Annotated in this window: 57 protein-coding genes and 1 pseudogene (2 of these 58 running past the window's edge); 41 read left to right on the top strand and 17 right to left on the bottom strand. The window is 50.5% G+C overall.

Going from position 1 to position 56,632, the window contains the following annotated elements; all coding sequences use genetic code 11:
• The 3 genes from CKV66_RS08120 to CKV66_RS08110 form a co-directional block, all read left to right on the top strand.
• Positions 1–1,303 carry the end of a M16 family metallopeptidase gene (locus tag CKV66_RS08120; protein WP_085362937.1) on the top strand. 1,445 nt of this gene lie to the left of the window's left edge, so the window shows 1,303 of its 2,748 coding nt (coding positions 1,446–2,748); the start codon falls outside the window, past its left edge; it ends in the stop codon at positions 1,301–1,303.
• A 235-nt stretch (positions 1,304–1,538) separates the two neighbouring features.
• A complete protein-coding gene (locus CKV66_RS08115) occupies positions 1,539–2,660 on the top strand; it encodes an ABC-2 transporter permease (RefSeq protein ID WP_085362936.1) in 1,122 nt (373 codons plus the stop codon).
• 64 nt (positions 2,661–2,724) lie between these two features.
• A complete protein-coding gene (locus tag CKV66_RS08110; RefSeq protein WP_085362935.1) occupies positions 2,725–3,765 on the top strand; it encodes an ACP S-malonyltransferase in 1,041 nt (346 codons plus the stop codon).
• A gap of 78 nt (positions 3,766–3,843) precedes the next feature.
• Here CKV66_RS08110 and CKV66_RS08105 read toward each other — a convergent pair whose 3' ends face one another.
• Together CKV66_RS08105 and CKV66_RS08100 are read right to left on the bottom strand one after the other, a co-directional pair.
• Positions 3,844–4,464, bottom strand: coding sequence for a LysE family translocator (locus CKV66_RS08105; protein ID WP_085362934.1), 621 nt, complete (start codon positions 4,462–4,464; stop codon positions 3,844–3,846).
• Positions 4,465–4,544: 80 nt separating this feature from the next.
• The gene (locus CKV66_RS08100) at positions 4,545–5,534 is read right to left on the bottom strand and encodes a nuclease-related domain-containing protein (RefSeq protein ID WP_085362933.1); all 990 of its coding nucleotides are present in this window, start codon (positions 5,532–5,534) and stop codon (positions 4,545–4,547) included.
• Positions 5,535–5,756: 222 nt separating this feature from the next.
• On the opposite strand from CKV66_RS08100, the gene CKV66_RS08095 reads away from it, so the two are divergent.
• The 4 genes from CKV66_RS08095 to CKV66_RS08080 all read left to right on the top strand — a co-directional run bounded on the left by CKV66_RS08095 (position 5,757) and on the right by CKV66_RS08080 (position 9,195).
• Positions 5,757–6,509 carry a methylated-DNA--[protein]-cysteine S-methyltransferase gene (locus CKV66_RS08095; RefSeq protein WP_085362932.1) on the top strand — a complete coding sequence of 251 codons (753 nt, stop codon included), beginning with the start codon at positions 5,757–5,759 and terminating at the stop codon, positions 6,507–6,509.
• A gap of 62 nt (positions 6,510–6,571) precedes the next feature.
• Positions 6,572–6,898 (top strand): hypothetical protein, encoded by a 327-nt coding sequence (locus CKV66_RS08090; RefSeq protein ID WP_085362931.1) that lies wholly within the window; start codon positions 6,572–6,574, stop codon positions 6,896–6,898.
• A 35-nt stretch (positions 6,899–6,933) separates the two neighbouring features.
• On the top strand, positions 6,934–7,587 hold the full coding sequence (locus CKV66_RS08085; RefSeq protein WP_085362930.1) for a DNA alkylation repair protein: 654 nt from the start codon (positions 6,934–6,936) through the stop codon (positions 7,585–7,587).
• Positions 7,588–7,737: 150 nt separating this feature from the next.
• Positions 7,738–9,195 carry an efflux transporter outer membrane subunit gene (locus tag CKV66_RS08080; RefSeq protein WP_085362929.1) on the top strand — a complete coding sequence of 486 codons (1,458 nt, stop codon included), beginning with the start codon at positions 7,738–7,740 and terminating at the stop codon, positions 9,193–9,195.
• A 295-nt stretch (positions 9,196–9,490) separates the two neighbouring features.
• On the opposite strand, the gene nadE is transcribed toward CKV66_RS08080, so the two are convergent.
• Positions 9,491–10,285, bottom strand: coding sequence for an NAD(+) synthase (gene nadE / locus CKV66_RS08075; RefSeq protein WP_085362928.1), 795 nt, complete (start codon positions 10,283–10,285; stop codon positions 9,491–9,493).
• A 407-nt stretch (positions 10,286–10,692) separates the two neighbouring features.
• Here nadE and CKV66_RS08070 point away from each other — a divergent pair, with 407 nt between their 5' ends.
• The 4 genes from CKV66_RS08070 (at position 10,693) to CKV66_RS08055 (ending at position 13,941) form a co-directional block, all read left to right on the top strand.
• Positions 10,693–12,234, top strand: coding sequence for an L-lactate MFS transporter (locus CKV66_RS08070; RefSeq protein ID WP_085362927.1), 1,542 nt, complete (start codon positions 10,693–10,695; stop codon positions 12,232–12,234).
• Between the two features lie 175 nt (positions 12,235–12,409).
• On the top strand, positions 12,410–12,958 hold the full coding sequence (locus tag CKV66_RS08065; RefSeq protein WP_085362926.1) for a YqgE/AlgH family protein: 549 nt from the start codon (positions 12,410–12,412) through the stop codon (positions 12,956–12,958).
• Entirely contained in the window at positions 12,951–13,421 is a 471-nt protein-coding gene (gene ruvX / locus CKV66_RS08060; RefSeq protein WP_085362925.1) for a Holliday junction resolvase RuvX, read from the top strand. The genes CKV66_RS08065 and ruvX overlap by 8 nt, the downstream gene beginning before the upstream one ends.
• Before the next feature lie 109 nt (positions 13,422–13,530).
• Positions 13,531–13,941, top strand: a complete 411-nt coding sequence (locus CKV66_RS08055) for a YidB family protein (RefSeq protein ID WP_085362924.1) — start codon at positions 13,531–13,533, stop codon at positions 13,939–13,941.
• 99 nt (positions 13,942–14,040) lie between these two features.
• Here CKV66_RS08055 and CKV66_RS08050 read toward each other — a convergent pair whose 3' ends face one another.
• Together CKV66_RS08050 and CKV66_RS08045 are read right to left on the bottom strand one after the other, a co-directional pair.
• Positions 14,041–15,303: an RsmB/NOP family class I SAM-dependent RNA methyltransferase gene (locus CKV66_RS08050; RefSeq protein ID WP_085363099.1), complete on the bottom strand. Its 1,263-nt coding sequence runs from the start codon at positions 15,301–15,303 to the stop codon at positions 14,041–14,043.
• A gap of 164 nt (positions 15,304–15,467) precedes the next feature.
• Positions 15,468–15,869, bottom strand: a complete 402-nt coding sequence (locus CKV66_RS08045) for an RNA-binding S4 domain-containing protein (RefSeq protein ID WP_085356775.1) — start codon at positions 15,867–15,869, stop codon at positions 15,468–15,470.
• Positions 15,870–16,106: 237 nt separating this feature from the next.
• Between CKV66_RS08045 and CKV66_RS08040 the strand changes: the two genes are divergently transcribed.
• The 7 genes from CKV66_RS08040 to CKV66_RS08010 all read left to right on the top strand — a co-directional run bounded on the left by CKV66_RS08040 (position 16,107) and on the right by CKV66_RS08010 (position 23,490).
• Entirely contained in the window at positions 16,107–17,066 is a 960-nt protein-coding gene (locus CKV66_RS08040; protein ID WP_054599233.1) for an acetyl-CoA carboxylase carboxyltransferase subunit alpha, read from the top strand.
• Between the two features lie 268 nt (positions 17,067–17,334).
• Entirely contained in the window at positions 17,335–19,128 is a 1,794-nt protein-coding gene (gene lepA, locus CKV66_RS08035) for a translation elongation factor 4 (RefSeq protein WP_054599232.1), read from the top strand.
• Complete coding sequence (gene lepB, locus CKV66_RS08030; protein WP_085362923.1) at positions 19,128–20,141, top strand: signal peptidase I; 1,014 nt, start codon at positions 19,128–19,130, stop codon at positions 20,139–20,141. The genes lepA and lepB overlap by 1 nt, the downstream gene beginning before the upstream one ends.
• Positions 20,142–21,029: 888 nt before the next feature.
• Complete coding sequence (locus tag CKV66_RS08025) at positions 21,030–21,401, top strand: hypothetical protein (RefSeq protein ID WP_085362458.1); 372 nt, start codon at positions 21,030–21,032, stop codon at positions 21,399–21,401.
• Positions 21,402–21,487: 86 nt separating this feature from the next.
• Positions 21,488–21,862 carry a hypothetical protein gene (locus CKV66_RS08020; RefSeq protein ID WP_085362459.1) on the top strand — a complete coding sequence of 125 codons (375 nt, stop codon included), beginning with the start codon at positions 21,488–21,490 and terminating at the stop codon, positions 21,860–21,862.
• Between the two features lie 52 nt (positions 21,863–21,914).
• Complete coding sequence (locus CKV66_RS08015; RefSeq protein ID WP_143773775.1) at positions 21,915–22,802, top strand: hypothetical protein; 888 nt, start codon at positions 21,915–21,917, stop codon at positions 22,800–22,802.
• A 151-nt stretch (positions 22,803–22,953) separates the two neighbouring features.
• Positions 22,954–23,490 carry a hypothetical protein gene (locus CKV66_RS08010; RefSeq protein WP_143773776.1) on the top strand — a complete coding sequence of 179 codons (537 nt, stop codon included), beginning with the start codon at positions 22,954–22,956 and terminating at the stop codon, positions 23,488–23,490.
• A gap of 57 nt (positions 23,491–23,547) precedes the next feature.
• Here the strand turns inward: CKV66_RS08010 and ruvB are convergent, their stop codons facing one another.
• Both ruvB and CKV66_RS08000 read right to left on the bottom strand, forming a co-directional pair.
• On the bottom strand, positions 23,548–24,579 hold the full coding sequence (gene ruvB, locus CKV66_RS08005; protein WP_085362462.1) for a Holliday junction branch migration DNA helicase RuvB: 1,032 nt from the start codon (positions 24,577–24,579) through the stop codon (positions 23,548–23,550).
• A 78-nt stretch (positions 24,580–24,657) separates the two neighbouring features.
• Positions 24,658–24,969: a hypothetical protein gene (locus tag CKV66_RS08000; protein WP_085362463.1), complete on the bottom strand. Its 312-nt coding sequence runs from the start codon at positions 24,967–24,969 to the stop codon at positions 24,658–24,660.
• A gap of 214 nt (positions 24,970–25,183) precedes the next feature.
• On the opposite strand from CKV66_RS08000, the gene adk reads away from it, so the two are divergent.
• From adk to CKV66_RS07980, 4 genes are all read left to right on the top strand, one after another.
• Entirely contained in the window at positions 25,184–25,831 is a 648-nt protein-coding gene (gene adk / locus CKV66_RS07995; protein WP_054599006.1) for an adenylate kinase, read from the top strand.
• Between the two features lie 210 nt (positions 25,832–26,041).
• Positions 26,042–26,773: a ribonuclease III gene (gene rnc, locus CKV66_RS07990; protein ID WP_085362464.1), complete on the top strand. Its 732-nt coding sequence runs from the start codon at positions 26,042–26,044 to the stop codon at positions 26,771–26,773.
• A 55-nt stretch (positions 26,774–26,828) separates the two neighbouring features.
• Positions 26,829–27,752 carry a GTPase Era gene (era, locus tag CKV66_RS07985; protein ID WP_085362465.1) on the top strand — a complete coding sequence of 308 codons (924 nt, stop codon included), beginning with the start codon at positions 26,829–26,831 and terminating at the stop codon, positions 27,750–27,752.
• A gap of 245 nt (positions 27,753–27,997) precedes the next feature.
• Positions 27,998–29,347, top strand: coding sequence for a sodium-dependent transporter (locus CKV66_RS07980; RefSeq protein ID WP_085362466.1), 1,350 nt, complete (start codon positions 27,998–28,000; stop codon positions 29,345–29,347).
• A gap of 206 nt (positions 29,348–29,553) precedes the next feature.
• Here the strand turns inward: CKV66_RS07980 and CKV66_RS07975 are convergent, their stop codons facing one another.
• Both CKV66_RS07975 and miaA read right to left on the bottom strand, forming a co-directional pair.
• Positions 29,554–31,566 carry a site-specific recombinase gene (locus tag CKV66_RS07975; RefSeq protein WP_085362467.1) on the bottom strand — a complete coding sequence of 671 codons (2,013 nt, stop codon included), beginning with the start codon at positions 31,564–31,566 and terminating at the stop codon, positions 29,554–29,556.
• A gap of 199 nt (positions 31,567–31,765) precedes the next feature.
• Positions 31,766–32,710 (bottom strand): tRNA (adenosine(37)-N6)-dimethylallyltransferase MiaA, encoded by a 945-nt coding sequence (miaA, locus tag CKV66_RS07970; RefSeq protein WP_085362468.1) that lies wholly within the window; start codon positions 32,708–32,710, stop codon positions 31,766–31,768.
• A 225-nt stretch (positions 32,711–32,935) separates the two neighbouring features.
• On the opposite strand from miaA, the gene CKV66_RS07965 reads away from it, so the two are divergent.
• On the top strand, positions 32,936–34,417 hold the full coding sequence (locus CKV66_RS07965) for an aldehyde dehydrogenase family protein (RefSeq protein ID WP_085362469.1): 1,482 nt from the start codon (positions 32,936–32,938) through the stop codon (positions 34,415–34,417).
• A 95-nt stretch (positions 34,418–34,512) separates the two neighbouring features.
• Here the strand turns inward: CKV66_RS07965 and CKV66_RS07960 are convergent, their stop codons facing one another.
• The 3 genes from CKV66_RS07960 to CKV66_RS07950 all read right to left on the bottom strand — a co-directional run bounded on the left by CKV66_RS07960 (position 34,513) and on the right by CKV66_RS07950 (position 35,806).
• Positions 34,513–35,124, bottom strand: a complete 612-nt coding sequence (locus CKV66_RS07960; RefSeq protein WP_085362470.1) for a hypothetical protein — start codon at positions 35,122–35,124, stop codon at positions 34,513–34,515.
• Between the two features lie 146 nt (positions 35,125–35,270).
• Positions 35,271–35,492 carry an NF038104 family lipoprotein gene (locus CKV66_RS07955; RefSeq protein ID WP_331716146.1) on the bottom strand — a complete coding sequence of 74 codons (222 nt, stop codon included), beginning with the start codon at positions 35,490–35,492 and terminating at the stop codon, positions 35,271–35,273.
• A complete protein-coding gene (locus CKV66_RS07950; RefSeq protein WP_085362472.1) occupies positions 35,480–35,806 on the bottom strand; it encodes a general secretion pathway protein GspG in 327 nt (108 codons plus the stop codon). Before CKV66_RS07950 ends, CKV66_RS07955 begins: the two co-directional genes overlap by 13 nt.
• Positions 35,807–35,906: 100 nt before the next feature.
• On the opposite strand from CKV66_RS07950, the gene uvrB reads away from it, so the two are divergent.
• The 6 genes from uvrB (at position 35,907) to CKV66_RS07920 (ending at position 42,192) form a co-directional block, all read left to right on the top strand.
• A complete protein-coding gene (uvrB, locus tag CKV66_RS07945; RefSeq protein ID WP_085362678.1) occupies positions 35,907–37,970 on the top strand; it encodes an excinuclease ABC subunit UvrB in 2,064 nt (687 codons plus the stop codon).
• Positions 37,971–38,121: 151 nt separating this feature from the next.
• Positions 38,122–38,595: a hypothetical protein gene (locus tag CKV66_RS07940; protein WP_085362473.1), complete on the top strand. Its 474-nt coding sequence runs from the start codon at positions 38,122–38,124 to the stop codon at positions 38,593–38,595.
• A 310-nt stretch (positions 38,596–38,905) separates the two neighbouring features.
• Positions 38,906–39,397 carry an REP-associated tyrosine transposase gene (locus CKV66_RS07935; protein ID WP_085362474.1) on the top strand — a complete coding sequence of 164 codons (492 nt, stop codon included), beginning with the start codon at positions 38,906–38,908 and terminating at the stop codon, positions 39,395–39,397.
• A 77-nt stretch (positions 39,398–39,474) separates the two neighbouring features.
• Positions 39,475–39,774, top strand: a complete 300-nt coding sequence (locus CKV66_RS07930) for a hypothetical protein (RefSeq protein ID WP_004283629.1) — start codon at positions 39,475–39,477, stop codon at positions 39,772–39,774.
• Positions 39,775–40,026: 252 nt separating this feature from the next.
• Positions 40,027–41,175 carry a YjgN family protein gene (locus tag CKV66_RS07925; protein ID WP_231990471.1) on the top strand — a complete coding sequence of 383 codons (1,149 nt, stop codon included), beginning with the start codon at positions 40,027–40,029 and terminating at the stop codon, positions 41,173–41,175.
• Positions 41,176–41,187: 12 nt separating this feature from the next.
• A complete protein-coding gene (locus CKV66_RS07920) occupies positions 41,188–42,192 on the top strand; it encodes a M48 family metallopeptidase (RefSeq protein ID WP_085362476.1) in 1,005 nt (334 codons plus the stop codon).
• A gap of 84 nt (positions 42,193–42,276) precedes the next feature.
• Here CKV66_RS07920 and CKV66_RS07915 read toward each other — a convergent pair whose 3' ends face one another.
• A complete protein-coding gene (locus CKV66_RS07915) occupies positions 42,277–43,704 on the bottom strand; it encodes an acyl-CoA dehydrogenase family protein (protein ID WP_408633857.1) in 1,428 nt (475 codons plus the stop codon).
• Between the two features lie 292 nt (positions 43,705–43,996).
• Positions 43,997–44,824 (bottom strand): helix-turn-helix transcriptional regulator, encoded by an 828-nt coding sequence (locus CKV66_RS07910; RefSeq protein WP_085362477.1) that lies wholly within the window; start codon positions 44,822–44,824, stop codon positions 43,997–43,999.
• A 121-nt stretch (positions 44,825–44,945) separates the two neighbouring features.
• On the opposite strand from CKV66_RS07910, the gene CKV66_RS07905 reads away from it, so the two are divergent.
• The 7 genes from CKV66_RS07905 to CKV66_RS07875 all read left to right on the top strand — a co-directional run bounded on the left by CKV66_RS07905 (position 44,946) and on the right by CKV66_RS07875 (position 49,063).
• Positions 44,946–45,749 (top strand): cysteine hydrolase, encoded by an 804-nt coding sequence (locus tag CKV66_RS07905; RefSeq protein ID WP_085362478.1) that lies wholly within the window; start codon positions 44,946–44,948, stop codon positions 45,747–45,749.
• A 212-nt stretch (positions 45,750–45,961) separates the two neighbouring features.
• Entirely contained in the window at positions 45,962–46,285 is a 324-nt protein-coding gene (locus CKV66_RS07900) for a phosphoribosyl-ATP diphosphatase (RefSeq protein WP_085362479.1), read from the top strand.
• Between the two features lie 225 nt (positions 46,286–46,510).
• Complete coding sequence (locus CKV66_RS07895; protein ID WP_085362480.1) at positions 46,511–46,834, top strand: histidine triad nucleotide-binding protein; 324 nt, start codon at positions 46,511–46,513, stop codon at positions 46,832–46,834.
• A gap of 63 nt (positions 46,835–46,897) precedes the next feature.
• Positions 46,898–47,098, top strand: a complete 201-nt coding sequence (tatA, locus tag CKV66_RS07890; protein ID WP_085362481.1) for a Sec-independent protein translocase subunit TatA — start codon at positions 46,898–46,900, stop codon at positions 47,096–47,098.
• A 3-nt stretch (positions 47,099–47,101) separates the two neighbouring features.
• Positions 47,102–47,647, top strand: coding sequence for a Sec-independent protein translocase protein TatB (gene tatB, locus CKV66_RS07885; RefSeq protein ID WP_085362482.1), 546 nt, complete (start codon positions 47,102–47,104; stop codon positions 47,645–47,647).
• Positions 47,648–47,659: 12 nt separating this feature from the next.
• Positions 47,660–48,406, top strand: coding sequence for a twin-arginine translocase subunit TatC (gene tatC, locus CKV66_RS07880; protein WP_085362483.1), 747 nt, complete (start codon positions 47,660–47,662; stop codon positions 48,404–48,406).
• Positions 48,407–48,421: 15 nt separating this feature from the next.
• Positions 48,422–49,063: an FMN-binding negative transcriptional regulator gene (locus CKV66_RS07875; protein WP_085362484.1), complete on the top strand. Its 642-nt coding sequence runs from the start codon at positions 48,422–48,424 to the stop codon at positions 49,061–49,063.
• 76 nt (positions 49,064–49,139) lie between these two features.
• On the opposite strand, the pseudogene CKV66_RS12600 reads toward CKV66_RS07875, so the two are convergent.
• Positions 49,140–49,298 (bottom strand): annotated as a pseudogene (locus CKV66_RS12600) (lipoprotein signal peptidase); the annotation flags it as partial.
• Between the two features lie 185 nt (positions 49,299–49,483).
• Between CKV66_RS12600 and CKV66_RS07865 the strand changes: the two are divergent.
• The 3 genes from CKV66_RS07865 (at position 49,484) to CKV66_RS07855 (ending at position 52,934) form a co-directional block, all read left to right on the top strand.
• The gene (locus CKV66_RS07865) at positions 49,484–49,852 is read left to right on the top strand and encodes a DUF2069 domain-containing protein (protein ID WP_085356286.1); all 369 of its coding nucleotides are present in this window, start codon (positions 49,484–49,486) and stop codon (positions 49,850–49,852) included.
• The gene (locus tag CKV66_RS07860) at positions 49,845–51,668 is read left to right on the top strand and encodes a PglL family O-oligosaccharyltransferase (RefSeq protein WP_085362486.1); all 1,824 of its coding nucleotides are present in this window, start codon (positions 49,845–49,847) and stop codon (positions 51,666–51,668) included. Before CKV66_RS07865 ends, CKV66_RS07860 begins: the two co-directional genes overlap by 8 nt.
• 225 nt (positions 51,669–51,893) lie before the next feature.
• A complete protein-coding gene (locus CKV66_RS07855; RefSeq protein ID WP_085362487.1) occupies positions 51,894–52,934 on the top strand; it encodes a zinc-dependent alcohol dehydrogenase family protein in 1,041 nt (346 codons plus the stop codon).
• Between the two features lie 216 nt (positions 52,935–53,150).
• Here CKV66_RS07855 and CKV66_RS07850 read toward each other — a convergent pair whose 3' ends face one another.
• Positions 53,151–53,984: an HlyC/CorC family transporter gene (locus tag CKV66_RS07850; protein WP_085362488.1), complete on the bottom strand. Its 834-nt coding sequence runs from the start codon at positions 53,982–53,984 to the stop codon at positions 53,151–53,153.
• A 6-nt stretch (positions 53,985–53,990) separates the two neighbouring features.
• Complete coding sequence (gene ybeY / locus CKV66_RS07845; protein WP_085362489.1) at positions 53,991–54,500, bottom strand: rRNA maturation RNase YbeY; 510 nt, start codon at positions 54,498–54,500, stop codon at positions 53,991–53,993.
• A 103-nt stretch (positions 54,501–54,603) separates the two neighbouring features.
• Between ybeY and hemC the strand changes: the two genes are divergently transcribed.
• Positions 54,604–55,539 (top strand): hydroxymethylbilane synthase, encoded by a 936-nt coding sequence (gene hemC, locus CKV66_RS07840; RefSeq protein WP_085362680.1) that lies wholly within the window; start codon positions 54,604–54,606, stop codon positions 55,537–55,539.
• Between the two features lie 275 nt (positions 55,540–55,814).
• Positions 55,815–56,632, top strand: partial view of a cation diffusion facilitator family transporter gene (locus CKV66_RS07830; protein ID WP_085362490.1) — the 5' portion only. It continues 136 nt past the right edge of the window; the window shows 818 of its 954 coding nt (coding positions 1–818); it begins with the start codon at positions 55,815–55,817; the stop codon falls past the right edge of the window.

Below are 56,632 nucleotides of genomic sequence, written 5' to 3'. Positions count from 1 at the left end.
CGAGCGAATTATTCCGAAGGCAGCAGCGAAAAATGTTTTCTCTACGCACAAAGGGCAGGGCAGCGTCGTCTCGAAAAGCTACGATAAAGACAACGCCGTTACCTATCTGAAATTCAGCAACGGCGACCACATCGCGATTCTGCATCATGCCGTTGCGGGCAAGAAACTGTATTTCAAAGCCGTGGCCGACACCGGCTATCTGCAACGCGGCGTGAATGCTTGGCAGGCGCAGTTGGCGGCCGATATTGTGAACCGCTCCACTCCCGAAGGTTTCGACAAAGCTGCCTTCAAACAATGGCAGCGTCAACACGGCATTCAATACCGTTATCAGCTCGACAGCGACCGCCAAAGCGTAGATGTGCAAGTGTCCGAAACCGGTTTGGAGATGCTGCTGCAACTCTACCGCAGCCGCCAAACCGCCCCCGCCACCGACGGCTGGCAAGCAGAGCTGGAAGCCGCAGCCGTGCGCTTGCCGGTGTATCTGCAATCCGTGCCGGGCAAGCAGGAGCAGGAATTGGAGATACTGCGTTACGGCCAAACCGAAATCCGCCCTCAAAGCAGCGGCGAAATCCACGCCGTGACACAGCACGACATCGTGCAACAATGGCGCAGGCTGGCGGCCAAGCCGGTGAATTACTATATTGTGAGCAGCATGCCGTCTGAAAAAATCATACCTCTGCTCACACAATATCTGGCCGACATTCCCCGCAGCCCTGCCGAAAACATTAACAGGCCGCTGCTGGAAGGGGCGACCTTGCGCCGCGCTCACATCAACGATATCGACGGCACCGATGTGAATGCGTGGTCTTGGCAGCCTTTCTATGATTGGACGCCCGATACCTCGGAACAGATTCCGCTGCTGGTCAACCTTGCCAATGCGCGTTTGAAAGACGAATTGCGCAGCCGCAACCAAAGCACATACAGCGTCAAGTTTGCCGCTTTGCCCGAGCCTGTTTACAACCGCGTGGAAAGCAACCTCTTCTTCAGCACGCCGCCCGAGCAGGCCGCCGAAGCATGGGAAACCGCCCAGCAGATTTTGCAGCGCCTTCCCGAAAACCTCACCAAAACCGAGGCCGACAACCTGCAACAGCTGTTTATCGAGCAGGAAGCCAAACGCCGCCAAAATCCCGAAGTGTGGCTGGAGCGTTTGGCCGCCAGCCACAGGCACTACGGCGACGCCCGCTATCTGAGCCGCTTGCCGCAGCTGCACCGAACCATCATACAAACCCGTTTACGCCAAACTGCCAAGCTCTTGTGGTCAACCCAAAACGCGCGGGTGTTGCTGGTGGATCCGAGCCGGTAAGGGTAGGGAGGTTTTATCAAAGTTTCGCCACCTTCAGTTATTAAGATAGAGAGGTAGTGAAACATTTGCCGAATAAGGCCGTCTGAAAAAACGGGTAAGCTGTTTTTCAGACGGCCTTTTTTGATACACGACAAGTTTCTTTGCTATATATGCTGAAAATCAGATTAATGGAGATAGTGTGCAAGAGTATGATAAGGATAAACATGAGGCCGTCTGAAAAAGCCGAAGGCGCTGTATGAGAATTTTCAAAAACATCTTCTACTTAGCACAAAAAGAACTCCGCAGCCTGTTTTCCGACGTGGTGCTGATGGTGCTGATTGTGTTTATGTTTACGGTTACGATTTTTTCCGCCGCCCAAATCGACCCGGGCGTGAAGAATGCTGCCGTGGCGGTGGTGGACGGCGACCGTTCGGCGCTTTCCTACCGCCTGCGCGATGCTGTGCGCGAGCCGTTCTTCCAGCCGCCGGAAGAAGTGGCGGCGGAAGCGGTGAATCAGGCCATGGATAAGGGGGAGTACATTTTTACCTTGGAAATTCCGCCGAACTTCGAGCGCGATGTGCTGATGGGGCGCAGCCCCGAATTGCTGCTGCAAGTGGACGCCACCGCCATGTCGCAGGCAGGTTTGGGTGCGGCTTATCTGACCCGTATTCTAGAGCGCGAAACGGCGGAGTTTGCGCGGCAGCAGTCGGCGGAAAAATGGCTGCCCGTGAAGCCGGTGATCCGTTCGCATTTCAACGCCAATGCCGAAGGCAGCTATTACGGGCCGCCGATGGAGTTGGGCAATATGGTGTTGGTGCTGGCGCTGATTCTGGTGGGCGCGGCAGTCATTCGCGAGCGCGAACACGGCACCATCGAGCATTTGCTGGTGATGCCGGTGAACGCCGCCGAAATCATGCTGGCGAAAGTGCTGGCCAACAGCGCGATGATTTTGCTGGTGTCGATATTGGCGATGTGGGTGGTGGTGAAAGGCATACTCGGCGTGCCGATTTACGGCTCCATCATGCTCTACGGCTTCGGCGTGGCCGTGTATCTGTTTTCCATTGCCGCGCTGGCGGTGATGCTTGCCACGATTGCGCCGAGCATGGCGCAGTTCGGCCTCTTGATGATTCCGCTGTATATGGTGCTGCTGCTGTTTTCCGGCGTGGCCTCGCCGCGCAACAATATGCCCGAGGCGGCACAATGGATTAGCGAATATTGGCCGAGCACGCAGTTTATCCGGTTTGCACAGAGCGTGCTGTTCCGCGATGCCGGCCTCAGCATCGTGTGGCCGCAACTGTTGGCAATGGCTTTAACCGGCTTGCTGTTTTTGGTATTTGCGCTGATGCGGTTTAGAAAAATGCTGGAGCAGCAGGGCTGAGTGTTGAGAATGCGGACAAAGGCCGCTGAGGCCTTCTGAAAACCATCATACAAAGGAGCGAGAAATGAACGAAACCGAACAAAAACGCCTGCTTGAGCGTGTACATACCGAGCCGTTTGCGTTGTGTTTTTCCGGGCAGGGGTTTGATTGGATCGGCATGCTGCGCGAGGCTTTGGCCGAAGGCGCGCGGGAAGAAGCAGGTAAGATTGCCGATGCCGCCGCCCGAATGATTGCGCACGTGGCGGAACAACTTGCCACCGCACGGCCGCAGGGTTTTGTGCCGATTATGTGGGCAGACGGCAACGGCGAAATTGACTTGGTGCGCGCTGCCGTGAGCGTGCCCGGCATTTTCCTCTCGCAAATCGCCAATCTGCACACATTGCAAGCACGCGGGCTGGATATCGGCAAAGCGGCGGGCGTGATCGGGCATTCGCAAGGCATACTCGGGCGTTATCTGGTTAGCGAGCCGCACCGTGCCGCCGAAATTCTGGCATTGGCCGAACTGATCGGCGCGGCGGCCACCCTCCAAGGCAGAAAAACCGGCCTGTACATGCACAACGGCGGCCATGCGATGGTAATGGTACAGGGGGTGAACCGGGCGCAGCTCGCCGATATTATCGACAACCTGTTCCCCGCCGGTTCAAGCGATCTTGCAGACCGCCCGTGCATCGGCCTGCGTAACAGCCGCGAAGCCTTTGTGGTCAGCGGGCGGCCGGAATCGGTGCGGCGCGTGTGTGAGGTGCTTTCGGCTACGATAAAAGATTCAGACGGCCTCACCCCCGAATCGCTGCTTGTGCCGCTGGAAGTGGAAGTCGGCTTCCATCATCCGCTGCTGGCTCCCGCCGTGGCGCAAGTGGCCGAATGGGCGGCGGTTTGCGGTTTGGACGCGGAACAGGCGCGCGCCATTGCACAGAATGTATTGGCCGACCCTGTCGACTGGGTGGAAGAATGCCGCCGCATGGTGGGGCTGGGCGTTCGCCGCATTTTGGAAATCGGCCCGTCCGGCGGCGTGGCCATGCTCACGCAGGCGGTGTTGGACGGTGAGAATATAGAAGTGCTGGATGTTTCCGGCGCAGAAGGCAAGGCCGCGTTGTTTGGTGCGTAATAAACGTAGTTTTAAAGTTGATAAAGAAAGCGCCGTTTTCAGACAGGCATTGTGCAAAGCTATGCCTGTCTGAAAACCTTACACAAAAAGGCTGATCAAGCCTTCCGCCCCGATATAAACCAGCAGCAGACCAAACACCAAAGCCATCACGCGGCGGGCAATCGGCCTGGCCAGATAATTCCGCGCCACATGAGCCGCCTGCGTGTACACCAGCATCACCGCGGCAACGGCCAGTAGAAACAAAGCGGAAAGCACCAAAAGCTGCGCCGTTTCGGAAAGCGGCGCGGAGGGTTCGATGAATTGGGGAAAATAAGCTAACAGAAAAATAATGGTTTTCGGGTTGATGATGGTAACGAAAAAGCCGGTTTTCCAGCCCGTGTTGCCGCCGCTCTCAACCAAACCGCCGCGGATACTGCGTATTTCATACAAAGAGCGCGCACCCAGATAAAGCAGATATAAAGCCGCCGCTGCGTTCATGGCAAACAAAATTTTGGGCGAAGCCGCCATCAGCCCGCCCAAACCCACGCAAACCGCTGCCAGCAACACCGCATCAGCCGCCAAAATGCCCAAAGTAACCGCCAAGCCTGCGCGCCAACCACCTTTTACCGCACCTTGAATCACCAACATCATCGCCGGTCCGGGCAAGGCGGCAATCAGGATGCTGGAGAGGAAAAAGTAGAATAAAGTGGCCGTGTTCATTAAGTCTTAATACCTCAGGTGCGTGGCAGATTGTGCATTTTTATCCGTCATGCCTGCTGTGTAAAGGGCATGTGTACCGGCTAATCTGCCGGTTTTTTGACACTTCTTTGGCAGTTGTAACAATACACCCTGCCTTGAAAGCGGGCTTTGTTGCTCCAACAAAAATGTGCCACTTTGGGGCTAACCGTTTTTTTGCAGCTGGCGCAAAACAAGCGGGCTGGCGCAGCATTCGGAGCGTTATCTCGCACATCGGCTTGGGGCTGAATCTCATCTTGAGATTGAACAGGATCAGCATGTTCCGCTTTAACCGGAGCGGGTTCAGTCGGCTCATTGATACCGAACCTTGCCCGCCAATTCATTTCCAATGGCTTGTGCAAAGCGGCTAAAGATTCGGCGAATGATTGCAACGTTTCCGGAGAGATGATTTTAGATACCGACCTTACCATGCTAAAGATGTTTTCATTATCAATATCTCTGTTGATTCTTTTAACGATTTGCTCGTTTTTAATGATTCTGTCTAAGCCCTCAACGCTTTTTTCATTTTTAGGGCGTGAAATACGCGCTGAATTGGCGATTAAAATCAGGCTGATGAGCTTGGGTTTCATCTTAACCCCGAGCCTGATGGGCAGCTCGATGCTGTCGCTGTCGAAAAGTCTTTGAAGCAGTTTGATATGATGGTTGTTTTGCTCTATCGGGGAGGGTATGCCATAAGATTTCCCCTTGTAAAATGCTGAAAATTCGCCGTGTTCATTAATGGCAATGCCTTCGCCGAAGCGTTTGCTTTCGCACACATAAATTTCCATAAAGCGGTTAAGCAGCAAATGGTCTATTTGGGCTACATGGCCGTTGTATTCCAGCCTTAAATCATGGATGACCATCCAATTTTTAGATTCCGTCCATTGGAAATTCATGTGGTAGGCCGCTTCTTTTTCGCCTTTCATGCCGGATTGGATGTTTCTGATTTCACGGCTGATTTTATCTTTAGTATCGGAATCGATATAAGGCAATGCCAATAATGTGTTTAGCTCCTCGATATCACGTTCCCGGTTGTGTGCTTGTTTGATAATCATGACAGGTGCTTTATTGGATGGGTTGGTTACTATTTCAAAGGAATATAATTTTAGCAAAGATAGATTGAAAGCAATAGGCTGACAGGCTTCTAAAGCCTATGCAGGCCGTCTGAAAATTAATGGCACAGATATAATATTGAACTCGGATAACACATTGATATCAAAAAATTGTTCTTTTGATTGTTTATTAGATTGCCTGCCTGAAAACCACAAGGAAACTCCATGGATATCCGCCGGCTGCCTGATCCGCAAACCTTGCTTCCCGCACGGTGGCAGGCTTATGCCGCATGGCTGGCCGCACGGGAAAATCCGCCCGAATCCTACCGCGACCACCCGCTCGAATCGGCAGACGAACCGGTTGCGTTGAAAAAAGATTTCGAGCGGCACGTCGGCATGTCGCTCGGGCAGTACATCCGCCTGAAACGCATCACACACCTGCTGGCACAACGCAACAGCAAACACGACAACGGGCTGACGGTTTCTGTGCACGCCACCCCGTTGGGGCAGATGTTGGCCGTATTCGGCACACAAGGCTTATGCTTGCTGGAGTTTCCCGAGTGCAAAAGGTTGGAGAGCGAACTCTTGGCGGTGCAAAAAGCATTTCAAGCGGATTTTGTGTGGCGCGACACGGCGTACAGCCAAACTTTACAGCAAGAGTTGAATCTGTATTTTGAAGGCCGTCTGAAAAACTTCGCCACGCCGCTCGACCCGGTCGGCACACCGTTTCAGCAGCAAGTTTGGCGCGCATTGCAAAGCATTCCTTACGGCGAAACCCGCAGCTACAAGCAGCAGGCGGAACGCATCGGCAAACCGCAGGCCGTGCGCGCCGTAGCTTCTGCCAACGGGCAGAACAAAATTTCCATCCTGATACCGTGCCACCGCGTGATCGGCAGTAACGGCGATTTAACCGGCTACGGCGGCGGCCTTGCGCGGAAAAAGGCATTGTTGGAATTGGAAGGCGCAATGCCTGTCTGAAAAATAAAAGTGCCAGTATTGCCTAATGATTTGTCTATACTAAAGTTAAGAAAGGTAACAGCATGAATGGGCTTATTATTTTAAATGTCGTTTTGGCTTTGGCTTCTGCTGCATTTGGTTTATTTGCACTGTTCGCCCCGCAAAGGCTATCTGGTTCTCCTGAATTGTCTATGTATTATCCCCATATGTATGCAGCGCGAGCTGTTCCTTTTGGTTTGGGCTTGGCAGCGGTTTTGGTTTGGTTGCCCGGACAGGCTACGGCATGGTTGTTGGTTGCAGGTGTTATCCAAGCGATTGATTCTTTAGTAAATATAAAAAGAGGTGTTGTAGCCGTTATTTCCCCGGCTTTAGTGGCGTTGGTACACATAGTTTCTGCCTATTTTCTCTAGATATCACAATGCCTGTCTGAAAAAGTGTATATACGATGAATTACGAAGAACTGCTCGCTATCCTTACCCGCGAAGCCAACCCCGAACGCGCCGTGCCGATGAAAGCCTATATGAAACACCGTTTCGACTATCTCGGCATCAGCAAGCCGCGTTTGGCTAAAATCTGCAAGCCGTTGTTTAAAAATGCGGCGGCAGAAGAAGTTGACTGGCGGTTTGTCGAACAATGTTGGGCTAATCCGCATCGTGAGCTGCAATACTGTGCGCTTGAGTATCTGAAAACCATGCAGAAAAAGCTCACGCCGCTAGACATTCCGCACCTGAAAAAGCTGATTACCGAAAAATCGTGGTGGGATACGGCGGACGTGCTCGACCGCATTGTCGGCGGCATCGCTTTGGTTTACCCCGAAACCAATGCCGTGCTGCTGGATTGGAGCAACAGCGGCAATATCTGGCTGCGGCGCGTCGCCATCGACCACCAACTTTTGCGCAAAGATAAAACCGACACCGCGCTGCTGGAGCAAATTATCTGCAACAATCTGGAGCAAAAAGAATTTTTCATCAACAAAGCCATCGGCTGGGCGTTGCGCGATTACAGTAAAACCAACCCCGAATGGGTGCGGGCATTTATCGGACGGTATCGCAGCCGTATGGTGAAACTTAGTATCCGCGAGGCGGAGAAATATGTGTAAGCCGCATGACCGAAGTAATCGACACAAACGTTTTAGCGAAACTCACAAAGTTTGCTTTAGCGAAACCCGCTAGCGGGTTTTAGCGAAGCTCGCACAGCTCGCTTTCAGACGGCCTCCATGCCTGTCTGAAAATAAAGATAAGGAAAAGCCATGAAACCCCGTTTGAACACTGTTGCAAGCAGCCTGATGTTGGCACTGATGCTCGCCGCCTGCAAAAACACCGTTGTGCCGCTCGAAAGCAAAATCGATATTCCGCAAGCCTTCAGCCAAGCGGAAGCGGCGCGCGGCAGCGCGGAAATCGGCCGCTGGTGGCAGCATTGGAACGACCCCGTACTCAGCCGCTTAATCGAACAAGGTTTGCAGCAAAACCACGATATCCAAATCGCCCGCAGCCGTTTGAACGAAGCGCGCGCCATTGAGCGCTTGGCCGATGCCGACAAAGGCCCGACGGTTGGCGCGGGCGCGGAAGCATCGCGCCTCAACGCCCGCATCAGCAACCCGCTGAGCGACGAAGAGCGCGCCTTGTTGGGCAGGATTCCGCAGGCTGCCGATTTGGCGGGCGAGCGTTTCACGTTGAAAGGCAACAGCCTCACGGGTGGTTTTTCCGCGTCGTGGGAGCCGGATATTTTTGGGCAGAAACGCAGCGATGCCGATGCCGCCGCTTATGCCGCACTCGGCAGGCAGGAAGAAGTGTACGGCACGCAAGTGCTGATCGGTGGCGAAATTGCCGAGCATTACCTGCAAGCCCGCGCCGCCCAAGCGCGTTTGAAGTCGGTCAACCGCAATATCGCCACCGTGGAGCGGCTGGCGAAATATGTGCAAGGCCGTTTCAAAGCAGGCCACGTTACCGCTTATGAAGTGGACGAAGTCGCCGCCAAACTCACCGCCTTGCGCGCCAAACAAAGCACCATCGAATCGGAATACGCCGCCCATGTACGCAGCATCGCCGTGCTTACCGGCCAAACCCCGCAAACCTTCGCCCTGCCTGCAAGCAGCATCAACATCTTGAGCGCGCAACCTGTCGCCCCGAGCGGCCAAACCCCGCAAGGCCTGCTTGAGCGCCGCCCCGACATCCGCGCCCATGCCGCGCAAGTGAACGCCTATGCCGCCAAGCTCGCCAGCGCCAAAGCCGATTTGCTGCCGCGGTTTACAATCGAATTTTTGGGCAGAGGCACCATCAGTATCGACAGCGACAGCGATTTAAAAGGCTGGGGCAGCTTAATCAAAGCGGGCATCAAAGTGCCGATTTTCACCAACGGGCGCATCAAAGCCAATATCGCCGCCGCCGATGCACGGCTTCAGACGGCCTTATTGCAATACGACCAAAACATCCTCAAAGCCCTCGGCGAAGTGGACAGCGCATATCAGGCACACAGCGCGCTCACCCGCCAAAACACCTTGCTCGTTACCGCATACAAACAGGCGGCAAAACAGGCGGGCGATGCCGAAAAACTGTTTAAATACGGCCAGAAAACGCTCGATAACGCCCTCACCGCACGCCTGAACGAAGAAGCGATGCAGGAAAACCTGATTCAATCGCAACTGGCACGGGCGCGGATGCTGATCGGTTTGTATAAGGCGTTGGGCGGCGGTTGGGTTGATGGGTGAGCTGCAAAAGGTTTTGATTGAGATAGGCTTGCCATATGCTTGAGGCCGTCTGAAAGCGAGCTTCGCTAAAACCCGCCAGTAGGTTTTGCCAAAGCGAATTTTTCAGGTTTGCCACAACAAGCTATGCAGGGTTTGTCAAAACTGTTAAACGGATTTCACGCAAGCGAACTTTGGAGCCTTAAACAACTTTCGTAGCGGCGGATTACCTGTCCGCTCTCAATCGACCAATGTCTGTTTAAGTAAAAGGCCGTCTGAAATATTTTTTTCAGACGGCCTTTAAAGTTATGGACGTTTCTTAAGAAGAAATCAAATCATGCGGAATGGTGCAAACCGGAATCGGGTTAACCTTATGCTGCATGGCTTGATTCAGGCGGGTGTAGATTTCCAGAACTTCGCGTTGGCGGCCTTCGAAGTCTTCCGGGCGGTTCCAGCCGTAAACACTCATGGCCCATTCCAGCTCGGGGTAGGTCGCGCCCATTTGTTCTTCGTCGGTGCGGTCGGTGTCCCACAAGCCGTCGGTCGGGGCAGCCACTTGAATGGATTCAATCACATTGAGTGTTGAGGCCAGTTGGTAAACTTGGGTTTTCAGCAGGTCGCCGATGGGGTTGATATCGACGCCGCCGTCGCCGTATTTGGTGAAAAAGCCTACGCCGAAATCTTCTACTTTATTGCCGGTGCCGGTCACTAAAAAGCCGTTGATTTGTGCGTAGTAATAAAGGGTAAGCATGCGCAGGCGTGAGCGGGCGTTGGCTAGGGCGAGCTGTTTGGCGGGGTAGTCGCTTTCGTTTACTTCCACCGTTCCGGCGAAAGTATCAAACGTAGGCGTGAGGTCGATATACATACTCTGCACGTTGGGAAAGCGCTGGTGCAGGTTTTCGATATGGGCTTTGGAACGGCTGCTTTGGTCGGCTTTCTGGCGGATGGGCATGTCGAGCACCAAAGTCGGCAGGCCGGTGCGTGCGGCCAAAATGGATACGACTGCTGAATCCACACCGCCGGATACGCCTACCACAAAGCCTTTGGCTTTAGCTTTGGCTGCGTAGTCTTTCAACCAACCGACAATATGGTCGATAACGGCTTGTGTTTGCATAAGGTATCCTTTCGGGCTGTCATATTTGGTGATTAAACTTAAACGTAATATAACGTAAATTTAATCTAAGTGAAAGTAAAGAATGTAAAGCGGCGGCTTTACATTGGAATGCTTGGAAATAATGTTGCAGTTTATCGGTTTGAGGCCGTCTGAACCATATTCTGACCCATATCGGCGTGATAAGTTTCAGACGGCCTCAGGCTCGGCGGCGTTATATGAATTTGCTGCATATCGGAATGTAAATAAAATCACTGACGTTTTCCGTAAAAGGAAGCGATGTTTTGATAAAATATGCCGTTTCTGAAAACGGTATGGACGAAACGGCAGCGTTTTGCGGTTTGTGTTTTTGCGCAACGGACTAGCTGCTTTTCATATCTCGCGCACATTCAATCATCCGAAGGAATTTCATGTCTTTTTTAGATAAAGCCAACACCGTGGCCGCACCCGGCTTCAACCGGTGGCTGGTGCCGCCTGCCGCGTTGGCGGTTCATTTGTCTATCGGGCAGATTTATGCCTATTCCGTGTTTAATGCTCCTCTTACCAAAATCATCGGTATCACCGAATCGGCTCCGGGCGACTGGAAGCTGACTACGGTGGGCTGGGTGTTCAGTATTGCTTTGGCGGTGCTGGGCGCATCGGCGGCGATGTTCGGCACTTGGATGGAGCGGGTAGGGCCGCGCAAAGCCATGTTTGTTGCCGCCTGCTGTTTCAGCTTGGGATTTTTGGTGTCGGCGCTGGGCGTTTACACCCATAATCTGTGGCTGCTGTATCTGGGCAACGGCGTACTCGGCGGCGTGGGCTTGGGCTTGGGCTACATCGGGCCGGTATCGACGCTGATGAAATGGTTTCCCGACAAACCGGGCATGGCAACGGGTTTGGCGATTATGGGATTTGGCGGCGGCGCGATGTTGGCCTCGCCTTTATCCGTGGCTTTGATGAACGCGTTTGGCAGCGCAAGCTCCACCGGCGTGGCGGAAACCTTTGTTGTGCTCGGTATTTTCTATTTTATTTTCATGCTCTTCGGCGTGTTTACCATCCGCGTGCCCGCCGAAGGCTGGAAACCCGAAGGTTTTGTGCCGCCGGCGAAGGCCAAGAAATTGGTGAGCAGCAGCCATGTAAATGCGGCGCAGGCGATTAAAACGCCGCAGTTTTGGCTGCTTTTCTGTATTTTGTGTTTGAACGTAACGGCGGGCATCGGCGTATTGGGTCAGGCTTCGGTAATGATTCAGGAATTGTTTTCCGAGGCTTCGGTAGGACAAGGCGCGGCGGTGGGCGTGGCGGCGGCAGCCGGTTTCGTGGGTTTGCTGAGCTTGTTTAATATGGGCGGCCGTTTTTTCTGGTCGAGCATTTCCGACAAAATCGGCCGCAAAAATACCTACACGATATTTTTTGTGTTGGGTTCGCTGCTTTATTTTGCCATTCCGTCTATCGGCGAGAGCGGCAGCAAGGCGCTGTTTGTGGTGGGTTTCTGCATCATTATGTCGATGTACGGCGGCGGTTTCGCGGCGATTCCAGCCTATCTGAAAGACTTGTTCGGCACTTACCAAGTGGGCGCGATTCATGGCCGTTTGCTGCTGGCGTGGTCGGCAGCGGCGGTACTCGGTCCCGTGTTGGTTAACTATATCCGCCAAGGACAGATTGACAGCGGCGTACCGGCGGCGCAGGCTTACAGCATTACCATGTATATCATGGCGGCGCTGTTGGTGGTGGGCTTGGTGTGCAATCTGCTTGTTAAACCCGTGCATGAAAAACACCACGATAAAAGCGTGAAAGACGCGGCGCAAAGCCATAACCCCGATGATGAAACCACGCTTTCCGATGCGTATCTCACGGCAGAAGAAGTGTCGCACGGCGGCGTGCGTGTGTGGTGGCGTTGGGTGTTGGCGGGCGTGCCGCTGCTGTACGGCGTGGTGATGGTGTTTGCCAAAGTGATGGATTTGTTCCGCTAGGCTTTTACCATTGGAGAACTTTGATTTTAAAAGTGAATCGAGGCCGTCTGAAAACCAATTTCAGACGGCCTCGATTCATTCCTATTCATCACAACGATTTTGCAGATTCCCCGCCTTGTAAAAAATCACATAAGCCCCATTTCTACTTTCATTCACTGACTTTACGAGCGATAACATGAATCTCGCAGACCATTTTCTGGTAGCCATGCCGTCAATGGACGATCCGTTTTTTGAAGGCAGCGTGGTGTATTTGTGCCAACACAACGAAGAAGGGGCGATGGGTATTGTCATCAACAAACCTTCCCCGGTAACGATGGATTTGATTTTCGCCGCCGCCGATACCAATATCCCCGAACGTTTCCAAAACGAATGGGTGATGATGGGCGGGCCTGTTCAAATCGATCGCGGCTATGTGGTGCACACGCCGGTGGGTAATTGGCAGAACAGCCTGATTGTGAACAGCGATGTGGCGTTGACGACTTCGCGCGACATTATCGAAAATCTCGCGCAGCCCGATGCGGTGGATAAAGCCGTGGTCAGCATAGGCTATGCCAGCTGGGAAGCGGGGCAGCTGGAGGAAGAGCTGGCCGCCAATGCGTGGTTGACCGTGCCTGCCGACACCAAAATCCTGTTTGACCTGCCCTATGCCGACCGCTATGAAGCCGCGTTTGCCAAAGTCGGCATCAATCCCAGCCTGATTATGAACGGTGCCGGCCATGCTTAAAGCGCCGCGCGGCACAACGCTGGCGTTTGATTTCGGCGAAACGCGCATTGGTGTGGCCGAAGGTGATGCCGAAGTCGGCACGGCGCATCCCATCAACACGGTAACGGGCGACAGCAACGATGCCAAGTTTGAAGCCATCGCCAAGCTCGTGAAAGAATGGCAGCCCAAACATTTCGTCGTCGGCTTGCCCGTTCACACCGACGGCACGGAACACGAGTTAACCCGCCTGAGCCGCAAATTCGGCCGCCGTTTGCACGGTCATTTTAATCTGCCGGTGTATTGGGTGGACGAGCGTATGTCGTCGCTGTATGCGGAAAGCCTGTTGGCCGAAGCGCAGGTGTTCGGCAAAAAGCAGAAACAGGTGCTAGACCAAGTGGCCGCTCAAGCGATTTTGCAGGGCTTTTTTGAAGGCGGCGCGGCGGAATATTTCAACGGCAGAGAAGCAGACGGAGAGGCCGTCTGAAACTAACAATATTTTTCAGACGGCCTGCCTGAAATCAAATAAGGCAACTTATCCTTGCCTTATTCTTTGCTACACTTCCCATTTTTACCCACATAAGAGAGAACACATCATGGCTTTAATGGATTCATTGCTCAGCGCGGCAGCATCGGCCATCGGCGGCAGCAACCAGCAAAACACCGCGATTCAAATGGTCTTGGACTTAGTCCGCCAAAGCGGCGGCGTCGGCAATTTGATCAACCAATTGCAGCAGGGCGGTTTGGGCGGCGCGTTGGAAAGCTGGATTTCCAACGGCAGCAACCAAAGCGTATCCGGCAACGATTTGCAGTCTGCTTTGGGCAGCAGCCTGATCGACCAAATCGCTTCCAAATTCGGCATGGAAGGCGGCCAAGCCAGCGATTTGTTGGCGCAATATCTGCCCAATTTGGTGGACAGCGCCACGCCCAACGGTTCAGCTCAAGACGCCGACGGTTTCGGCTTGGATGATTTGGCTTCTTTGGTATTGAAAAACCTGATGAAATAAGCCTGTTAGATAATATTGAGGCCGTCTGAAAATGTTTTCAGACGGCCTCAATGCTTTTAAGCTTTATGGTTTGACTAAACAATCAGTCTTTACATTGCATCAGCCTTTACGCTGCATCACGGCGGCGAAGAAACCGTCGGTATGGTGTTCCGCCGTATCCATGCGCAGGTATTTGCCGGTGTTCAAACCGTTCACTTTGGCGGCGCGCAGCAGTTCGGCGCAGTCCAACAGTTCAAATTCAGGGTGTTCGCTTAAAAAACGCTCAACCTGTAATTCGTTTTCTTCCGGCAAGATGCTGCACGTTGCGTACACCAAACGGCCTTGTTCTTTCACCAACGCTGCCGCCGCGTTCAGAATGCTGTGTTGCTGTTCCAAAAGATTCGACACGGTTTCGGGCGATTGGCGGTATTTCAAATCGGGATTGCGGCGCAAGGTGCCGAGGCCGGAGCAGGGCGCATCAACCAGCACGCGGTCGGCTTTGCCGTTCAGACGGCCTATGCGCGGGTCGTGTTCGCTGCTGATCCGTTCGGGATGAATATTGGTCAGTCCGGCGCGCACCATACGCGGTTTGAGGTTTGCCAAGCGTTTTTCGGCAATATCAAACGCGTAAATGCGGCCTTTATTTGCCATCATCGCGCCGATCGCCAGCGTTTTACCGCCGGCACCTGCGCAAAAATCCACCACCATTTCCCCGCGCTTGGCGCCGGTGAGCAAGGCGAGCAGTTGGCTGCCTTCGTCTTGAACTTCCAACGTGCCGTCCAAAAACAGAGGATGTTTGTTGAGCGCGGCTTTATCTTGAAGACGGATGCCCCAAGGAGAAAACGGTGTGGCTTTGGCGGCCAAACCTTCGTTTTGTAAACTTTCCAACACCTTATCGCGCTTGGCTTGCGCAATATTGACCCGCAAATCCAGCGGGGCGGGGCGGCTGATGCTGCGTCCGAATGCGAGTATGGCTTCATCGCTGTAATGCGCCTGCAAGTGTTTGACCAGCCATTCAGGCAATTCCGCTGCTGTGTTGAGGCCGTCTGAAAACTCGGTTTTGCGGCTTTTCAGACGGCTTAAGAATTCCCGTTCTTCTTCGTTGGTCAAATCGCTCAGTTGGCTGATGTTCGCACCGCGCCCGAGTACCAAAGCCGCCAGTGCCGCCGGCTTGGCTTGGGCATGAGGGCGGCGCAGTACGGCGGAAATTTTTTGATAATGGCGCAAGGCGGCAAATGCGGTTTCGGCGATTTCGTGGCGGTCTTGGCGGCCGAGTTTTTTGTGGTCGCGGAAATAGGCGGAAAGCACGGCGTCGGCAGGCTGTTGGAACGTCAGCATTGATGAAAGCACGGCGGCGGTATGGTCAAGTTGGGTTGAATTTATCATAGCGGTATGAAATAGGTATCGGCGCGGATTATCCGTAGCAGGCCGGATAACATTGCATGTGGTTGATGGCGGGCGGTCGGAGTTTTTCAGACGGCCTGCCCGAAAATAAGCAGTCAGGTGCAGCGGGGTAACTTAACACGGGCAGATGACATGCGGTTTGGCTACCACTCGCCCCGTTTGATTTTATCGATTTGGCGTCGGTCGCGCTTGGTAGGCCGTCCGTCGGGATACGCGGCACTTACGCGGCTGGCTTGGTCGAGCAGTTTTTGCGCTTCGCGTTTCTCGGCCGTCTGCTTGTCTTCTTCATACAGCATCCGCGCTTCGGGAGCGGGTCGGCGTTGGTGATTGAGTGCCAAAACGGTCAGCTTGTAGGGAAGCGAATTTAAAGTTAAATCGATAACGTCGCCGGCAGAAATGTTTTTGCTGTTTTTTACTTTGGAGCCGTTAACCTGTACGCGTCCCAATTCGATATGCTTTTGAGCCAAGGCACGGGTTTTGAAAAAACGTGCAGCCCACAGCCATTTATCGAGCCGCATCGCAGTATTATCGTGATCGCTTTTCATGTTATTGCCGTGTGATTGAAGTGTGGGCGAGTTTAGCATAAGATACGGGATTGGGTGCAGTGCGAGTATTTGCACTAAAACCCGGGAAATAGAGATACAGCCGTTACATGCAACGGCATAATACACATTAATCAGACGAATCAGACGGGCGGCGTGATGAAACACGACAAAATACTGCCGAAACTGCTTTGATTAGCGTATGATTACGTCCGAATCCTATTGATAAGAGCATTAATTATGAAACCCGTTTTCTTGGATTTTGAACAACCTATTGCGGAATTAACGAAAAAAATCGATGAGTTGCGCTTTGTGCAAGGTGAGTCGGCCGTAGATATTTCAGAAGAAATCGTCCGCCTGCAGAAAAAAAGTGCCGATTTAACCAAATCGATTTTCAGCAAACTCACTCCCGCCCAAGTATCCCAAGTATCGCGTCATCCCCAACGCCCTTACACATTAGACTATATCAACACCATTTTTACCGATTTCGAAGAGTTGCACGGCGACCGCCACTATGCCGACGACCATGCCATTATCGGCGGATTGGCGCGCTTCAACGGCCAAAGCGTAGTGGTGATCGGACATCAGAAAGGCCGTGATACCAAAGAAAAAATCCGCCGTAATTTCGGCATGCCGCGGCCCGAAGGCTACCGTAAAGCATTGCGTTTGATGCAGCTGGCCGAAAAATTCCATCTGCCTGTGATGACATTTATCGACACGCCGGGTGCTTATCCCGGTATCGGCGCAGAAGAACGTAACCAATCGGAAGCCATCGGCCGCAACCTTTACGAATTAACCAAACTGCATGTGCCGGTGTTGTGTACGATTATCGGCGAGGGCGGTTCCGGCGGCGCATTGGCGATTGCCGTGGGTGATTATGTCAATATGCTTCAATATTCCACCTATTCGGTGATCTCGCCCGAAGGTTGCGCCTCTATTTTGTGGAAAACTGCAGAAAAAGCATCCGATGCTGCGCAAGCGTTGGGTATTACCGCTAAACGTTTGGCCGAATTAAAATTGATCGACCGCGTGATTGAAGAACCTTTGGGCGGTGCCCACCGTGATCATGCCGAAATGGCAAAACGCGTTAAGGATGTGTTGGCCGAGCAACTGCGTATGGCGCAAGATATGCCTATGTCCGACCTGCTTACCCGCCGTTTCGACCGGATTATGTCTTACGGCCAATTTGTAGAGAAATAAACCGGGCATCAATACAAAAAACAGCAGGCGTTAAAACCTGCTGTTTTTTTATATTGAAATGCCCGTTCGTGCCGCAAGCGTGAAGCTTTGCGGCTGCGCTGCCTATTTAAACGACGGTAACGGTTTAAGGCCGTCTGAATTAGCCCAAACCGCTTTTTTCAGCTAAAATAAGCGGCTATTTGATCCCGATTTATCAGGCCGTCTGAAACGGTATGTTCTTGTTTTTCAGACGGCCTCTCACAGAATAACGAGCAGCATGTCTAACTCAATGAAAAACATTAGAAACTTTTCCATTATCGCCCATATCGACCACGGCAAATCCACACTGGCCGACCGCTTTATCCAATATTGCGGCGGCTTGGAAATGCGCGAAATGAGCACGCAGGTGCTGGACTCGATGGATATTGAAAAAGAGCGCGGCATTACCATCAAAGCGCAAACCGCCGCCCTGAACTATAAGGCGCGCGACGGGCAAACCTATCAGCTCAACCTAATCGACACCCCCGGACACGTCGATTTTTCCTACGAAGTGTCCCGCTCGTTATCTGCTTGCGAAGGCGCGCTCTTGGTTGTGGACGCTTCGCAAGGCGTGGAAGCGCAAACCGTGGCCAACTGCTATACCGCGATTGATTTGGGTGTGGAAGTGGTGCCCGTGCTGAATAAAATCGATTTACCCGCAGCCGACCCCGACCGCGTGGCGCAGGAAATCGAAGACATCATCGGTATCGATGCTGTCGGTGCAGTAACCTGCTCTGCCAAAAGCGGCTTGGGCGTGGAAGACGTGTTGGAAGAAATCGTTGCCAAAATTCCTGCTCCCGAAGGCGATGAAGATGCACCCTTGCAAGCCATGATCATCGACTCTTGGTTTGATAATTATGTCGGCGTAGTGATGCTTATCCGCGTTAAAGAAGGCCGTCTGAAACTGAAAGACAAGCTGCTGTTTATGAGCACCAAAGCCGAAACGCAGGCGGAGCAACTTGGTGTGTTTACGCCGAAGTCGGTGCAAAAACAAGAATTAAAAGCCGGCGAAGTAGGCTTCCTGATTACCGGCATCAAAGAATTGAACGCTGCCAAAGTTGGCGACACCATTACCTTGGCAGCCAATCCTGCCGAAAAAGCTTTGCCCGGTTTCCAAGAGGTTCAATCGCAGGTATTTGCCGGTTTGTATCCGGTGGAAAGCCACGATTACGAAGCCTTGCGCGATGCTTTGGAAAAACTGCAATTAAACGACGCTTCGCTGAAATTCGAGCCGGAAGTTTCCCAAGCCTTGGGTTTCGGTTTCCGCTGCGGCTTCTTGGGGCTGTTGCATTTGGAAATCGTGCAGGAACGCTTGGAGCGCGAATTCGATATGGATTTGATTACCACCGCGCCGACGGTGGTATATGAAGTCTTGTTGAAAAACGGCGAAAAAATCGAAGTGGAGAACCCGTCCAAACTGCCCGATGTCGGCAGTATCGACACGATATTCGAGCCGATTATCACGGCTACGATTTTGGTGCCGCAGGAATATGTGGGTGCGGTGATGACCTTGTGCAACCAAAAACGCGGCGTACAAAAAAACATGCAATACATGGGCCGCCAAGTGATGCTCACTTACGATCTGCCGATGAACGAAGTGGTGATGGATTTCTTCGACAAGCTCAAATCCACTTCACGCGGCTATGCTTCGTTGGATTATGAGTTTAAAGAATTCCAAGCGGCCGATCTGATTAAGCTGGATATTATGGTGAACGGCGAAAAAGTCGATGCCTTGAGCCTGATTGTCCACCGCTCCAATGCCGTGTTCCGCGGCCGCGAACTGGCGGCGAAAATGCGCGAACTGATTCCGCGTCAGATGTTCGATATTGCCGTACAAGCGGCAATCGGCAGCCAGATTATCGCCCGCGAAACCGTAAAAGCCCTGCGTAAAAACGTATTGGCCAAATGTTACGGCGGCGATATCACGCGTAAGAAAAAACTTCTTGAAAAACAAAAAGCCGGTAAACGCCGTATGAAACAGGTCGGCAATGTGGAAATTCCGCAGAGCGCGTTCTTGGCTATTTTGCAGGTTGGGGATAAATAATGAACACAACTTTGATACTCGGTGCGATAGCCGCTTTGGTTGTCGGCTTGGTGCTGTTTACCAAAAGCAATAAAGAGCGCGAAGAAAACGGCGAATGGAGCAATTCACTGCAATGGGGCTATCTGTTGATGATGGTCGGCCTGTTTGGCATATTGTCCGCTTTTATGAGCTTCACCGCTGTTTTATTGATTTTCGTATTGATAACGGGCGCGATATGGTTTGTACATAAAGGCCGTCTGAAAAAGCACGCAGAATATCATGGCGCCAACAACCACTTTACCGATTATTTGGGTGGATTTTTTCCGATTATCTTAGTGGTGTTTGTGTTGCGCACATTTGTTGCCGAGCCGTTTCAGATCCCTTCCAGCTCGATGCGCCCCGGTTTGGTGGTGGGCGATTTCATTCTGGTAAATAAGTTTGCATACGGTATCCGCACACCGATTATCAATAATGTGTTGATTCCTACCGGCCAAATCCAACGTGGTGATGTAGCCGTATTCAATTATCCCGAAGATCCTAAGATCAATTACATCAAGCGTATCGTTGCTGTTCCGGGGGATGTTATCGAATATCAGGATAAGGTACTGACGATTAACGGCGTTAGGGAGAAAGACATACTTAAAGGCACCTATTCTTATCCCGATGATCAAGATCCTGCGCTGACTCGTGAGGCGAAAATTTATCAGGCATCGGTATTCGATCATGATTTTGATGTGCTGAAGATGGATGATATTCCGGCTGTAGATGTCAATGCAGTGAATTTCGTACAGCAGAGAATGTTAGAAGCAGGCTTGCAGAGCGGTTTGATTGAAAATTGCCAATATGCTGCTGATGGCAGTGGATTTACTTGTAAAGTACCCGAAGGCCACTATTTTGCGTTGGGAGACAATCGGGACGGCAGCTCTGATTCCCGCTATTGGGGTTTTGTAGACGATAAATATATCGTTGGAAAAGCCTTTTTCATTTGGATGAATTTCCGTGATATGAGCCGTATAGGAACCAGCATTCGTTAGTTAGCTTAAATGAAAAAGCCGGACTTTGATTAGATCAGAGTTCGGCTTTTTTGTTTTTATTTTGGTTGTTCAAATTGATTGGATTTATCATCAATGTGGGAATGCTTTATTAAGTAGATAGAAGATATGAATCATTTTTGCTCTTAAAAATACAGCTTGGATGATATTTCCAGTCGTCAGTAACTTTTAAAAATTTATTCATACAATACAAAAAAATATGAAATTTTATAAAAGAAAATATACGAAAGAATTATTGATGAAACTTTTACAAATTTTATTATTTTTACACATAAATGTTAATTTAAATTATTTTATAAAATGAAAAATTTTTGAAGGTTAAATTGCGTTTTGTCTTTCCGTCAAAAAATAACGCAAGATGGATAAATTAGATTTTTATGCTAAATATTTATTATATTGGAATAGTTATTGTATAAATTTTATGATATTTAGCATTGTTATTAAATTTAACATCAAAAATATTATTAATTTAAGTTAAATAAGGTTGTATTTTTTATATTTTAGAAGCTTTGACAATCTAATTATATTGAATTATTTTAATGAAATATTATTTAAAGTGTATATGTTTATGAAATATATAAGATTTGTTATATAAACAAACATGTTTGTATGTAAATTTTGCTTTACTTATTAATAAGATAACTTTAAAAATAATAATTTAAGAAATGGATTATTAATTTTTTATGGATATAATTAACTCAAATCCATCGAATATTTATTTTCTTGAAGTTTTTATATTTTAAGCTATAGGTTGTAGATGGATTTATTGCAGTGCGGGAGTTGTATATCCCTTTTTATGTTTCTGACCGTAACTCAAATATTTAAATTTGATTCAAGGTCTGTTTAACTTGTCTATGAAAGGAATGTATCATGAAAAAATTGACTGCTGCTATCGTGGCTTTGGGTATGAGCGCTTCTGTTTTCGCCGCTGGTTCTTTCAATCAAGCTGTTGTAGTTAATACAGATGCTCAATTGAACGTATTTAAAGCTTCTAACAACGTTCAAGGCTTGAACGTTGTTACTTCTACTAAAGACTTGCATGACGTTGAACAAGGCATTTTGGCTAACAAGCTGGACTTTGAAATTGATGAAGCTTCTAACAACGTTCAAGGTGGCAACGTAGTAGTTGGTGGCATGTTTACCCGTCGCGTTGATCAAGCAGCTTTCGCTAACGAAGTAAACTTGAAAACTACCCGTGGTGCTAACAACACTCAAGGTGTTAACGTAATCGCAATCAAATAAGCATTGATTTGCTGATATGGGTTGGCAGTGAAAATGAAAATTTTGCTGTCGACCCTGTTTAATATATTGAATATGGAAGGCAGGGTATGATTATGATGATGAGAAATTTATCAAAATTAAATATTTGCCTGTTTTTTTCAGTGATGATGGCTCCTTTGCAGCTGATGGCAGAGCATCCGGGGTTTCCTGATATTCCTTCCACTAGATCGATGATAACCCCTGAGAAGATGATTAATGAGGCTCGTGTACGGCCTCAGGATCCGAAAACTAATGGTTATCATGTGATTGATCCCTACGGAAATTCATACTATGTTGATAATATTGTGAAGCCGAAATGTGCTTTTTACGCTAATTATATCAATGTAGATACTTCATCTTCTAAACGTGCCGGTAAAGTGAATCAACCCAAGATTACAAGCAAAGCCTATATTGGAAAAGTTAATATTAAAGGCTGCCATTAATTAATGTTTTTAAAAGTAACCTAATCAAAAATAGTAGGGAGAATGCATTATTATGAAAGCTTCTGCTTTAAAAATTCTAGGCTTGGCTTTATTGCTTTCCGGTTGTTCTTCTCAATCGGTAGATTTCGTTTCTACTACTGCCACACCCAATTACACAGAATCTTCGTTAGACAAATCTTTGGATTGTGTTGGTAAGGAGTTTGAAGAATTTACCAAGACTTCGCCTCGAGTTTCTCTGTTTATCGTATCTAGTGTTATCGACGGAACAGTAAGGCAGCAAGCGTTGCACAGCCCGTTGGCTGATGCAGGAGCTTTTCATTTAAAAACGCGTATACATGCATTATTCCCATATACTTTGGCCAAAGTGGTCAAAGAAGAGCCTTTGATTTTTCAAGCGGTTAACGGGCCGGTTGGGATTAATGCTTTTGGTTTGGTGAATACCAACTATTTGAAAGCCTATCAAGACGGTAATTTGGCTTCCATGAATTTTATCCGTAACCAAGCAGGTTTGTCTCCCGCTACTTATCTTCAGTTGATCCCGATTGAAGCTGCATTTACGCGCAACGATCAGGAAGATTTTTTCAATAGAGGCCGTGGTGCCAATGCTTCTCAGAGCAAAGCTAGAATTCAGGGTAATATTGATTACGGCGTGAGCAATTCTTCTAAAATCATTAGCTTGGCCGTTAACGTTACCGATCCTTCAACCAATACTATTGCTTATGCGACTTCTTTCGATTTGAAATATTCGGCCAAGAGAAAAGAGTTTAGCATTCAGTTGACAGGTTCTGAGCCCGGTATCGGATACTCGTTCTCTTCCGGTCAAGTGGAAAGCGTGCAAAGTGCGCAGCAGGTATTGCTTGATGCAGCCAGCTTATGGGTGGCGGATTTGGCTTATCCTGAATTGCAGCTGCAAAAAAAATGTGCGCCTAAAAAATCTTAAATTCATGGTGTAATGCCAAAACAGCCGTATGTTTTGGTGGATTATAGTAGAATGGTCATTAAAGGCCGTCTGTACAAAACGGTATAGACGGCCTTTATGTTTACTTTTGTAGATTTCAATGGCTTTTAATGCCATCCGAGAGGGAGGAGATGTGACCTTGAAAAATATGAATGTCAAAGGCTATTGTCGCCTGTGTGTTTGGTTACCTGCCATTATGCTGGCAGCTGCATGCGCACATTCAGAGAAGGAAACTGTTCAAGCTAAGCCTACTACTAAAGAACAAGTTGCTGCGGTGGCAGAGAGTCACTTCAATAAGCCTCATGAGCAAGTGGAATTACAATCTTCGCGCAGTAAAAAAAGTAGCGGTATGAAGAAGATGTCTAATCAGGCTGACCATGTGACGGCTGAGGGTGTGGTGAAGTCGGGCGACAATCCGCCGGCGCCTGTTATTGATACCGATAAGGCGAAAGTGGCTGCGAAGGAATTTAAGGCGCAGGCTACGGCTCATCCTCCTTATAAAGATTTAGATATGCTCACGGAAGAAGAGCATAGAAAGATTCTTAAGAAATCTCTGCCTATGATCGGTCAGTACGGTAATGTTGATTCAACCGGTTTGGGGCATTATCCCCGCCGCGATGGGGAACGCTATCAGTCTGATCGGCCGATTATTTATTATGTAGATGAATAAACGTGTTTGAAGGTTCAATATATTTGAATGCCGTCTGAAAATGTTCAGACGGCATTTTTATTTATCCATGCTCACGCCGAAGTGCAGGTAGCTGCGTTCGGTCGCCATGCGCCCACGCGGGGTGCGTTGCAGGAAGCCTTGTTGGATTAAATACGGTTCGATAACGTCTTCGATGGTGTCGGTGGATTCGCCGATGGCGGCGGCGATGTTTTCCAATCCGACCGGGCCGCCGCTGAATTTGTAGATGACGGCTTCGAGGAATTTCCTGTCCATCACGTCCAAGCCTACCGCATCGACATCGAGCATGCTTAAGGCGGCATCGGCGGTTTCGGCGTTAATCAATCCCTGATTTTTCACTTCGGCGTAATCGCGCACGCGGCGCAGCAAACGGTTGGCGATGCGGGGCGTGCCGCGGCTGCGGCGGGCGATTTCCATTGCGCCTTCTTCGCCCATGTTCAACTGCAAAAGCTGGGCGGAACGGGCGACGATGGTGGCCAAGTCATTGTGCTCGTAAAATTCCAAACGGGAAACGATGCCGAAACGGTCGCGCAGCGGGTTGGTGAGCATGCCGGCGCGGGTGGTTGCGCCTACCAGAGTGAACGGCGGCAGGTCGATTTTCACCGAGCGGGCGGCGGGGCCTTCGCCGATCATGATGTCGAGTTGGTAGTCTTCGAGTGCGGGGTAGAGGATTTCTTCCACCACGGGGCTGAGGCGGTGGATTTCGTCGATAAACAATACGTCGTGCGGCTCGAGGTTGGTCAGCAGGGCGGCCAAGTCGCCGGCGCGCTCGAGCACGGGGCCGCTGGTTTGGCGCAGGTTTACGCCCAATTCTTTGGCGATGATGTGTGCCAACGTGGTTTTGCCCAATCCCGGTGGACCGAACAGCAGGGTGTGGTCGAGTGCTTCGCCGCGTTTTTTCGCCGCTTCGATAAAGATGGCAAGCTGTTCTTTGGCTTTGTGCTGGCCGATGTAATCGCCCAACGTTTTCGGGCGCAGGGCGCGTTCGAGCAGCTCTTCTTGGGCGGAGATGCTTTGGGCGGTGATGATGCGTTGCGGTTGCGCCGCGCTCAGGTTGTCGGTTTGCAGCATGGTGTACGGCTCGTGTGGTTAAAGGTTTCGAGACCGTCTGAAAACCGTGCTTTCAGACGGCCTCTCGAATCATCGGTTTCAAGCTCTGTCGCGGGTTTGCCGCCAGACCAGATAATCCCGCAGCGGCGGCATGGGCGGGTTGATGCAGTGCGGGCATACGCCGGTGATGTCTTCGTCATCGTATTCGATATGCAGGGCGTTGGGGTCGAACCTAGCCTGCTGCATCACGGCTTGCGCCAATGCCTGCTCTTGCACGACATCGAATTCGAAACCGCAGAGGATTTCGCCCAGCAATTCGTGTTCCGCCGTGCTGAAGTTTTCGCTGTTGATGGTAATCAGGCGTAGATAATCGCTGTTGCTGATTTTTCGGTGCAGTAACTCAATATTCATTATTCGGGCCGTCTGAAACGGTTTGGAGTAGGGTGTTTGGTTGAATGAGCGGATTATAACGTGTTTCAGACGGCCTCAACTAAGTTTTACCCGCTCTTGAGGCCGTCTGAAAGCATAATGAAAGCATAACAAGCCTTTTCATAAAGGCATAACCATATTAAGATTAGCTTTGAAGTATCTTTTCCTATTTCGACCAATATTCAAGGAACACAGAATGAAAGTATTACTGCTCGGCGCACCGGGTGCGGGTAAAGGCACACAGGCTCAATTTATCACGGCAGCTTTCGGCATTCCGCAGATCTCTACCGGCGACATGTTGCGTGCGGCGATTAAGGCCGGCACGCCGTTGGGCTTGGAAGCGAAAAAAATCATCGATGAGGGCGGTTTGGTGCGTGACGACATCATCATCGGCATGGTTAAAGAGCGCATCGCACAGGATGACTGCAAAAACGGTTTCTTGTTCGACGGCTTTCCGCGCACGCTGGCGCAGGCCGAAGCCATGATTGAAGCGGGTGTGGACTTGGACGCCGTGGTGGAAATCGACGTGCCGGATTCGGTGATTGTCGACCGCATGAGCGGCCGCCGCGTGCATTTGGCTTCGGGCCGTACTTACCATGTGTCTTACAATCCGCCGAAAGTGGAGGGTAAAGACGACGTTACCGGCGAAGATTTGATCCAGCGCGACGACGATAAAGAAGAAACGGTGAAAAAACGCCTTGAGGTGTATCACGACCAAACGGCGGTGCTGATCGACTTTTACGGTAAGCTCACGGGCGAACACGCACCGAAATATATCAAGGTGGACGGTACGCAGCCGGTTGAAGCGGTAAAAGCCGAAGTATTGTCTGCGTTGGGCAAGTAAACGGTAGAGCGTAGAAATAGGATACAATACAGGCCGTCTGAAACATTTTCAGACGGCCAGATTTTCGCGGCAACCGTTTTTCTGCGCCGCACCCCAATTTTTTTTAATGATGATACAGCCTTAAACCTTTTCAGCATTTTACCGGCGCACGCCGTTCCGGTTACGGTTGAAGTGTCGAAAAGCATTCGGGCTGCCGATGAAAGTATGCAGATGAAACACAATCCTGTCCGGCAACACGCTTTGGAGCAGATCCAGCGGCGTATCGGCTACACCTTCAAACAGCCGCAGCTGTTGGAGCAGTCGCTTACCCACCGCAGTTTTTCGGGGTGCAACAACGAACGCTTTGAGTTTGTGGGCGATTCGATCCTCAACTATACCGTGGCCAAAATGCTGTTCGACACTTTTCCCGATTTGCCGGAAGGCCGCCTTTCGCGTATGCGCGCCAATCTGGTCAATCAAGATACGCTTGCCGAAATCGCTGCCGATTTGAATCTGGGCGATGCTCTGTTTCTGGGGCAGGGAGAACTGAAAAGCGGCGGTTTCAGACGGCCTTCTATTCTGGCCGACGCGATGGAAGCCATGTTTGCGGCGGTGAGCTTCGACGCTGATTTTTCCACCGCCGAAAACACCGTGCGCCATCTGTTTGCCGAGCGTGTGAAAAAAGCCGATCTGAACCGTGAAGATAAAGATGCCAAAACCTTGTTGCAGGAATCGTTGCAGGCACGGCGTTGGCCTTTGCCCAAATACCGCATCGAGCACCAGCAGGGCGAGGGTTGCGATGCCGAATTCAGCATTGCCTGCGATTTGGGCGAGTTGGGTTTTATCAGCCGTGCCAAAGCCTCCAGCCGCCGCGCGGCGGAGCAGGAAGCGGCCAAAGAAGCCTATGCTTGGCTGGAGGCAAACCATCCGCAAAAGCATATCCTTAAAAGCAGAAAAAAATAAGCCGACCCGATGTGTTCAGACGGCCGTCTGAACCGTAACCGATGGAAAGAATGAAATGAATATAGAAAATACTAACGATATGCTGCCTACTGCCGACGGCTACCGCTGCGGTTTTGTGGCGATTGTCGGCCGCCCGAACGTGGGCAAGTCCACGCTGATGAACCATTTGATTGGTCAGAAAATCAGCATTACCAGTAAAAAAGCGCAGACTACGCGCCATAAAGTGACCGGCATTTACACCGACGACACCGCGCAATTGGTGTTTGTGGATACGCCCGGTTTCCAAACCGACCACCGCAACGCTTTAAACGACCGCTTGAATCTGAACGTGACCGAAGCCATGAGCGGCGTGGACGTGATTGTGTTTGTGGTTGAGGCGATGCGCTTTACCGAGGCAGACCGTACTGTGATGAAGCAGCTGCCCAAGCACACGCCGGTGCTGCTGGTGGTAAATAAAATCGATAAAGACAAAGCCAAAGACAAGCTGGCATTGCAGGCGTTTATCGATACCGTGAGTGCAGAATTTGAGTTTGCCGGCCATGAAGTGGTCAGCGCCAAGCACGGTTTGCGGATTGCGCATCTGCTGGAAACACTCAAGCCGTATCTGCCTGAAAGTATTCCGCTTTATCCCGAAGATATGGTTACCGACAAATCCAGCCGCTTTTTGGCGATGGAAATCGTGCGCGAAAAGCTGTTCCGCTATTTGGGCGAAGAGCTGCCGTATGCCATGAATGTGGAAGTGGAGCAGTTTCAAGAAGAAAACGGCATGTACCATATTTACATTGCCGTATTGGTGGATAAAGAAAACCAGAAGCCGATTGTGATCGGCAAGGGCGGGGAAAAATTGAAGAAAATTTCCACCGAAGCCCGCTTGGATATGGAAAAGCTGTTTGATACCAAAGTGTTTTTGAAAGTGTGGGTGAAGGTGAAATCCGGTTGGGCAGACGATGTGCGCTTCTTGAAGGAGCTGGGGCTGTAAACTTGTCGCATCTTGCGGGGTAAATCCGAATAAAGTATTGATTGCTTGGCGTTACCTGCTTGAGGCCGTCTGAAAAAGCTTTGGGTTATGTTTTAGGTACAGATTCTGATTGTGTTCCGCTGCATGATTTTTGGTATTATCACTCTATTTTTTACCTGACTGTGTGTTGAGGCCGTCTGAAAATATTCGGCGGCATCCAACCCTGATTTTCTTTTCCCTTTCCATTCAGCAAAACGAGAATATTTATGTCGATCAGCTCCCATTGGACATCCAAAATCGGTTTCATCTTATCGGCGGCAGGCTCCGCCATTGGTTTGGGAGCCATCTGGAAATTTCCCTACACGGCAGGCACAAACGGCGGTGCTGTATTTTTTCTTTTGTTTCTGGTGTTTACCGTTTTAATCGGCCTGCCGGTATTGCTGGCGGAGTTTTTTATCGGCCGCCGCACGCAGCGTAACGCGGTGGATGCGTTCAAGGCTTTGGCACCGAAATCCATGTGGCCGTGGATTGGCCGCATGGGCGTGGCCGCCTGTTTCATTTTGCTGTCGTTTTACAGCGTGGTCGGCGGTTGGGTGCTGGCTTATGTGGTACATGCGTTTACTGGCGAAATCGCGCCGGACACTGATTTCAAACAGCTTTTCGGCGCAACCATCAGCAATCCCGCCGTGGCCATCGGCTATCAAAGCCTGTTTATGCTGCTGACGATTTTGGTGGTGCAAAACGGGATTTCGCAAGGGATTGAAAAAGCCAGCCGCTACTTGATGCCCGCTTTGTTTATCGTTTTTCTGCTGTTGGCGGCGCGTTCGCTGATGTTGCCGGGTGCAATGGAAGGCGTGTCGTTTTTGCTCAAGCCTGATTTTTCAGCCGTAACCGCAGACACGGTGCTGACTGCTTTGGGGCAGGCGTTTTTCTCGCTGAGTTTGGGCGTTTCTGCCATGATTACTTACGCGGCTTATCTAGACGACAAGCAGGATTTGTTCCGCTCGGCCAACAGCATTATGTGGCTGAATATGCTGGTATCGCTGCTGGCGGGCTTGGTGATTTTCCCCGCCGTTTTCGCGCTCGGTTTCCAACCGGGCGAGGGGCCGGGATTGATTTTTGCCGTGTTGCCGGCGGTGTTTCAAAAAATCCCCTTTGGTACAGTGCTTTTTGCCGTTTTCATGCTGCTGGTTACATTTGCCACGCTTACATCCGCTTTTGCTATGCTCGAAACGGTGATTGCCGCAGCGATTCACAATAACGAACAACGCCGCCGACGGGTAACTTGGCTGGCAGGCTTGGCGATTTTGATGGTAGGCATTCCTTCTGCCTTGTCGTTCGGCGCCATGTCTGAATTTACCTTGTTCGGCAAAACGGTGTTTGATTTGTGGGATTATCTGATTACTTCTTGGATCATGCCCATCGGTGCGCTGACGACAGCGGTGTTTGTGGCTTGGGTGTTGCCGAAAAGCAGTGTGCTGGAGCATATGCGGCAGGGCAGTACTTTGCCGGCCAAGATTGTGGTCGTTTGGTATCACGCTTTGCGTTATGCCGCGCCCGTGGCGATTTTACTGGTATTCGCCAATACCTTAGGCTGGCTTGACTGGTTGAAATAGTTTTAAAGGCCGGATGATTTGAGAGCAATGATGTGAATGTTTTTCAGACGGCCTAATTTTCAGACGGCCTGAAACATTTTATTGAAACAATGTAAAAGACCTTTGCAGAATCCCTTAGCAATATATATCAGGCAGGGATGGCAAAGGTCTTATTTTATGCAGTCGGTTGTCAGACACGCGGTTGGGTGTCTGCAATACATCAACAGTTACTTGTGTTCCGATTTGCCGCTGCCTTTAACGATATCGGCAATGGGCTGAACGGGGAAAAACAGATTAAGCGGATTGGCCTTGATTTGCTGCCAAGTGTTTTTCAGCAGTTTGGGTACGCTGTCGATATGCGTATCCCGTGCGCGGAGCGCCACCAGCAAGGCCAGTGCAAAGCTGACAATCAGGTTTACCAGCCCGATCAACATCACAAAACTCAAATTAATCATAAACGAAATAAACCCGATATGGCCGCTTACCGCCGCATAGCCGAGATTGGCCGAAGAGAAGGCAACATGGCGGATATCCAGCGGCAGATTGAGCAGATAGCCGAAATAGCCGGTCATGCCCAGCAGCATTCCGAAAATAAAGTTTCCCATGAGCGAACCGTAGTTGTTGTGGAAGTAGTCTCCCATCCATTTACGGGCTTGAGGGGAAAGTATTTTTTTCAATAAAGGGTTCACAGTGAGGCGGCGGCGCAAATCGAGGTAATCGGCGCGGTTGTCGAAGAAGCCGGCAATAATGCCCGAGCAGAACAGCCAAACTCCCGCAATCGCCGCATACCATAAAGTAGGTTGGGTGAAAACCTGAATCGATTTCAGCTGATAAGCCACGCTGTGCGCATCGAGCAGCGGTTCGCCGGTATTGGACGCAAAAGTGAAAGCAATCAGAGCCGCCACCAAAATAGCCAAACAGACGTTGCCGAATACGGCCACGCTTTGTGAGCGGACCACGTCGATTAACAGTGCGCCGAGTTTCGTTTCCACCGAAGAGCGGCTTTTTTCGGTGTGGGCCACTTGTTCGGCAAAGCTTGCTGCCGTCATGGCAGGCTGTTTGGTGGCGACGGTAAAGCCCAGCATATGAATGAGCATGAAACCGAAACCGTAATTCAGGCCGCTGAGCAGGGAGGTGGTAAATACGCCAAACCCCATGTGGCCGATGTGGATTTTAATCAGCGCCATTAACGAAATGAGTACGCCGCCGCCGGCAGCCGACCAAAGCATACTGAAATATTCTTTGCGGCTGCGGGTAATGTAATGTTCGCCGTGATGGCTTTTGTTTTCACTGATGCTGGTAGCCAGCATTTTCACGCTGCGGCGCCACAGTTGGTCGGTGCTGCGCTGTTCTACTGCGGCGGAAGTCATGGATTTGAGCAGCGAAACGGTGGCATGTTTGTGGTGTTCGCCGGTTTGAATGTGCAGCAAGATATTCAGGCGCTCGATGGTTTGGGAGAGGCGTTCGAGCAGGTGCGCTACTTTTACCGAAGAGCCTGAGCCTGCGCCCGTACCTTTGCGGCGTAAACGTTCCACTTGGTTGCGGCATTGGTCGAGCATCACTTCAATATGTGCTGTGTCATAAGGCGTGGTTTGGGTTTGGTAATGTTCAGCCAGCTTCGCGGTTTCGCGTTGAAGAGCGACAAAAGATGAATTGACGTCTAACAGTCTCGGTTCGATGCGGATTAAATCAGGTTCCAAAGCTTCTGCGGCAATCCAAACCGACAACATTTCCAAAGCATGCAGGCGGGCGGCGGAAAGCTGGCGTGAAACGGATTGAACCAATGCTTTATCCGCTTGTTCGTTGATTAATGTATGCAGTTTCAACCATTGGCGGACGCTCAAGCTTTGAAGCCATTTTTCATCGTTTTTCGAATAAAACAGATAAAGAAAAACGTCGCGTAAGTTGTTTAAGTCTTTGTATGAAGGGCTGAAGCGCTCATAAAGGCGCAAACCGAGTTCGCGGGCGAAACCGCTGCGGGAAAATATCCCCAATCCTACCAAAGCGGGATAAATGTGGACTTTGGAAAGCCAAGTATAAAAACGCTTGCTCAGTTTGGCGCATAAGGCTTGGTCTTCCTGCAAGACATCAAGTAGGGCATCAAAACGCTCGGGTGCCCGCTTGGCGCCGCCTTTGCGCAGAAAATCAATGAGCGCGTTGAGCGTGGCAACAAAATCGGCGTTGTCGATATGTTTATTAAGAATAATGTGTATGGTGGATTGGATGTGTTTTGCTGTCATTGTTGTGTAATGCCGGTCGTTTTTTCTTTTTTTCATTCGGGCGGAACTTTTTTGCACAGGCCGCGAGCGGTTAAAAATACCTTATTTTGAGAAAACAATCAGCAAAAAATGTAAGCCGGCGCGTGTTTTTACATTGCGGCAGGTAGGTAATTTTTTAAATAAGATTCTGTTTTATATCAATTAACATTGAAAAATGGTGTTATATGCCGAAATGTTTCCGGATATGGTTTAAGACCGTCTGAAAAATATCTTCTTCGGCGTAAGGGTCGAGCGTTAATTCAGGCTGTATTTTACGCAGCCATGTGAGCTGCCGTTTCGCCAACTGCCGGGTTGCCGCGCAGCCTTTTTCGATAAACGTATCAAAATCATATTGCCCTTCGAGGTGTTCCCAAGCCTGACGGTAGCCGACGCAGCGCATAGAGGGCAGGTCGGTATTTAGGTCGGGATACAGGGCTTGCAGCTGTTTGACTTCATCAAGAAAGCCTTGCTCTACCATGCCAAGAAAGCGCTTGTCTATTTGGGCGTGGAGCAGGGCGCGGTTTTCGGGAATCAGGGCGAGGGTATATAAATCAAGCGGCGGCGCGTAAGTTTGCTGTTCCGAAAAATGCCGGCTGAGCGGCTTGCCCGTAAGCATGAACACTTCCAAAGCGCGTTCGATGCGCTGGCTGTCGGCAGGCTCCAAACGCGCTGCGGTTTCGGGGTCTATATTTTTCAGACGGCCATATAGATATGCCAGCCCGTATTGTTTTTTTTCGGCTTGAAGGGCGGCGCGCGTATCGGTATCCGCTTCGGGCAAAGTGTTTAACCCTTGTGTCAGCGCGTGAAAATACATCATGGTGCCGCCCACGATTAAAGGCAGTTTGCCGCGCCGGTGTATTTCCTCGGCCAAACGGGTGCAATCGTGTACAAAGTCAGCCGCACTGTAAGTTTCAAGAGGGGAGATGATGTCGATAAGGTAGTGGGGAACGCTTTGTCGCTCGGCGGTGGTTGGTTTGGCGGTGCCGATGTCCATATCGCGGTAAACCAGCGCGGAATCCAAGCTGATGATTTCTATCGGTAAAGCTTCGGCAATGCGCAGTGCGAGATTGGTTTTGCCGCTGGCGGTGGGGCCGAGGATGGCAAAGGCTTTCGGAGTTGCAGTCATTAAATACAAGCAGAAGAAAACAAGGCCGAAGATTATAACAACTACACTTGGCGGTGGATATACATACCGCCTCAGAATGGCGTATATGACGTTAAAATTTCAATGTTTCATGATTTTTTTACATAATCATAAAAACTTAAGCCTTGAAACATCGATTAAAAAATACTATGCTGAATACAAGCCGAAAAGGCTTGTCTGTTAACTATATGAATGAGGAGAAACATCATGGCAAAAGACCTGAATGTGTTTGATAAAGAATATGGCCTGCTGATCAACGGCGAATGGACCAAAGGCAGCAAAGGCGAATTGATGGCATCTTACAACCCTTCAAATGGTGCCGAGCTGGCGAAATTTGTCGATGCCAGCAATGAAGATGTAGATGCGGCGGTAAAAGCGGCACAGGAAGCGTTTAAAACATGGAAAAAAACCACTGCCGCCGAGCGTGCTTTGATTTTGAACCAAATCGCCGACGTGATCGACGAAAACGCCGAGTTGTTTGCTTTGCAGGAAACGTTGGATAACGGTAAGCCCATCCGCGAAACCCGTGCCGCCGATATTCCTTTGGCTTCCGACCATTTCCGCTATTTCGCCAGTGTTATCCGCGGCGAAGAAGGCACTTGCAACCAGTTGGACGAAGAAGATTTGTCTATCGTGTTGCGCGAGCCTATCGGCGTGGTAGGCCAAATTATTCCGTGGAACTTCCCGTTCCTGATGGCGGCTTGGAAAATCGCTCCTGCTTTGGCTGCGGGCTGTACCATCGTTATCCACCCGTCAAGCAGCACTTCGTTGAGCCTGTTGTCGTTCGCCCAAAAAGTGAACCACTTGCTGCCTAAAGGCGTGTTGAACATCATTACCGGCCGCGGCTCGAAATCAGGCGAATACATGCTGCACCATAAAGGCTTCAGCAAGCTGGCGTTTACCGGTTCTACCGAAGTCGGTCGCCATGTCGGTATTGCCGCTGCCGAAATGCTGATTCCGGCTACATTGGAATTGGGCGGTAAGTCTGCCAACATTTTCTTCGACGACATGCCGTTCGACAAGGCTTTGGAAGGCGCGCAAAAAGGTATTCTGTTCAACCAAGGCCAAGTGTGCTGTGCCGGTTCGCGTATCTTCGTTCAAGAAGGGATTTACGATAAATTCGTGAATGCGCTGGCGGAAGAGTTCAAGAAAGTGAAAGTCGGCCTGCCGTGGGAAGACAATACCCAAATGGGTGCCCAAGTGAATGCCGGCCAACTCGACACCATTTTGAAATACGTGAAAATCGGCGAACAAGAAGGCGCGCGCATCATTACCGGCGGTAAGAAAATCGAAGGCGGCGATTTGGGCAAAGGCGAATTCGTTGAGCCTACCCTTATTGCTGCACAAAGCAACGACCGTATTTCTCAAGAAGAAATCTTCGGCCCGGTGGCGACTGTAATCAAGTTCAAAACCGAAGAAGACGTAATCAAAATGGCCAACGATTCCGAATACGGCTTGGGCGGTGCGGTTTGGAGTAAAGACATCAACCGCTGCCTGCGCGTTTCCCGTGCTTTGGAAACCGGCCGCGTTTGGGTGAACTGCTACAACCGCTTGCCGGCCGGCGCACCGTTCGGCGGTTACAAAACTTCCGGTATCGGCCGCGAAACCCACAAGATGATGTTGGCTGCTTACACCCAAGTGAAAAACATCTACATCAGCACCCGCGAAGAGCGTGAAGGCATGTATTAATTGTTGATGTAATCTTGGTTTGAATAAGGCCGTCTGAAAAATGATTTTCAGACGGCCTTAATGTTTCTTTCAACTTATATTTTATATTGAGCAGTCTATATTTGATTCGACACCATAATGTTTACAGTAGAAAGCAGCGAAACCATCATGGCCAAAGTGCCCGATATATCTGAGAAATAGGGCTGTTTTTTCCATTTTGCCCCTAAGAAAAGCTGGATAATCAAAACGGCAGGCAGCGGCAGCGTGAAATAATGGAGCAGATTCATGTTTAATGTGCCGTTGAAATTCAAAGCTATCATCGCGCAAGAATAAACAGCCGCCCAAAATAGATAAACCAGCCCGTATAGTCTGATTTGGCGCTGCATGATGTTTTCCGGCAGGCTGCCTTGTCGGAAAGCATAAAGAATAAAACCGAGTGCGATATGGAATACCGATGCGGCAAGGATAAACGCCGCGAAAGACATAAACGCCGTCATGCCGGCAAAAGTAGGGAGGCGGGAAAGATAATAAAGCGGCATCATCCAAAAAGCGCAAGCCAGCAGGCGGATAAAGCCTGAAAGCAAAATGCGGTGGCCGGTTGTTTTGTCTGCCTGTTTTTCATTTAGAGAAAAACTGCCCGAAGCGTTTTTGCCGGAAAAAAGCAGAATATCGGCATAGATGCTGCACAAACCCGACGCCAAAATAATCACCGCCATCCATAAATCCATCTCTCCCTCCTTGGTATTGTGAAAACACAGATTCATTCATGAGATTACGGCACAGGCACGCTGCTTGCATCGCAACTTCATGATGTTAAAGCGGATAAGGCAGATGAGGCGGAATATGGAAATGGCGAATCAGAGCGACGAAAATATTACTCTTTGTCTTGCTTATCTTTTTCTTTTTTATCGTCGTCACCATCAGGGATGGCTGCCCGCACTACCGCTCCCGTGCCTTTTACCGCAACTTTGCCTACCGTTAAAACCGTTGTTGCCGCCAAATCCGCGGCAGCGGCGACAACGCAGCCGTTCAGCATCAGGCAGGCAGCAATAAGAATGACGAATCGCTTAAAAAGTTTCATATTCAGTGCTTGCAATCTTCATTATGTTTATGGTCTTCATTGCAGGCGGCAAGCCAAGCATCGTCGTCGCCGTCGAACTCTTCCACTTCGTCAAACTCGCCGTTTTCCGCCAGCGCCGCCAATTCTTCCAAATCGTGCGCGCCTTCCACCCAAAAACAGGGAATATCCGGCGGCGTATCCGGCGCGAGTACGGCGGCCAAACCGTTATGCCAAGCCAGCCAATAACCGTTGGCCGTCTGAACAAATTGCGCGTCGGGGTGGATGCTTTCGCCTTCAGTATTGACCAACATGCGTTCGGCGATTTCTGCTTGAAAAGGTAAGATGTTCATCGGGGTTTCCATAAAATCCAAATCGAAATATCAGCCGCATTATAACAAAGGCCGTCTGAAAACAAGGCGCAGCGTTTCAGACGGCCTTTGTTATAATGCTATGTTTCTGTTTTTAATAAGGCCGGGCCGCATCATGAAAGTGATTCAATTCGAAAATTCCCCCTTCAAACTCCACCAGCCTTTCCCGCCCGCAGGCGACCAGCCCACCGCCATTGCCGGCCTGCTCGAAGGGCTTTCAGACGGCCTCGCTTACCAAACCCTGCTCGGCGTAACCGGCTCGGGCAAAACCTATACCATGGCCAACGTGATTGCCCAAAGCGGCCGCCCCGCCATCATCATGGCGCACAACAAAACGCTGGCGGCGCAGCTTTATGCCGAGATGCGCGAGTTTTTTCCCGAAAACGCAGTGGAATACTTCGTTTCCTACTACGACTATTACCAACCCGAAGCCTATGTGCCGTCGCGCGATTTATTTATCGAAAAAGATTCCGCGATTAACGAACACATCGAGCAGATGCGCCTTTCCGCCACCAAAAACCTGATGACGCGCAACGACGTGATTATCGTCGCCACCGTGTCCGCCATCTACGGTATCGGCGACCCCACCGAGTATCAGCAAATGGTGCTTTCCGTAAAAGAAGGCGACACCATCGAGCAGCGCGACATCATCTCCACCCTCGTTTCCATGCAATACGAGCGCGGCGAAATGGATTTCAAACGCGGCTCCTTCCGCGTGCGCGGCGACGTAATCGACGTATATCCCGCCGAAAGCTCCGACAACGCCTTGCGCATCAGCCTGTTTGACGACGAAATCGACCGCCTCGACCTATTCGACCCGCTTACCGGCGGCAACATCCAGCGCGTCGGCCGCTACACCGTGTTTCCCTCCAGCCACTACGTTACCCCGCGCGACACCGTGCTGCGCGCCTGCGAAAGCATTAAAGAAGAATTGCGCGAACGCATTGATTTCTTTACCCAAGAAAACCGCCCCGTCGAAACCCAACGCATTGAACAGCGCACCCGCTTCGACCTCGAAATGCTCTACGAAATGGGCTTTTGCAAAGGCATCGAAAACTACTCGCGCCACTTTTCCGGCAAAAAAGAAGGCGAACCGCCGCCCACGCTGATGGATTATCTGCCAAGCAACGCCATCATGTTTATCGACGAAAGCCACGTTACCGTGACCCAAATCGGCGGCATGTACAAGGGCGACGCCAGCCGCAAACAAAACCTCGTCGACTACGGCTTCCGCCTGCCTTCCGCCCGCGACAACCGCCCGCTCAAATTCCACGAATTTGAAAAAATCATGCCGCAAACCATCTTCGTTTCCGCCACCCCCGCCAAATACGAAGAAGAACACGCCGGCCAAGTGGTCGAGCAAGTCGTGCGCCCCACCGGCCTTGTTGACCCGCAAATCGAAATCCGCCCCGTCGCCACCCAAGTGGACGACTTACTCAGCGAAATCAACGACCGCATCGCCAAAGGCGAGCGCGTACTCGTGACCACGCTCACCAAACGCATGGCCGAACAGCTCACCGACTATTACAGCGAACTCGGCATCAAAGTGCGCTACCTGCACAGCGACATCGATACCGTAGAACGCGTTGAAATCATTCGAGATTTACGCCTCGGCCTGTTTGACGTGCTCGTCGGCATCAACCTTTTGCGCGAAGGCTTGGACATCCCCGAAGTCTCACTCGTCGCCATCCTCGATGCCGATAAAGAAGGCTTCCTGCGCAGCCACCGCAGCCTCATCCAAACCATAGGACGCGCCGCCCGCAACGTAAACGGCGTAGCGATTTTGTATGCCGACAAAATCACCGATTCCATGAAAGCCGCCATCGAAGAAACCGAACGCCGCCGCGAGAAACAGATTAAATTCAACGAAGAACACGGCATCGTGCCGAAGCAGATTACCAAGCAGGTAAAAGACATCATCGACGGTGTGTACCACGACGATTCAGGCAGCCCCAAAGGCAAAGGCCGTCTGAAAACCAAAGTGAAAGTGGGCGAAATCCACACCGAAGAAGACGCAATTAAAGAAATCGCCAAACTTGAAAGAGCCATGCAGCAGGCAGCGAGGGATTTGCAGTTTGAAGAGGCAGCGGTGTTGAGGGATAAGATACGGGGGATTAAGGAAGGGTTGTTGTTTGGGGCGGAGTGAGAATTCAATTATTTTTTAAGGATAAATATAAATGGATATTTTAAATTTACTTTTAGCGATAATTGCTATAATTATTTCTATATTTAGCTTTTATGAATCAAAGAAACAAGCAAATATTTCCAAAAATCAATTTACGTGAAGCTATCTTGAAATGGAAAATAATGATTCTGAATTATTAGAAGCAAGAAGATGGCTTTTAAATCTAGAAAATAAAACCGAATATATAACTTCTTTTTCTTCACAAGAAAATTTTTTAAGATATAAAGGCTATGAAATTAAAAAAAATGAAAGAGGGTTGTATGATTTTCCAAATAAAGATTTAGTAAATGAGTACAAACTTGGGCTTGATTATATAAATAAAATTATTGCTTCTAGACAAATCGCATCAGAAGCGATCATTTTAAAAAATCTTGATGAGGATACTTATAGGTTGGTTAGGCTAGGAGATTTTTCTAGAGATTACTTGAAACTAAAAGGTTTTATACAAAATCAGTATTACATACATGGCCCATCTTATGATAGAAAAGCATTTCGTATTCTAATACATAAATGGAAAAATAAAGTTATTAATAACCTTATTAGTGAAATATCTCAAAACAAATGGAATGAATACGATAAATGGTAAACAATCATAGCAAGCAAGCGTAGGTCGGATACTTGTATCCGACACAATGGTTGATATTGCCGAAAAGTTCAATCATTGTGATGGTGCATAAATGTCGGATTCGAGAATCCGACCTACGGCTACGGCGGTTATCAATCGATAAGGCCGTCTGAAAATTCAGCAAGCGTAGGTCGGATACTTGTATCCGACAAAATGGTTGGTATTGCCGAAACGTTAAATCATTGTGATGGTACATAAATGTCGGATTCAAGAATCCGACCTACGTCTTGTATCATTTGCATTGGTTAATTCGTATAACAAGGGGAAAACTATGCGGTATCGTCGGTATTACCGTGCGGGAGGAACGTATTTCTTTACGGTGGTGGCGCATAACCGCCAACGGATTCTAACCGGCGATGCTGTGCGGTCGGCTTTGCGTGAGGCTGTGTTGGCGGTGCGGGAAAAATATCCGTTTGAAATTGCGGCATGGGTGTTGATGCCCGATCATCTGCATACCATTTGGCATCTGCCTGAAAACGATGCGGATTTTTCCGAACGTTGGCGGCAAATCAAACGGCACAGCCAATATTTAATCGGTGCCGACACGCGTTTATGGCAAAAACGGTTTTGGGAGCATGCTATTCGTGATGAAGCGGATTTTGCCCGCCATTTCGATTATGTGCATTTCAATCCGGTGAAACACGGCCATGTGTCAAAGGTATCTGATTGGCCGTTTTCTACTTTTCATCGCTATGTAAAACAAGGCATTTATCCGCTAAATTGGTGCGGGAATGGCTCTGATTTTGTGGTGGCGTATGATTAATGAAGATGTTGGACTCAAGAATCCAACCTACATTACTACCTTGAAATTTATTTAATTAGTTTTTTAGGAGTTACGAAATGGAAGAAAATAATTTGGTAATCTCAATTTTAAATGAGAATGGTGATATTGTTGAAACTAAGATATTGACTTGGAAAGATTTTGAAATCGAACAAGTTGGTGGCAGTGAACGCCAAATGGGGCCAGAAAATGAGCATGTATTAACTTGCACTACTGATGAATTCGAAATTACTTGTGAAGTATATGAATATCCTATAGGAGTGTTTAATTACAAATCTGACTGGAGGATAGAATCTGGTAATGTTCGAATTGAATCAGATGACTTGAATTATTTTGGTTTGTTTACAGAGCAAGAGTAACAAGCGTAGTCGGATACTTGCATCCGACACAATGTTGGCATGACGGAAATGTTCAATCATTGTGATGATGTATAAATGTCGGATTCAAGAATCCGACCTACATCTTGTATCATTTGCATGGGTTAATTCGTATAACAAGCAAGCACAGCCTATGTGCGTAGGGCCGTCTGAAAATATTTTTTCAGACGGCCTCGTCTATATCCGGCCAATGTTTTCTTTTATAATTCGGCTTTTCCTTTTATGACAGAGGCAATGATGTCTGAAGTATCTGAAAATAAACATAATCAATATGATGAAGGCAGCGGTATGGCGGTTTCGGGCAATGCGGATGAGGGTAAATTGTTAAAGGTGGGAAATGCCGTAACGGTTAACGGTGCGCAAGCAAATGAAAGCCGAAATTGGCGTTTTGATTTTCACGGTACGGCCAATGAATATTTTAAGATTTGGATCGTTAATCTGTTTTTATCCGTGATTACCTTGTCGTTTTATGCGCCGTGGGCGAAGGTGCGGCGTTTGCGTTATTTCTACGGCAACACGGTATTGGGGCAGGATAAGTTTGATTTTACGGCGATTCCTGCCCGTATTTTGATCGGGCGGATAATTGCTACGGTGTTGTTTGTGGGATTTTCCATAGTATCGAACCTTGATCCTGTTTACGCTTGGGTAGCTCCGGCGTTGATGTTTGCGGTAATGCCGTGGTTGGTGCGCTCGACCATGCGTTTCCGCGCCCGTAACACGAAATATGGTAACAGCCGTTTTTATTTTTCGGCCACGATGGGGCAGTCGTATTGGCTGCTGGTGAAATGCGCGGCGGTAACGGTGTTGAGCTTGGGGCTGCTGTATCCTTTAGCGCTTTATTGGTTTAAGTCTTATCAAATCAACCATCTGCATATCGGCAGCTTGCGTTTTAATCTGAACTCGGGCGTGGGCGGTTTTTATGGTGCGGTGTTGAAGCCTTTGTTGCTGATATTGGCTCTGATTGTGGTAATGGGCATTATCCTGACGGGAATGGGTTATGCGTCACAAGAAGCAGTGCTGCCTTTCCTCTCTCTTGTTATTTTGGGGCCTTATATTTTTGTATTGGGCTTTTTGGTGCCGCTGACGCAAGGTTATCTGTTCCGTGCAACTTGGCTGAATGTGAATGTTGGCAAAAGCCGTATCACGACTGATTTGAACCCGTATAAATACGCGTGGATTAAATTGACCAATTATATTGCGGCCATCTTTACGCTGGGTTTGCTGCTGCCGTGGGGCGCGGTGCGTTTGTACCGCTATCAGGCGCAGTCTTTGCAGGTTGAGTTGCAGGATAATCCGCAAGATTTGATGAATATGGCTCAAAATGATCCGGATGCTATCGGTGAGGAAATCGCCGATGTGTTTGATATCGATATTTCACTTTAAGGCTGCTTGAGCATGTCTGAATCTCTTACGGTAAGTTATTACGACGGTAAGCGTAATGTTCCCCATCAGGCTGAAATTTCGCTTGATGGGGGCAAATTGCGCGTGGTGTATAACGGCGGGCAAACTGCCGAATATCCGCTGCACAGTATTGCTTATATGGCGGGAGTAGGCGGCGTTTTGCCTGCTTTGGAGTTGCCGGGCGATGCGCGCATTGAGTTTTTGAATCATGATGTTCCGCACTGGCTGCCTTTGCAAAACAAAACGATGTTGAAGCAAGTAGGGCGGCTTGAGAGAAGTTGGAAATGGGCGGTTGTTTCTTTGGTGGCAATGATTTGCGCGGTTGTGGTGATGTTTAAATGGGGCATTCCCGCTGCAGCTTATCATGCTGCCCACCATCTGCCTGAAAAGACTTTGCGCGGTGTAGGTAATCAGGCAGAGGAATTTATTCTTGAAATCACCGGCAAAAGCAGCCTTACTGCCAAGCGGCAGAAAGAAATATCTGATTTATATTACAAAAAGCTCAATCCTGAAAATCCGGCAAAACTGTTGTTTCGAGACGGCAAAGGGCTTGGCGCCAATGCGTTTGCGATTCCGAACAACACTATTATGCTGACCGATGCACTGGTTGATTTGGCAAAGCACGATCATGAAATTTTCGCCGTGCTGGCACACGAACAAGGCCATCTGAAAGAACGCCACAGCTTGCAACAGGCTTTACGCGGTATCGGCATGGGCGTGTTTCTGCTTGCGCTTACCGGAGATGCCACGGATTTTCTAGACGGCTTGCCGGTGTTGTTTGCCACCGCGCAATATTCGCAACAGTTTGAGCTGGAAGCGGATTTGCATGCCATCAACGAATTGAAGCGCTTGAATATTCCTCCTCAACACCTTGCTACTTTCCTGCAACGTTTGCATCAGAATCATGGCCATGATGAGGGCAATGCGATGGAGAATATTTTGAGCACGCATCCGGTTACGTCCGAACGGGTAAAGCAGGTTGAGCAACATGCGAAATAAAGAGTTTTGAAATAACCATCGTTTAAAACCATAAAGGCCGTCTGAATATTTTCAGACGGCCTTTTAATAGACGGGCAAAACAATTTAGTCTTGGCAATCCAACATATCCTTACGGATATCCCGCAATACAAATTCGGCGGTATCTTCATCTTCGGCCTGAACCCACACAAACAGTTTGGCGACAATCTTGCCGAGAAACACTTTTTCCAAAGCGTCAGCATGGCTCAAATTGTATTGCGCTAAGAAATCGGCAATATCGGTGGGCAGGGCGGTGCGTTCGGCTTGGCGGATGTCGGCAAAGCGTTTGTCCGATTGCAGGCGCTCCAGCAGGGTTTGGTTTTTATCGAGCTTGATGCCTTGTTCTTTTTCTTCGATGGTGGCGCGGGTAAATTGGTCGTAAATCTCCGCGTAGAGCATATCGTTCGGGCCTTCGAAGATGGTGAAGGGGCGGATGTCGATGGCAATATTGCTGGCGGGATGGCCGTGTTCGAAGCCTTTGGCACCGAGCAGTTTTTGCAGGATTTGCGCCGCGCCGTAGGTGTATTCGGTGGCCAGCGTTTTGATGATGTTGGCTTCCATCAGCTGGTGTGCGACGGCGGCATCAGGGGCGACGCGGTTGCAGGTAAAGCGGTAGAGCACTTGCGAGATGCCGTAGCGTTGCATGATTTCGCGGCATTCGCGGGCGACGAATTTGATGTCTTGCTTCACGAAACGGTTCATGTTTTCAATGATGTATTCCATGATGCCGTGGGTCATGCCCACCAGTTGCAGGCGGCTGCGGATAAAGATGTTTTGGAACGCGCGCAAGCCGGCGGCATCGCTTTCGGAAAGTTTCATCACGCAATCTGCGGGGATTTGGGCATCAATATGGTTGACCGCATAGCGCACGGCGAGCAGGCCTTCGGAATTGAGGGTTTCGCAGCGGATGTATTGTTTGGGCACCAGCAGCAGGTTGATGATTTTCGACAGTTTGCCGTTTTTACGCTCTTTGGCGGCAACCAGCAGAAATTCGCTGGTCGAATTGCCTTGCCAGTATTTGGTTGCATTAACGTAAACGGTTTGTTCGTCGATATATTCGTAATACGACTGCATTTCGCGGGCAATCGCGGCACCGGAGGTTTCCGGTTCGGTAATGGCGAGGCCGCCGCCTTCGCCGTTGAAAATGAAATCGAGGCCGGTACGGATTTGGGCTTCGTTGCCGAATTCGACCAGAGGCTGCAAAACCAATGCGCCTTCGATGCCGGTGCGCAGGGTAACGGGTACGCCGTAATGGCCGGCGATGCGCAATACTTCCTGAATTTCAAACTGGCTGCTTTTTCTGCCGCCGTGCTTTTCGGCTAAAAAGGGCAGCAACAGGCCGGCTTTTTTCAGCTCCAGCCATTTGTTTTCGGGAAGGTATTGCATCAGATTGATTCCGTTTGGAAAGATGCGTTTGAATGCAGATTCGATGTGCTGTAAGAAATCAGCGGTGTTCATCTGAATGAGCTGTGCTTCCAAAATACCTGATGCCATGATGATTTGCATTTCCGTTTTAGAGTAAAATTTCTATTTTATATCATATTTTTGTTTTTTGATAATGGTTGATGAAAAATCGGCAGGTTTTCCGGAAAACACGGGGAGAGTTGTGCCGGATTGGCTTTAAATGAGAGGGAAGGCGGAAGGATATCCGATGAGATGCTCATGCTTCTTTTTCAAATCATCCCAACGTAAATGCAAGTGTGGCAGGGTCGGTACTTAATACTTGCAATATTTATGAATCGGGCGGCGCAAAGGTATTTTCAGACGGCCCCGGATATATTGGCATTCAGGTTCCGCGCCCGTAGCGGCGCAGCCATTCGCTTGGTGTCATGCCGATTTCGCGTGTGAATACGCGGCTCAGTGCGGCAGGGTGACTGTAGCCGACTTTTTCTGCTGCCAAGCCGATCGGCAGCCCTTGTTGGAGTAAAGTCTGTGCTACGGAAATACGCCAGTTGGTAACGTAAGCCAAAGGCGGTATGTTCATGATTTCTTTGAAATAGGCTGCAAAAGCCGAGCGCGACATGGCGGCTTTTTCCGCCATCAGTTCAAGTGTCCATTCTTGTGCGGGATGTTGGTGTATTTCCTGTAATACATTGCTTAATTTTTTATCTACCAAGCCTCTCAATAAACCTGTTTGCAGTTTTTTCTGCTCAAGGCAGCAGCGGATAACCTGAATGGTGAAGTAGGCGCACAAATGGTGTATGGCGGCATGGTAGCCGCATGACTGTCGGTTGCTTTCGTTGAAAATTTGATCGGCAATGGTTCTTAATTGGGGCCGGTCTTCTAAAAAAAGCACTTCTACGTTGCGCAAGGTATCTACCAACGGGTTGCGTACGCCTTCTCCGAAATCAAAGTTGATGCAGAGTATTTCAAGCCCTTCGCTGTCTATGGGGTGGATGCGGTGCAAAACATTGCTGGGCGAGAAAACAATGCCCGGTTGGTTTATTTCTATGGTTCGATTCTCTGATAAATGAAGCAGGCAGCGGCCTTTGCGGATAAAGTGGAGATAGCCTTTGTTGGGCTCGTCGAAGTGGCCTGTTCTGCACAGTTGGCCGATGAAGAAGAGGTTGGTGCGGAATCGGAAATAGGTAAAAAGGCGGGAGACGCTATCCATGAAGACTTTCGGTTAATAAGTGTGGATGACGGGTTAAACCGGCTCGGGGTATTTTTCTTAAAATGCCGCCACGTTTGCAGAAAAACAAACATTATCCACATTATTTGAAAGGAAGAATTCTATGTCAAACCACAAAGATGAGCAAATCGACCAATCCCGCCGCAATGCTTTGGGCACAGGCTCCCGTTTGGCTATGGCCGCTACCGTTTTGGGTGCGATGGGTGTAACAGGTGCGGCCGCCGCAGCCGGTAAGAAAACCCAAGAAAAAGGTATGTATGACGAACCTGAGCAATACGGTTTGAAACGCCACGGTATGAAAATCGATCCCCAGCGCGTCGCTTTGTTGGTGGTTGACCCGCAAATCGACTTTTTAATCCCGAAAGGGGTGTTGTGGGGTGCGGTCGGTAAAAATGTAATGGAAAACAATACCGTAGAAAATCTTGAGCGTTTGTTTAAGGCTGCCAAAGCAGTCGGTATGCCCACCATCGTTTCGCCGCATTATTATTATCCGCAAGACCATCAATGGGCGTTCGGCGGTCCGGGAGAACACGCGATGCACGACGGCGGCGCGTTTGCCCGCAAAGATGCTTATACTTTGGAAGGGTTTGAAGGCTCGGGTGCGGACTTTATGCCGCAGTACAAACCTTATATCTTTGACGGTAAAACCGTGATTGCTTCTCCGCACAAAGTGTTCGGACCGGAAAGCAACGACGTTGTGCTGCAGTTACGCAAACGTAAAATCGACCAAGTGATTTTGGCGGGTATGTCGGCCAACTTATGTATCGAGTCACACTTGCGCGAGCTGATCGAACAAGGCTTTGAAGTGGCTGTCGTAAAAGATGCGACCGCAGGCACGATTATCCCCGAAGGCGACGGTTATCAGGCGGCATTGGCTAATTTCCGGATTATTGCCAATGATTTGTGAACTACTGACCAAGCCGTCCGGTATATGAAAGGTTGATGCGCAAGCAAACCGAAGCCGGAATCTTCCCGGCTTTAAAGCAAACTTCAGACGGCCTCATAAGGGGCCGTCTGAAAAACCTTCAAACACGCGCATCCTGTCATAGACAGCATGGCACAGCCGCGCCATAATCACGCTGTTTCGAGAGTCATCCGATTTGTTGATGAAAGATTGATATGAGCGACCAAGTTTTAACCCAAATCCAAAACGTTATCGATTCCCGCAAAGGCCAAGACCCGCAAACGTCTTATGTGGCCCAGCTTTTGCACAAAGGTGAAGACAAAATCCTGAAAAAAGTGATTGAAGAAGCGGGCGAAGTGCTGATGGCTTCCAAAGACGGCGGCGGTGAGCATTTGGTGTACGAAGTGGCGGATTTATGGTTTCACACGCAGGTGTTGCTGGCGCATCACGGCTTGCGCGTTGAAGAGGTGTTAAACGAACTGGCGCGCAGGCAGGGTTTGTCGGGGCTGGCGGAAAAAGCGGCGCGGCAGGAAAGCTGAATTTGTATTAAAATCCACCCGAAAAGATGCGGAGGCCGTCTGAAAGATTCGGTTTCAGACGGCCTTTCTTTTATAATTGTATAAGGGCAAACGGCAATATCGAACCGAGGCCGTCTGAAAACAGGCCGGCCGTTTGCATCCCAAAACTGAATATGTGTTACGCCGCAAGGCCGGCCGCTGTGTGCCGAGGATTGGGTTTTCGGCTATATTTTCGGAGTATTTGAGATGACTGACTGTATTTTCTGCAAAATCGTGGATAAGCAAATCCCCGCCGGCATCGTGTATGAAGACGACGACATGCTGTGTTTCAAAGACATCCGCCCCGCCGCGCCCGTGCATCTGCTGTTGATTCCGAAAGTGCATTTCGATTCGCTCGCGCATGCCAAGCCCGAGCATGAGGCGTTGTTGGGCAAAATGATGATGAAAGTGCCGCAAATCGCCGAAGCCAACGGCCTTAGCGACGGCTTCAAAACCCAAATCAACACGGGCAAAGGCGGCGGGCAGGAAGTGTTTCACCTGCATATCCACATTATGGGGCGGCCTGCTTGAGCATAAGGCAGAGGCCGTCTGAAAAACATTTCTATATTGATTTTAATGATAAGGACTTAAATCATGGGTAGCTTCTCTATCTGGCACTGGGTTGTCGTGCTGGTGATTGTTGTGCTGATATTCGGCACCAAAAAATTGCGCAACGTCGGCAAAGACTTGGGCGGCGCGGTACACGATTTCAAAAAGGGTCTGAACGAAGGCACCGAAGCCGGTAAAAAAGACGATGTGATCGAACACCAAAAAGACGACAACAAATCGGCTTAAACCATGTTTGATTTCGGTTTCAGCGAACTGCTGCTGATAGGTGTGATTGCGCTGGTGGTGCTCGGCCCCGAGCGTCTGCCCAAAGCCGCCCACATGGCGGGGAGCTTGCTCGGGCGTGTGCAGCGCACGGTGAGCAGCGTGAAGCAGGAATTGAGCGCGCAAATCGAAATGGACGAACTGCGCAAAGCCAAAAGCGAGTTTGAATCTGCCGCCGAATCGCTGCGCAGCGGATTGGGCGGCACGGGCGAAAGCTTGCGTAAAGAGTTGGATGATATTTCAGACGGCCTTAAAGTGCCGGCATGGGAGCGCGTGCCGGAGCAACGCACACCCGCCGATTTCGGTTTGGACGAATACGGCAATCCGCTCGGCAACACGCCGCCCGACGCTGATTGGCCGCATTATTCCGTGCCGTCCGAACATCATGCCGCCAACGTCGGCGGTTTTCAGACGGCCTCCATCCGCAAACAGTCCATGCGGCGCAAGCGCGATATGCGCCCGCGCCACCGTCCGAAACCGCAACTGCGCGTCCGCAAAAAGCATCCGCAATGAAGTGAGTAAACGGTGTCTGAATCAGAACAACAAGCCCAACAACCCTTGGTCGAACATTTAATCGAACTGCGCCGCCGCCTGATGTGGATCATCGGCGGCCTGTTGATCTGCTTTTTGGGCCTGATGCCTTTTGCCCAAAAACTCTATACCTTTGTGGCCGAGCCGCTGATGGCTTCACTGCCGGCCAATACCAGCATGATTGCCACCGACGTAGTTGCGCCGTTTTTCGTGCCGGTAAAAGTTACGCTGATGGCGGCTTTTTTATTGTCGTTGCCGCACACGCTGTATCAGGTTTGGGCGTTTGTTGCACCCGCCCTCTATCAAAATGAAAAACGCCTGATTACGCCTTTGGTATTGTCGAGCATGATTCTGTTTTTTGCCGGCATGGCATTCGCCTATTTCTTGGTGTTTCCGGTGGTGTTCAAATTTCTGGCCGGCGTGACGCCCATCGGCGTGAACATGGCTACCGACATCGACAAATACCTGTCGTTTGTGTTGGGCATGTTTGTCGCATTCGGTACCACGTTCGAAGTGCCGGTGGTGGTGGTTTTGCTGAACCGCATGGGCGTGGTTTCGCTTGAGCAGTTAAAGTCGGCCCGGCCTTATGTGATTGTGGGCGCGTTTGTGATTGCCGCCGTCATCACGCCGCCCGACGTGATTTCGCAAATCATGCTGGCCGTGCCGTTGGTGCTGCTTTATGAAGCGGGTTTGTGCTTTTGCCGTTTTGCGAAGCCGTTGTCGCGCAGGCAGGAAAGTTGAAAGTGAGAAAACACCATGTATGTGCCCAAAGTATTCCGGCAAAACGATGTGGGTGAAATTCACCGTTTTATTGAGAACCATCCGTTGGCGACGTTGGTTGTAGAGCGTGGCGGTATTTTGCAGGCTGCCCATATTCCTGTTTATCGGCACGACAACGGCACGGAACAGGGCGTATTGCGCGGCCATTTTGCCAGAGCCAACCCCATCTGGCAGGCGGCGGAGCATACCGGTAATCGCTGGCTGGCCATTTTTCACAACAGCGGTTGTTATATTTCTCCGAATTGGTATCCGAGCAAACACAGGGAACACAAAGCCGTGCCGACTTGGAATTATCAGGCTGTGCATGTGGGCGGAACGATGCGTTTGATTGAAGAGCCGCAGGAAGTGCTCGGCATATTGGCTTCGCTCAGTGCGATACATGAGTCGGCACAGCCCAAGCCGTGGCAGCTCGAAGATGCACCTGCCGATTATATTGATGCGATGAGCAAGGCGGTGGTGTGTTTTGAGATGGAAATAGAAACGATTGAAGCAGCCTACAAACTCAGTCAAAACAAACACGAAGAAGACCGCACGGGCATTATCGACGGTTTGCAGCAAACCGGCGGCAAAGCGGAAGGGTGCATGGCCGAAAAAGTTGCCTCTTTCTCTCAAACTTGAATGATTGATGAAAGCCAAACTGTATCGGCATCGCTTTTACATGGGCATGGCGAAGCGGTGAAGCAACGTGATCAGGCCGAGACCTTTGCAAAACCCCCAGATGCGGATGCAGTTCAAGGCGTAGCAGCACAGCGAGTGCAGACATATCATATAGATAGGCAAACGAGCGAGCAGCGCACAACGCAGAAATGCGCCGCAGATGGGGGGGTGCAAAGGTCTCAGGCCGTCTGAAAATATTTTAGCGAAACCAGCTTTGCCGGTTTTAGCGAAACCAGCTTTGCTGGTTTTCAGACGGCCTCAACCGTTTTAAGCTAAAATGCCGGTTGCATTTCTTGATCGGCAGTATAAAACTAATTTCTTTAAAGGCCGTCTGAAAACAATACGATTTTTCAGACGGCCTCACATTAAACAGATTGAACGATGAATACACTTGCCGATAAAAAACACTGGTCGCATACCGCCGCCGTTATCAGCCTGTGCGGGCTGATTGCCGTGAGCCTTGCTTGGGAGCTTTGGATTGCGCCGCTGCGCCCGGGCGGCTCGTGGCTGGCCTTGAAAGCCTTGCCTTTGTGTCTGCCGCTGGCGGGCATTTTGAAAGGCAGGGTTTACACTTTCCAATACAGCTGCCTGCTGATACTGTTTTATTTTGCCGAAGCGGTGGTAAGGCTGTTTGACGCTGCGCCCGCCAGCCGCGCCTGTGCCGCCGCCGCATTATTGTGCAGCAGTGTGTTTTTTGCAGCCTGTTTGGCATTCGTTAGGTATCAGAGAAAGGCGGTGCGCCATGTTTAACCGTTTTTCAGACGGCACGGCTACGGTATGGTCGTGGCGGTTGTGGCCCGTGTGGCTGTGTTTTGTGTGTATCTGCATCGCGCCTTTTGTGTCGCTGTACCGCGTAGGGCCGCTATCCAGCTTTTATCTTGAAGCAGGTTCTTTGGCCGGTGCGGTTTTATTGTTGTTGTTGACTGCGTTAACAGGCCGTCTGAATGTGCGCCTGCCTGCGGCTTCGGTTTATTTTTTGGCTTTGGCTGCTTTTTGGTGGCTTCAGGCGCGGTTGATGAATCTGACTTATCCGGGCATGAGCGATTTGGCGGTATCGGCTTTTGTGATCATTGCGCTGGCGGCTTGGGCCTGCCGCGGCTGGGTGGCGGAATGGGGGCAGGAACGCGTGGTGTCGGTGTTGGCATGGACGCTGCTGGCCGGCGCGCTGATACAGGCGGCGGTGGCGTTGATGCAGTTTACCGGCTGGGCTTCGGCGGAAATGTTCCGCGGCATCATCGCCTATCGCGGGCTGCGCGAAGTGAGCGGGCAGCTCGGCCAGCGCAATCATTTGGGGCATTATCTGATGTGGGGCACGCTGGCGGCTTCGTATTTGTGGGCGATGCGCCGAATGCCCGGCTGGCTCGGTTTTCTCATGGTACTGGCACTGACTTCGGTGCTGGGCTTGGTAAACTCGCGCACCATTCTCACTTATGTGATCGGTGTCGGTTTGCTGCTTCCGTTTTGGCGTTGGCGTGTCGGCCGCGAGGCCAACCGTTTGGTGCTGATTATGTTGTTTGCGCTGGTGATGACGGTGGTGGTGCAGTTCGGCATCGGTCATGTGTTGGACATGATTTCGGGCATGCAGTACGACACCGCCGTCGAGCGGGCGAGCGGCTCTACTTTTGACGGTTCGGCGCGCGATAAAGAGTGGCGCAAAGCGTGGGCGGTATTTCTTTCCGCACCGGTTTGGGGCTACGGCTGGGGCAGTTATTCGCTGCAAGGCTTTCTGACGCATATCGAAGAAGGAAGATTCAGCGGCAACATGATGAATGTGTTGTTTACCCATTCGCACAATCTGATTTTGCAGCTGTTGGCGGAAATGGGTATCGTCGGCACGGCGTTGACGGTGCTGGGTTTCTTGGCCGCCATTTGGCGTATGTTCAGACGGCCTCTGCATCACGCTTCGCTGTTGTTATTGGCGATGATGACCGTATCGCTGTGTCACAGTATGCTTGAGTATCCGCTTTGGTATATTTATTTTCTGGTGCCGTTTGCTTTGATGGCCGGCCTGTCGCCTGCAGACGAGCGCGATATTTCAGACGGGCTTCAGACTGCGAAACGTCACAACATCGGCGGTGCGGTATTGGCGGTGTGCCTGCTGGCGGGGATTGCCCGTTTGAGTTTCGCCTACACGGATTTGACCGCTTACAACCGCCAGCCGAAAGATGAAACGGTTGAGCAGTCCGCCGAGAAAATCGAAGGGTTGCGACGGATTGCCGACACCGAACCGATGCTGCGTTATTATGCCCAACTGTCGCTGACCCGCAGGGTCAATCCGGCCGCGCCGACCGTCTATCCTTGGGCGGAAGAGGCCGCACGCGAGGCTTTGGCTTACCGGCCTTATTCCAATGCTTATCAGGTCGGGCTGTATCAATACCGCGCGGGGGAGACCCAAAAAGCGGTCGAATGGATGAACAATATGTATCTGTATTACCCGTATATGATGCAGCATTATTTGGACAAAATCCGCAGCAACAAAGAGCTGAAGCCTTTGGAAGCGGGCCTGCTCGAAGCGTGTGCGGCGTTCAACGATCAAAAATTCCCAAAAGCCAAGCCGTGCAAATGATGTGTTGGTTTGGTTGAGGCAAGAGGATTGAAATTAACAGAGGAGCAGGGATGCTCCTCTGGTTGTTTGTATCTTCTCAAATAAAAAAAATAAGCTCTTATCATTTTGTTATAGTATAACATTATGAAATTAAAGATAATTTGACTTCTCTTGCCGTTTTGGCCTATAACTGTCCGACACTACCCGTGTAGTTTCATGTCACATTTTGTTATGAAAGGAAGACGCATGAAAGCAATGGCCTATTACGGTGCAGGCGATATCCGTTTTGAAGAAAAACCCAAACCCCAAATCATCGATCCGACCGATGCAGTGGTAAAAATTGTTAAAACCACCATTTGCGGTACCGACTTGGGCATCTGGAAAGGCAAAAACCCCGAAATCACTCCGGGGCGCATTCTCGGCCATGAAGGCATCGGCATTGTCGAAGAAGTAGGTTCGTCTGTTAAAAATATCAAAAAGGGCGATAAAGTTATCATTTCTTGCGTGAGCAAATGCTGCACCTGCGACAACTGTAAAGTACAACTTTATTCTCACTGCCGTAACGGCGGCTGGATTTTGGGTTACATGATCGACGGCACCCAAGCCGAATATGTGCGCACACCGTTTGCCGACAACAGCTTGATTCTGCTGCCCGACAACGTGAACGAAGAAGTGGCGCTGCTTTTGAGCGACGCTTTACCCACCGCCCACGAAATCGGCGTGCAATACGGCGATGTGCGCCCGGGCGACACCGTATTTATCGCCGGTGCAGGCCCTGTGGGGATGTCGGCTTTGTTGACCGCCCAGCTGTACAGCCCGTCGGTATTGATTGTGTGCGATATGGACGAAAACCGCTTGAAACTCGCCAAAGAATTGGGCGCAACCCATACCATCAACCCGGCTTCCGGCGATGTGTCTAAGCAAGTGTTTGATATCGTAGGCGAAGACGGTGTGGACGTGGCGATTGAGGCCGTGGGTATCCCGGCGACTTGGGATATGTGCCAAGACATCGTTAAACCCGGCGGCAACGTAGCGGTGGTGGGCGTGCACGGTGTACCCGTTGATTTCAAACTGGAAAAACTGTGGATTAAAAACCTGACCATCACCACCGGTTTGGTCAACACCAACACAACCGAAATGCTGATGAAAGCGATTTCTACCAGCTCTGTGGATTACACCAAAATGCTGACCCACCGCTTTAAGTTCAGCGAATTGGAAAAAGCTTACGACATTTTCAAACACGCGGCCGAAAACGGTGCGATGAAAGTGGTGTTGGAAGCGGATTAATCTGTAACGACTGATTGAAGTAAATCCTCAATATTAAGAGGCCGTCTGAAATTTTCAGACGGCCTCTTTTTGATTCATGTCATAGAAGCGTTTGCTTCATTGCTGTTGCTCACAAGCTATCGCCGCCATGCTTGGAGTAAGCCCGAGCTGGCAGAGACTAAGGCTGCACACAAAACTGCGGACAGCTGCCCGCAGTTTCATGTTTCAAGCCGAAGGTCAGTCTTCTTTGATGCGGATCGCCATCAAGGTATGCAGCCTGCGGTTGTCGGCGCGGGCTACGGTGAATTGCAGCGGGCCGATAACCACTTTTTCGCCGCGCACGGGAAGGTGGCCGATTTCCTGAATTACCAAGCCGCCGATGGTATCGACTTCTTCGTCGCTGTAATCGGTGCCGAAATATTCGTTGATGTCTTCGATTTCGGTGATGGCGTTGATGCGGTAGCGTTCGGCGGATACCGGAAAGATATTGTCGCCGCTTTCATCTTCGTCGAACTCGTCTTCGATGTCGCCGACGATTTGTTCGATGATGTCTTCAAACGTTACTAGCCCGGAAATGCCGCCGTATTCATCGACCACGATGGCCATGTGGTTGCGCTGTTCGCGAAACTCTTTCAAAAGCGAATTGAGCGATTTGCCTTCGGGCACAAACACGGCGGGGCGCAAGATGGCTTGCAGGTTGAATTGCTCGGGGTTGAGCGCGTATTTGAGCAGGTCTTTGGCGTGGAGGATGCCGAGCACGTTGTCTTTGTCTTCGCCGATAACGGGAAAGCGCGAGCGGGCGGTTTCGATGATGTAGGGGATGATGCGCTCCATGCTTTCGTCGGCTTTGATTACGTCCATCTGGCTGCGGGTAATCATGGCATCGCGCACTTCGAGTTCGGCGAAATCGAGCACTTTTTCCAAGCGCAGCAGGGTTTCGCTGTCGAACACTTCCTGCTCGTGGGCCTGACGCAGCAGGTTGATCACGTCTTCGGCGGAATCGGGAGCGTCGCCCGAAATGCGGGCTACGAGGCGTTCAAAAAAAGAGGGCTTCGACTGGCTGTCGTCCATTTCTGATTAATCCTGTCGGTAAGGGTTGGGGTATCCTAACTGATTCAGCAGGCGGGTTTCAAGTGTTTCCATGATTTCGGCTTCGCCGTCTTCGATGTGGTCGTAGCCCATCAGGTGCAGCGTGCCGTGTATGGTGAGGTGGGCGAAGTGCTGTGCGGGCGTTTTGCTTTGTTCGGCGGCTTCTTTCAGCACCACTTGCGGGCAGATGATTAAATCGCCGTAGAGGCCGTCTGAAAGTTGGTCGGGCATGATTTCGCCTTCGTTGAGGGCGAAACTCAATACGTTGGTGGCGTAGTCTTTGCCGCGGTAATCGGCGTTGTAGGCGCGGGCGGGTTCTTCGTCGAGCAGCACGATGCTGATGTCGGCGCGGCGGTATTCGTTTTTAAGTGCGTGCCATGCCCAGCGGTAGAAGTCTTTTTCAGACGGCAGTTCGGAAAGGCTGCTTTGGTTGTCGAAATGCAGGGTGAAGCGTTGTTGTTGCAGGGTAAGGAAAGGGTATTTTTTGGCGCGTTTCATAAATCGTTGCGGGAATGTGGTTCAGGCGGAAATATAGCATAAGGCCGTCTGAAAAACATGATAGACTTGTGCCGTTATTTTGACGTATTGCAAATATATTCTTATGAACCCTAAAAAACTCGTTATCGCCAGCCGCGAAAGCATGTTGGCTATGTGGCAGGCCGAGCATATACAAGGCCGTCTGAAACAGCTTTATCCCGAATGCGAGGTCAGCATTTTGGGCATGACTACGCGCGGCGACCAGATTCTCGATAAAACGCTTTCGAAAATCGGCGGCAAAGGTTTGTTTATCAAAGAGCTGGAACAGGCTTTGCAAGACGGCCGCGCAGATTTGGCCGTGCACTCGATTAAAGACGTGCCGATGGTGTTGCCCGAAGGTTTTGCGCTGGCCGCCATTTGCGAGCGTGCCAACCCGTTTGACGCATTTGTGTCTAACCGATATACGCGTTTGGAAGAACTGCCGGAAGGTGCGGTGGTGGGTACGGCGAGCTTGCGCCGCGAAGCGCAGATTCGCGCACGTTATCCGCATTTGACTATCAAACCGTTGCGCGGCAATGTGCAAACCCGTTTGGCGAAGCTGGACAACGGCGACTACGATGCCATTATTCTTGCCGCCGCCGGTTTGCAGCGTTTGGGGCTGGACGAGCGCATCCGCATGATTATGTCGCCGTTCGACAGCCTACCTGCCGCGGGGCAGGGCGCATTGGGTATCGAGATTGCCGCCAACCGCTATGATTTGCTGGAAGTGTTGAACCCGCTGAACCACGCCGTGACCAATGCCTGCGTAACCGCCGAACGTGCGCTTGCCCGCGCGTTGGACGGCAGTTGCCAAGTGCCGTTGGCGGCTTATTGCACTGAAGAAAACGGTCTCTTGACCTTGCGCGGCTTGGTCGGCCATCCCGACGGCTCGGTGGTTTTGCAGGCCGAAGCCGAAGCGCCCGCGGCCTATGCCGACGCGTTGGGCCGCGCCGTTGCCAAAAAGCTGGCGGACGATGGTGCAGTAGAATTGATTCAAGCGATTTTAAGCGAGCAGCAATAAGCGTTTCAGACGGCCTTTCTTAGAGCCTGTTTGTAATCTTCTTGTATAGGCGTTTTTCGAGGTTTCGGCCGACAACACGGCCACTATGGAGATTTTGAACAGGCTGAGACCTTTGCAAATCCCCAGATGTGGATGCAGTTCAAGGCGTAGCAGCACAGCGAGTGCAGACATATCAGATAGATAGGCAAACGAGCGAGCAGCGCACAACACAGAAATGCGCCGCAGATGGGGGTTTGCAAAGGTCTCAGGCTCTTATATTTCCAAAGGAGAAAGCCATGCCGCACGACCATCATTCCCACAGCCACACGGCCAATAAAAAAGTATTGGCGGTAGCATTTGCGGTGATCGCATCTTTCATGGTGGTGGAGGCAGTCGGCGGCTGGCTCACCAACTCGCTGGCGTTGCTGTCGGACGCAGGGCATATGTTCAGCGACGCATTCTCGCTCGGTATCGCCTTGCTGGCGTTCAAATTCAGCGAAAAAGCCACCACGCTCGATAAAACCTTCGGCTACAAGCGGTTTGAAATTTTAACGGCGGCTTTTAACGGCATCACTCTGATCGTGATTGCCGCAATGATTTTTTTAGAAGCCGTCGAACGTTTCCGCCAGCCGCCGGAAATCGCCACCACCGGCATGCTGGTGATCAGTATCATCGGGCTGCTGGTGAACCTTTTCGTGGCGTGGTACATGCTGCGCGGCGGCGACACCGAAGGCAATATCAACATGCGCGGAGCCTATCTGCATGTGTTGAGCGATTTGTTCGGCTCGTTCGGCGCGATAGCCGCCGCCGTGCTGATGATGGCGTTCGGCTGGAAATGGGCCGACCCGTTGGCCAGCGTTTTCGTCGCCGCATTGGTAGGGCGGAGCGGCTGGCAGGTATTCCGCAAAACCCTGCACATTTTGATGGAAGGCACGCCCGATAATGTCGATGTCGACATGCTGCTCGACACCATCAGGCAAACCGAAGGCGTACAGTCGGTGCATGATTTGCATGTGTGGACGATTACCAGCAACATCAACGCCTTATCCTGCCATATCGTTGTCGACGGCGATTTGAGCGTGGTCGAGGCCGAACAAATCGTTTACCGCATCGA

Origin of the sequence: Neisseria zoodegmatis, assembly GCF_900187305.1 — a bacterium.
In the GTDB taxonomy this organism is placed as follows: domain Bacteria; phylum Pseudomonadota; class Gammaproteobacteria; order Burkholderiales; family Neisseriaceae; genus Neisseria; species Neisseria zoodegmatis.
Note: the sequence above shows the minus strand (reverse complement) of the source record. Positions and strands in the feature narration are given on the sequence as shown.

Coding starts and splice junctions, on each gene's coding strand:
- rnc (WP_085362464.1), top strand. CDS start 26,042: ATGAAACACAATCCTGTCCGGCAACACGCTTTGGAGCAGATCCAGCGG.
- CKV66_RS08040 (WP_054599233.1), top strand. CDS start 16,107: ATGAAACCCGTTTTCTTGGATTTTGAACAACCTATTGCGGAATTAACG.
- CKV66_RS07925 (WP_231990471.1), top strand. CDS start 40,027: ATGATGTCTGAAGTATCTGAAAATAAACATAATCAATATGATGAAGGC.
- CKV66_RS07910 (WP_085362477.1), bottom strand. CDS start 44,824: ATGGATAGCGTCTCCCGCCTTTTTACCTATTTCCGATTCCGCACCAAC.
- ruvX (WP_085362925.1), top strand. CDS start 12,951: ATGCTTAAAGCGCCGCGCGGCACAACGCTGGCGTTTGATTTCGGCGAA.
- CKV66_RS08020 (WP_085362459.1), top strand. CDS start 21,488: ATGATTATGATGATGAGAAATTTATCAAAATTAAATATTTGCCTGTTT.
- era (WP_085362465.1), top strand. CDS start 26,829: ATGAATATAGAAAATACTAACGATATGCTGCCTACTGCCGACGGCTAC.
- CKV66_RS08105 (WP_085362934.1), bottom strand. CDS start 4,464: ATGAACACGGCCACTTTATTCTACTTTTTCCTCTCCAGCATCCTGATT.
- CKV66_RS07950 (WP_085362472.1), bottom strand. CDS start 35,806: ATGAACATCTTACCTTTTCAAGCAGAAATCGCCGAACGCATGTTGGTC.
- CKV66_RS07935 (WP_085362474.1), top strand. CDS start 38,906: ATGCGGTATCGTCGGTATTACCGTGCGGGAGGAACGTATTTCTTTACG.
- hemC (WP_085362680.1), top strand. CDS start 54,604: ATGAACCCTAAAAAACTCGTTATCGCCAGCCGCGAAAGCATGTTGGCT.
- CKV66_RS07895 (WP_085362480.1), top strand. CDS start 46,511: ATGACTGACTGTATTTTCTGCAAAATCGTGGATAAGCAAATCCCCGCC.
- CKV66_RS08055 (WP_085362924.1), top strand. CDS start 13,531: ATGGCTTTAATGGATTCATTGCTCAGCGCGGCAGCATCGGCCATCGGC.
- ybeY (WP_085362489.1), bottom strand. CDS start 54,500: ATGAAACGCGCCAAAAAATACCCTTTCCTTACCCTGCAACAACAACGC.
- CKV66_RS08100 (WP_085362933.1), bottom strand. CDS start 5,534: ATGATTATCAAACAAGCACACAACCGGGAACGTGATATCGAGGAGCTA.
- CKV66_RS08115 (WP_085362936.1), top strand. CDS start 1,539: ATGAGAATTTTCAAAAACATCTTCTACTTAGCACAAAAAGAACTCCGC.
- CKV66_RS08070 (WP_085362927.1), top strand. CDS start 10,693: ATGTCTTTTTTAGATAAAGCCAACACCGTGGCCGCACCCGGCTTCAAC.
- CKV66_RS08080 (WP_085362929.1), top strand. CDS start 7,738: ATGAAACCCCGTTTGAACACTGTTGCAAGCAGCCTGATGTTGGCACTG.
- ruvB (WP_085362462.1), bottom strand. CDS start 24,579: ATGCTGCAAACCGACAACCTGAGCGCGGCGCAACCGCAACGCATCATC.
- CKV66_RS08095 (WP_085362932.1), top strand. CDS start 5,757: ATGGATATCCGCCGGCTGCCTGATCCGCAAACCTTGCTTCCCGCACGG.
- CKV66_RS08025 (WP_085362458.1), top strand. CDS start 21,030: ATGAAAAAATTGACTGCTGCTATCGTGGCTTTGGGTATGAGCGCTTCT.
- CKV66_RS07920 (WP_085362476.1), top strand. CDS start 41,188: ATGTCTGAATCTCTTACGGTAAGTTATTACGACGGTAAGCGTAATGTT.
- CKV66_RS07980 (WP_085362466.1), top strand. CDS start 27,998: ATGTCGATCAGCTCCCATTGGACATCCAAAATCGGTTTCATCTTATCG.
- CKV66_RS07860 (WP_085362486.1), top strand. CDS start 49,845: ATGTTTAACCGTTTTTCAGACGGCACGGCTACGGTATGGTCGTGGCGG.
- CKV66_RS07900 (WP_085362479.1), top strand. CDS start 45,962: ATGAGCGACCAAGTTTTAACCCAAATCCAAAACGTTATCGATTCCCGC.
- CKV66_RS08090 (WP_085362931.1), top strand. CDS start 6,572: ATGAATGGGCTTATTATTTTAAATGTCGTTTTGGCTTTGGCTTCTGCT.
- CKV66_RS08085 (WP_085362930.1), top strand. CDS start 6,934: ATGAATTACGAAGAACTGCTCGCTATCCTTACCCGCGAAGCCAACCCC.
- CKV66_RS07915 (WP_408633857.1), bottom strand. CDS start 43,704: ATGGCATCAGGTATTTTGGAAGCACAGCTCATTCAGATGAACACCGCT.
- lepB (WP_085362923.1), top strand. CDS start 19,128: ATGAACACAACTTTGATACTCGGTGCGATAGCCGCTTTGGTTGTCGGC.
- miaA (WP_085362468.1), bottom strand. CDS start 32,710: ATGACTGCAACTCCGAAAGCCTTTGCCATCCTCGGCCCCACCGCCAGC.
- tatB (WP_085362482.1), top strand. CDS start 47,102: ATGTTTGATTTCGGTTTCAGCGAACTGCTGCTGATAGGTGTGATTGCG.
- CKV66_RS08000 (WP_085362463.1), bottom strand. CDS start 24,969: ATGAATATTGAGTTACTGCACCGAAAAATCAGCAACAGCGATTATCTA.
- uvrB (WP_085362678.1), top strand. CDS start 35,907: ATGTTTCTGTTTTTAATAAGGCCGGGCCGCATCATGAAAGTGATTCAA.
- CKV66_RS07965 (WP_085362469.1), top strand. CDS start 32,936: ATGGCAAAAGACCTGAATGTGTTTGATAAAGAATATGGCCTGCTGATC.
- CKV66_RS07930 (WP_004283629.1), top strand. CDS start 39,475: ATGGAAGAAAATAATTTGGTAATCTCAATTTTAAATGAGAATGGTGAT.
- lepA (WP_054599232.1), top strand. CDS start 17,335: ATGAAAAACATTAGAAACTTTTCCATTATCGCCCATATCGACCACGGC.
- CKV66_RS07865 (WP_085356286.1), top strand. CDS start 49,484: ATGAATACACTTGCCGATAAAAAACACTGGTCGCATACCGCCGCCGTT.
- CKV66_RS07975 (WP_085362467.1), bottom strand. CDS start 31,566: ATGACAGCAAAACACATCCAATCCACCATACACATTATTCTTAATAAA.
- CKV66_RS07940 (WP_085362473.1), top strand. CDS start 38,122: ATGGAAAATAATGATTCTGAATTATTAGAAGCAAGAAGATGGCTTTTA.
- CKV66_RS08045 (WP_085356775.1), bottom strand. CDS start 15,869: ATGAAAAGCGATCACGATAATACTGCGATGCGGCTCGATAAATGGCTG.
- CKV66_RS07960 (WP_085362470.1), bottom strand. CDS start 35,124: ATGGATTTATGGATGGCGGTGATTATTTTGGCGTCGGGTTTGTGCAGC.
- CKV66_RS07850 (WP_085362488.1), bottom strand. CDS start 53,984: ATGGACGACAGCCAGTCGAAGCCCTCTTTTTTTGAACGCCTCGTAGCC.
- CKV66_RS07905 (WP_085362478.1), top strand. CDS start 44,946: ATGTCAAACCACAAAGATGAGCAAATCGACCAATCCCGCCGCAATGCT.
- tatA (WP_085362481.1), top strand. CDS start 46,898: ATGGGTAGCTTCTCTATCTGGCACTGGGTTGTCGTGCTGGTGATTGTT.
- CKV66_RS07855 (WP_085362487.1), top strand. CDS start 51,894: ATGAAAGCAATGGCCTATTACGGTGCAGGCGATATCCGTTTTGAAGAA.
- CKV66_RS08065 (WP_085362926.1), top strand. CDS start 12,410: ATGAATCTCGCAGACCATTTTCTGGTAGCCATGCCGTCAATGGACGAT.
- adk (WP_054599006.1), top strand. CDS start 25,184: ATGAAAGTATTACTGCTCGGCGCACCGGGTGCGGGTAAAGGCACACAG.
- CKV66_RS08110 (WP_085362935.1), top strand. CDS start 2,725: ATGAACGAAACCGAACAAAAACGCCTGCTTGAGCGTGTACATACCGAG.
- CKV66_RS07875 (WP_085362484.1), top strand. CDS start 48,422: ATGTATGTGCCCAAAGTATTCCGGCAAAACGATGTGGGTGAAATTCAC.
- nadE (WP_085362928.1), bottom strand. CDS start 10,285: ATGCAAACACAAGCCGTTATCGACCATATTGTCGGTTGGTTGAAAGAC.
- CKV66_RS08015 (WP_143773775.1), top strand. CDS start 21,915: ATGAAAGCTTCTGCTTTAAAAATTCTAGGCTTGGCTTTATTGCTTTCC.